The sequence below is a fragment of the Coprococcus sp. RTP21204st1_G4_RTP21204_210225 genome, from assembly GCF_040915385.1.
GTDB classification, from domain to species: domain Bacteria; phylum Bacillota; class Clostridia; order Lachnospirales; family Lachnospiraceae; genus Allocoprococcus; species Allocoprococcus comes.
Genome location: NZ_JBCPDP010000016.1, coordinates 1 through 57,671 on the forward strand (window position 1 = coordinate 1; position 57,671 = coordinate 57,671).

60 protein-coding genes, 2 tRNA genes and 1 riboswitch (1 of these 63 running past the window's edge) are annotated in these 57,671 nt (G+C 41.5%); of the genes, 7 read left to right on the plus strand and 55 right to left on the minus strand.

Features of this window, described 5'->3' with window-relative positions; genetic code table 11:
* Nucleotides 1-110: 110 nt before the first annotated feature.
* The gene (gene nrdG / locus AB5213_RS13085) at nt 111-617 is read right to left on the minus strand and encodes an anaerobic ribonucleoside-triphosphate reductase activating protein (RefSeq protein WP_022220109.1); all 507 of its coding nucleotides are present in this window, start codon (nt 615-617) and stop codon (nt 111-113) included.
* Nucleotides 618-969: 352 nt separating this feature from the next.
* On the opposite strand from nrdG, the gene AB5213_RS13090 reads away from it, so the two are divergent.
* The gene (locus AB5213_RS13090; RefSeq protein WP_211133670.1) at nt 970-1,479 is read left to right on the plus strand and encodes a hypothetical protein; all 510 of its coding nucleotides are present in this window, start codon (nt 970-972) and stop codon (nt 1,477-1,479) included.
* Nucleotides 1,480-1,565: 86 nt separating this feature from the next.
* Here the strand turns inward: AB5213_RS13090 and nrdD are convergent, their stop codons facing one another.
* The 16 genes from nrdD to ribD all read right to left on the minus strand — a co-directional run bounded on the left by nrdD (nt 1,566) and on the right by ribD (nt 16,392).
* On the minus strand, nt 1,566-3,755 hold the full coding sequence (gene nrdD / locus AB5213_RS13095) for an anaerobic ribonucleoside-triphosphate reductase (protein WP_008374382.1): 2,190 nt from the start codon (nt 3,753-3,755) through the stop codon (nt 1,566-1,568).
* A gap of 140 nt (nt 3,756-3,895) precedes the next feature.
* Complete coding sequence (locus tag AB5213_RS13100; protein ID WP_008374380.1) at nt 3,896-4,489, minus strand: HD domain-containing protein; 594 nt, start codon at nt 4,487-4,489, stop codon at nt 3,896-3,898.
* Nucleotides 4,490-4,716: 227 nt separating this feature from the next.
* The gene (atpC, locus tag AB5213_RS13105; RefSeq protein WP_055156446.1) at nt 4,717-5,130 is read right to left on the minus strand and encodes an ATP synthase F1 subunit epsilon; all 414 of its coding nucleotides are present in this window, start codon (nt 5,128-5,130) and stop codon (nt 4,717-4,719) included.
* A gap of 11 nt (nt 5,131-5,141) precedes the next feature.
* The gene (atpD, locus tag AB5213_RS13110; protein WP_022220893.1) at nt 5,142-6,539 is read right to left on the minus strand and encodes a F0F1 ATP synthase subunit beta; all 1,398 of its coding nucleotides are present in this window, start codon (nt 6,537-6,539) and stop codon (nt 5,142-5,144) included.
* A gap of 8 nt (nt 6,540-6,547) precedes the next feature.
* Nucleotides 6,548-7,441 carry an ATP synthase F1 subunit gamma gene (gene atpG, locus AB5213_RS13115; RefSeq protein WP_008374377.1) on the minus strand — a complete coding sequence of 298 codons (894 nt, stop codon included), beginning with the start codon at nt 7,439-7,441 and terminating at the stop codon, nt 6,548-6,550.
* A 1-nt stretch (nt 7,442) separates the two neighbouring features.
* Nucleotides 7,443-8,951, minus strand: coding sequence for a F0F1 ATP synthase subunit alpha (atpA, locus tag AB5213_RS13120; RefSeq protein ID WP_022220892.1), 1,509 nt, complete (start codon nt 8,949-8,951; stop codon nt 7,443-7,445).
* A 5-nt stretch (nt 8,952-8,956) separates the two neighbouring features.
* A complete protein-coding gene (atpH, locus tag AB5213_RS13125; protein WP_330586662.1) occupies nt 8,957-9,487 on the minus strand; it encodes an ATP synthase F1 subunit delta in 531 nt (176 codons plus the stop codon).
* Nucleotides 9,471-9,965, minus strand: coding sequence for a F0F1 ATP synthase subunit B (atpF, locus tag AB5213_RS13130; protein WP_117557023.1), 495 nt, complete (start codon nt 9,963-9,965; stop codon nt 9,471-9,473). Before atpF ends, atpH begins: the two co-directional genes overlap by 17 nt.
* Nucleotides 9,966-9,998: 33 nt before the next feature.
* Nucleotides 9,999-10,217, minus strand: a complete 219-nt coding sequence (gene atpE / locus AB5213_RS13135) for an ATP synthase F0 subunit C (protein WP_008374373.1) — start codon at nt 10,215-10,217, stop codon at nt 9,999-10,001.
* Nucleotides 10,218-10,270: 53 nt separating this feature from the next.
* Nucleotides 10,271-10,981: a F0F1 ATP synthase subunit A gene (locus AB5213_RS13140; RefSeq protein ID WP_172676473.1), complete on the minus strand. Its 711-nt coding sequence runs from the start codon at nt 10,979-10,981 to the stop codon at nt 10,271-10,273.
* A 449-nt stretch (nt 10,982-11,430) separates the two neighbouring features.
* Nucleotides 11,431-11,501 (minus strand) — tRNA-Trp (locus tag AB5213_RS13145).
* A 124-nt stretch (nt 11,502-11,625) separates the two neighbouring features.
* On the minus strand, nt 11,626-12,624 hold the full coding sequence (gene mgrA / locus AB5213_RS13150; RefSeq protein WP_368276810.1) for an L-glyceraldehyde 3-phosphate reductase: 999 nt from the start codon (nt 12,622-12,624) through the stop codon (nt 11,626-11,628).
* Between the two features lie 167 nt (nt 12,625-12,791).
* Complete coding sequence (gene ribE, locus AB5213_RS13155) at nt 12,792-13,265, minus strand: 6,7-dimethyl-8-ribityllumazine synthase (protein WP_008374369.1); 474 nt, start codon at nt 13,263-13,265, stop codon at nt 12,792-12,794.
* Between the two features lie 59 nt (nt 13,266-13,324).
* Nucleotides 13,325-14,545: a bifunctional 3,4-dihydroxy-2-butanone-4-phosphate synthase/GTP cyclohydrolase II gene (locus AB5213_RS13160; protein ID WP_270476163.1), complete on the minus strand. Its 1,221-nt coding sequence runs from the start codon at nt 14,543-14,545 to the stop codon at nt 13,325-13,327.
* Between the two features lie 86 nt (nt 14,546-14,631).
* Nucleotides 14,632-15,279 carry a riboflavin synthase gene (gene ribE, locus AB5213_RS13165; RefSeq protein WP_368276811.1) on the minus strand — a complete coding sequence of 216 codons (648 nt, stop codon included), beginning with the start codon at nt 15,277-15,279 and terminating at the stop codon, nt 14,632-14,634.
* Nucleotides 15,280-16,392 (minus strand): bifunctional diaminohydroxyphosphoribosylaminopyrimidine deaminase/5-amino-6-(5-phosphoribosylamino)uracil reductase RibD, encoded by a 1,113-nt coding sequence (ribD, locus tag AB5213_RS13170; protein WP_368276812.1) that lies wholly within the window; start codon nt 16,390-16,392, stop codon nt 15,280-15,282.
* A 327-nt stretch (nt 16,393-16,719) separates the two neighbouring features.
* A riboswitch (FMN riboswitch) is annotated at nt 16,720-16,834 on the minus strand.
* A gap of 178 nt (nt 16,835-17,012) precedes the next feature.
* On the opposite strand from ribD, the gene AB5213_RS13175 reads away from it, so the two are divergent.
* The gene (locus AB5213_RS13175; RefSeq protein ID WP_368276813.1) at nt 17,013-18,287 is read left to right on the plus strand and encodes an MATE family efflux transporter; all 1,275 of its coding nucleotides are present in this window, start codon (nt 17,013-17,015) and stop codon (nt 18,285-18,287) included.
* 92 nt (nt 18,288-18,379) lie between these two features.
* Nucleotides 18,380-19,003 (plus strand): flavin reductase, encoded by a 624-nt coding sequence (locus AB5213_RS13180; protein WP_368276814.1) that lies wholly within the window; start codon nt 18,380-18,382, stop codon nt 19,001-19,003.
* Nucleotides 19,004-19,102: 99 nt separating this feature from the next.
* Here AB5213_RS13180 and AB5213_RS13185 read toward each other — a convergent pair whose 3' ends face one another.
* Both AB5213_RS13185 and AB5213_RS13190 read right to left on the minus strand, forming a co-directional pair.
* Complete coding sequence (locus tag AB5213_RS13185) at nt 19,103-20,281, minus strand: iron-containing alcohol dehydrogenase (protein WP_368276815.1); 1,179 nt, start codon at nt 20,279-20,281, stop codon at nt 19,103-19,105.
* A gap of 174 nt (nt 20,282-20,455) precedes the next feature.
* Entirely contained in the window at nt 20,456-21,337 is an 882-nt protein-coding gene (locus AB5213_RS13190) for a LysR family transcriptional regulator (protein ID WP_173690303.1), read from the minus strand.
* A gap of 143 nt (nt 21,338-21,480) precedes the next feature.
* On the opposite strand from AB5213_RS13190, the gene sdaAB reads away from it, so the two are divergent.
* Together sdaAB and sdaAA are read left to right on the plus strand one after the other, a co-directional pair.
* Nucleotides 21,481-22,149 (plus strand): L-serine ammonia-lyase, iron-sulfur-dependent subunit beta, encoded by a 669-nt coding sequence (sdaAB, locus tag AB5213_RS13195; protein WP_368276816.1) that lies wholly within the window; start codon nt 21,481-21,483, stop codon nt 22,147-22,149.
* Between the two features lie 20 nt (nt 22,150-22,169).
* Nucleotides 22,170-23,039: an L-serine ammonia-lyase, iron-sulfur-dependent, subunit alpha gene (sdaAA, locus tag AB5213_RS13200; protein WP_008374349.1), complete on the plus strand. Its 870-nt coding sequence runs from the start codon at nt 22,170-22,172 to the stop codon at nt 23,037-23,039.
* A gap of 142 nt (nt 23,040-23,181) precedes the next feature.
* Here the strand turns inward: sdaAA and AB5213_RS13205 are convergent, their stop codons facing one another.
* Entirely contained in the window at nt 23,182-24,906 is a 1,725-nt protein-coding gene (locus tag AB5213_RS13205) for an ABC transporter ATP-binding protein (RefSeq protein WP_008374347.1), read from the minus strand.
* A 226-nt stretch (nt 24,907-25,132) separates the two neighbouring features.
* Here AB5213_RS13205 and AB5213_RS13210 point away from each other — a divergent pair, with 226 nt between their 5' ends.
* A complete protein-coding gene (locus AB5213_RS13210; RefSeq protein ID WP_215634511.1) occupies nt 25,133-26,161 on the plus strand; it encodes a YeiH family protein in 1,029 nt (342 codons plus the stop codon).
* 428 nt (nt 26,162-26,589) lie between these two features.
* Here AB5213_RS13210 and AB5213_RS13215 read toward each other — a convergent pair whose 3' ends face one another.
* The 35 genes from AB5213_RS13215 to AB5213_RS13385 form a co-directional block, all read right to left on the minus strand.
* Complete coding sequence (locus tag AB5213_RS13215) at nt 26,590-27,051, minus strand: Hsp20/alpha crystallin family protein (protein WP_008374342.1); 462 nt, start codon at nt 27,049-27,051, stop codon at nt 26,590-26,592.
* Nucleotides 27,052-27,156: 105 nt separating this feature from the next.
* Entirely contained in the window at nt 27,157-27,582 is a 426-nt protein-coding gene (locus AB5213_RS13220; protein WP_008374340.1) for an Hsp20/alpha crystallin family protein, read from the minus strand.
* Nucleotides 27,583-27,886: 304 nt separating this feature from the next.
* Nucleotides 27,887-29,107 carry a tyrosine-type recombinase/integrase gene (locus tag AB5213_RS13225; RefSeq protein ID WP_055223655.1) on the minus strand — a complete coding sequence of 407 codons (1,221 nt, stop codon included), beginning with the start codon at nt 29,105-29,107 and terminating at the stop codon, nt 27,887-27,889.
* A gap of 104 nt (nt 29,108-29,211) precedes the next feature.
* Nucleotides 29,212-29,406, minus strand: coding sequence for a hypothetical protein (locus AB5213_RS13230; protein WP_004614488.1), 195 nt, complete (start codon nt 29,404-29,406; stop codon nt 29,212-29,214).
* 434 nt (nt 29,407-29,840) lie between these two features.
* Nucleotides 29,841-30,089, minus strand: coding sequence for a helix-turn-helix domain-containing protein (locus AB5213_RS13235; RefSeq protein ID WP_004613734.1), 249 nt, complete (start codon nt 30,087-30,089; stop codon nt 29,841-29,843).
* A gap of 1 nt (nt 30,090) precedes the next feature.
* The gene (locus tag AB5213_RS13240; protein WP_009261829.1) at nt 30,091-30,510 is read right to left on the minus strand and encodes an RNA polymerase sigma factor; all 420 of its coding nucleotides are present in this window, start codon (nt 30,508-30,510) and stop codon (nt 30,091-30,093) included.
* 293 nt (nt 30,511-30,803) lie between these two features.
* Complete coding sequence (locus AB5213_RS13245; RefSeq protein WP_055223653.1) at nt 30,804-31,808, minus strand: sensor histidine kinase; 1,005 nt, start codon at nt 31,806-31,808, stop codon at nt 30,804-30,806.
* A complete protein-coding gene (locus tag AB5213_RS13250) occupies nt 31,805-32,464 on the minus strand; it encodes a DNA-binding response regulator (RefSeq protein WP_015530206.1) in 660 nt (219 codons plus the stop codon). The genes AB5213_RS13245 and AB5213_RS13250 overlap by 4 nt, the downstream gene beginning before the upstream one ends.
* Nucleotides 32,465-32,522: 58 nt before the next feature.
* Nucleotides 32,523-34,490 carry an ABC transporter permease gene (locus AB5213_RS13255; RefSeq protein WP_055223607.1) on the minus strand — a complete coding sequence of 656 codons (1,968 nt, stop codon included), beginning with the start codon at nt 34,488-34,490 and terminating at the stop codon, nt 32,523-32,525.
* Nucleotides 34,480-35,250: an ABC transporter ATP-binding protein gene (locus AB5213_RS13260; RefSeq protein WP_055223605.1), complete on the minus strand. Its 771-nt coding sequence runs from the start codon at nt 35,248-35,250 to the stop codon at nt 34,480-34,482. The genes AB5213_RS13255 and AB5213_RS13260 overlap by 11 nt, the downstream gene beginning before the upstream one ends.
* A gap of 166 nt (nt 35,251-35,416) precedes the next feature.
* The gene (locus tag AB5213_RS13265; RefSeq protein ID WP_003060191.1) at nt 35,417-35,647 is read right to left on the minus strand and encodes a hypothetical protein; all 231 of its coding nucleotides are present in this window, start codon (nt 35,645-35,647) and stop codon (nt 35,417-35,419) included.
* Nucleotides 35,648-35,662: 15 nt separating this feature from the next.
* Nucleotides 35,663-35,992, minus strand: a complete 330-nt coding sequence (locus tag AB5213_RS13270) for a DUF3784 domain-containing protein (RefSeq protein ID WP_005342570.1) — start codon at nt 35,990-35,992, stop codon at nt 35,663-35,665.
* 14 nt (nt 35,993-36,006) lie between these two features.
* Entirely contained in the window at nt 36,007-36,216 is a 210-nt protein-coding gene (locus AB5213_RS13275; protein ID WP_005342572.1) for a helix-turn-helix transcriptional regulator, read from the minus strand.
* Nucleotide 36,217: 1 nt separating this feature from the next.
* Entirely contained in the window at nt 36,218-36,532 is a 315-nt protein-coding gene (locus tag AB5213_RS13280; RefSeq protein ID WP_009243022.1) for a DUF6442 family protein, read from the minus strand.
* Nucleotides 36,533-36,676: 144 nt separating this feature from the next.
* A complete protein-coding gene (locus AB5213_RS13285) occupies nt 36,677-37,588 on the minus strand; it encodes a conjugal transfer protein (protein ID WP_003062215.1) in 912 nt (303 codons plus the stop codon).
* A gap of 16 nt (nt 37,589-37,604) precedes the next feature.
* Nucleotides 37,605-38,612: a lysozyme family protein gene (locus tag AB5213_RS13290; RefSeq protein ID WP_003059774.1), complete on the minus strand. Its 1,008-nt coding sequence runs from the start codon at nt 38,610-38,612 to the stop codon at nt 37,605-37,607.
* Nucleotides 38,609-40,819: a CD3337/EF1877 family mobilome membrane protein gene (locus AB5213_RS13295; protein WP_368276818.1), complete on the minus strand. Its 2,211-nt coding sequence runs from the start codon at nt 40,817-40,819 to the stop codon at nt 38,609-38,611. The genes AB5213_RS13290 and AB5213_RS13295 overlap by 4 nt, the downstream gene beginning before the upstream one ends.
* Nucleotides 40,819-43,269, minus strand: coding sequence for an ATP-binding protein (locus AB5213_RS13300; RefSeq protein ID WP_055180185.1), 2,451 nt, complete (start codon nt 43,267-43,269; stop codon nt 40,819-40,821). The genes AB5213_RS13295 and AB5213_RS13300 overlap by 1 nt, the downstream gene beginning before the upstream one ends.
* Nucleotides 43,247-43,645 (minus strand): conjugal transfer protein, encoded by a 399-nt coding sequence (locus tag AB5213_RS13305; RefSeq protein ID WP_009243016.1) that lies wholly within the window; start codon nt 43,643-43,645, stop codon nt 43,247-43,249. Before AB5213_RS13305 ends, AB5213_RS13300 begins: the two co-directional genes overlap by 23 nt.
* Before the next feature lie 108 nt (nt 43,646-43,753).
* Complete coding sequence (locus AB5213_RS13310) at nt 43,754-44,257, minus strand: antirestriction protein ArdA (RefSeq protein ID WP_368276820.1); 504 nt, start codon at nt 44,255-44,257, stop codon at nt 43,754-43,756.
* Nucleotides 44,258-44,273: 16 nt separating this feature from the next.
* Entirely contained in the window at nt 44,274-44,777 is a 504-nt protein-coding gene (locus AB5213_RS13315; RefSeq protein ID WP_009321285.1) for an antirestriction protein ArdA, read from the minus strand.
* Entirely contained in the window at nt 44,696-44,992 is a 297-nt protein-coding gene (locus AB5213_RS13320; protein WP_009243013.1) for a conjugal transfer protein, read from the minus strand. Before AB5213_RS13320 ends, AB5213_RS13315 begins: the two co-directional genes overlap by 82 nt.
* A 90-nt stretch (nt 44,993-45,082) precedes the next feature.
* On the minus strand, nt 45,083-45,502 hold the full coding sequence (locus AB5213_RS13325) for a nuclear transport factor 2 family protein (protein WP_009243012.1): 420 nt from the start codon (nt 45,500-45,502) through the stop codon (nt 45,083-45,085).
* 67 nt (nt 45,503-45,569) lie between these two features.
* Nucleotides 45,570-45,791 (minus strand): hypothetical protein, encoded by a 222-nt coding sequence (locus AB5213_RS13330; protein ID WP_002323342.1) that lies wholly within the window; start codon nt 45,789-45,791, stop codon nt 45,570-45,572.
* Nucleotides 45,792-45,926: a DUF3789 domain-containing protein gene (locus tag AB5213_RS13335; protein WP_009243011.1), complete on the minus strand. Its 135-nt coding sequence runs from the start codon at nt 45,924-45,926 to the stop codon at nt 45,792-45,794. It abuts the gene before it with no gap.
* Between the two features lie 11 nt (nt 45,927-45,937).
* Nucleotides 45,938-47,134 (minus strand): MobT family relaxase, encoded by a 1,197-nt coding sequence (gene mobT, locus AB5213_RS13340; RefSeq protein ID WP_055180183.1) that lies wholly within the window; start codon nt 47,132-47,134, stop codon nt 45,938-45,940.
* 183 nt (nt 47,135-47,317) lie between these two features.
* Nucleotides 47,318-48,712, minus strand: coding sequence for an FtsK/SpoIIIE domain-containing protein (locus tag AB5213_RS13345; protein WP_368276821.1), 1,395 nt, complete (start codon nt 48,710-48,712; stop codon nt 47,318-47,320).
* Between the two features lie 67 nt (nt 48,713-48,779).
* On the minus strand, nt 48,780-48,983 hold the full coding sequence (locus AB5213_RS13350) for a helix-turn-helix transcriptional regulator (protein WP_008787613.1): 204 nt from the start codon (nt 48,981-48,983) through the stop codon (nt 48,780-48,782).
* A 3-nt stretch (nt 48,984-48,986) separates the two neighbouring features.
* The gene (locus AB5213_RS13355) at nt 48,987-49,628 is read right to left on the minus strand and encodes a DUF3796 domain-containing protein (protein ID WP_055285974.1); all 642 of its coding nucleotides are present in this window, start codon (nt 49,626-49,628) and stop codon (nt 48,987-48,989) included.
* A 102-nt stretch (nt 49,629-49,730) separates the two neighbouring features.
* Nucleotides 49,731-50,114 carry a YdcP family protein gene (locus AB5213_RS13360; protein WP_368276822.1) on the minus strand — a complete coding sequence of 128 codons (384 nt, stop codon included), beginning with the start codon at nt 50,112-50,114 and terminating at the stop codon, nt 49,731-49,733.
* A gap of 15 nt (nt 50,115-50,129) precedes the next feature.
* The gene (locus tag AB5213_RS13365; protein WP_005339720.1) at nt 50,130-50,456 is read right to left on the minus strand and encodes a YdcP family protein; all 327 of its coding nucleotides are present in this window, start codon (nt 50,454-50,456) and stop codon (nt 50,130-50,132) included.
* Between the two features lie 238 nt (nt 50,457-50,694).
* A complete protein-coding gene (locus AB5213_RS13370) occupies nt 50,695-53,739 on the minus strand; it encodes an SrtB-anchored collagen-binding adhesin (RefSeq protein ID WP_173686987.1) in 3,045 nt (1,014 codons plus the stop codon).
* 873 nt (nt 53,740-54,612) lie between these two features.
* Complete coding sequence (locus AB5213_RS13375) at nt 54,613-55,200, minus strand: AAA family ATPase (protein WP_022219921.1); 588 nt, start codon at nt 55,198-55,200, stop codon at nt 54,613-54,615.
* A gap of 13 nt (nt 55,201-55,213) precedes the next feature.
* Nucleotides 55,214-56,581, minus strand: a complete 1,368-nt coding sequence (locus AB5213_RS13380; protein ID WP_055246320.1) for an MATE family efflux transporter — start codon at nt 56,579-56,581, stop codon at nt 55,214-55,216.
* Between the two features lie 240 nt (nt 56,582-56,821).
* A tRNA-Gly gene (locus tag AB5213_RS13385) sits at nt 56,822-56,892 on the minus strand.
* Between the two features lie 191 nt (nt 56,893-57,083).
* Here AB5213_RS13385 and AB5213_RS13390 point away from each other — a divergent pair.
* Nucleotides 57,084-57,671, plus strand: partial view of a polysaccharide deacetylase family protein gene (locus tag AB5213_RS13390; RefSeq protein WP_173685753.1) — the 5' portion only. Its footprint extends 237 nt past the window's final position; the window shows 588 of its 825 coding nt (coding positions 1-588); the start codon lies at nt 57,084-57,086; the stop codon falls past the right edge of the window.

Sequence of the window (57,671 nt, forward strand, 5' to 3'; positions counted from 1 at the left end):
TATCGCCAGCCATAGCATGGCTGACGATACAAAAATTTATTATTTTTTATTGTCCTCTTGACGGGGAGCATACCAATATCACAGTGGTCTTTTTTTGTCAATGAATTATTTTAGTTTTTCGCATTTTGGCGGATTTCATCAAGGTGAAGGATTCTCTGGTTGCGGCTTCCGCGGAATTCCAGGGTGAGATCTTTTTCGGCTTCGATGAACTCGCCGTCTACGAGGGTATCGATACAGGCGAGCATCTTGTCAGTGTATTCGGTGTAGACTTTTCCGCCGGGGATGAGGTCTACATCATAGAGATATCCGGTGTAGCACCAGACATTTTTCTCCGGGTAGCTTTCTTTGATCTTTTGCAGGAGTCCTGCGAGTTCTTTCTGATTCTCCGGCTCGAAGGGTTCGCCGCCTAGGAGAGAAAATCCCTGGATATATGCCGGTTTGAGTGCTTCGAGGATCTCTGCTTCTACTTCTTTGGTATATGGATTGCCGTAATTGAAATCCCAGGTCTCGGAATTGAAGCATCCTTTGCAATGATGCCGGCAGCCGGATACGAAAAGGCTGACCCTGACGCCGGTTCCATTTGCGATATCGTAATTTTTGATTGTTCCGTAATTCATATCTTTATACTTCCCTTTTTCTCATTATAGCAGTACTACTCTGCTGTCCATTCTTACTCTTCTTATCAATTATAGCAAATCACACCTGAAAATCAACTACTATTGTCCTCCGATAAAGTACGATTCCAACCGCTCCGGCGGTCTTTTGACTCCTCCAAATGCTGTGATAAGTGCTGCTATGATTTGTCCGCATACATTCGCCCAAGCAACTGCCTTTTTGTAAAAATAATATTAGCGTTTTACAGCCAGCTCCATTATACTATACTTATAAACACCCAAAATGTGAAAGGTAGATCAATCCAATGGCAGGAAAACTATTTTAACTGCCCCCACAAGCAAAGGAGGGATTCTCATGACGAAAAAAGCAACGCCAAAAATTTATTTTATTCTGTTACTTTTGTTTATTCTGCTTACTGGCTGCTCAACCAAAAAAGCATCTGAATCAGCCGTAAGTCCGGAAGCTGAAGCAGTACTCAATGCGATGTTCACTGCACCAAATGATGACTTGTATTCTTTGGATTCTTCTACTGTAATCGGTGAGAATAGCACGGCAGATTCTGAAAATGCTTCCGTTAATTCTGAGAAAATTCTCGAAAACTGGAACAAACTTGTAGGAAAATACTTTGAAACGGGACGATTAGAATATTTTGTTTCAACCTATGGTCAGACCTATCTGTCAGAGGCAGCTGTTAATAATACCAAAATATCTGTAAAAGATATTTCGCTTGACTCCAAAACAGATGATTCTGAAACAGTTCTTGTGACTTTTAAGATTAATAAAGAAAAAATGGTCGAAAAAATCTATTTTTCTTATGACCAGGATGGTTTGATAAAAGACGTTTATCCAATTAATTTTAAATAATTTATAATAAAGGACACGGCTTCGCCAAGCGAAAGCCGTGTCCTTTATTATATCTTCTCACTATTTTTTCAAAAACATTTCCATCCTTACAGATGCAGTACCCTGTCCTTAATCTCCTGGGTCCTTCCCTGATTCCAGAACTGGGTTCCGATATATCCACAGGTTCTTCTCGCTACAAAGAGCTTATCCTGATCCCGGTTGCCACAGTTCGGGCATTCCCATACCAGCTTTCCGGTCTCGTCCTCGATGATCTTAATCTCTCCGTCATAGCCGCAGACTTCACAGAAATCACTCTTGGTATTCAGCTCTGCATACATGATATTCTCATAAATGTACTGTAATACGGAAAGTACCGCCGGAATATTGGTCTGCATATTCGGTACTTCGATATAGCTGATCGCCCCACCCGGTGAAAGCTTCTGAAATTCCGATTCAAATTTCAATTTGCTGAACGCATCAATTTTTTCGGTAACATGTACATGATAACTGTTGGTAATATAGTTCTTATCTGTAACGCCCGGAATGATTCCGAAACGCTTCTGCAGACATTTTGCAAACTTGTATGTGGTAGATTCCATCGGTGTGCCGTATACGGAATAGCTGATATTTTCTGCTTCTTTCCATTCTTTACATTTATCATTCAGGCGCTGCATAACTGCCAGTGCAAATGGCTTCGCCTCCGGATCTGTATGGGATTTGCCAAGCATCCGCATACACATCTCATAAAGTCCTGCATAGCCAAGAGAAATGGTAGAATATCCGTCAAATAACAGCTTGTCAATCGTCTCACCCTTTTTCAGACGGGCAAGTGCCCCGTTCTGCCACAGGATCGGTGCAACATCTGAAACGGTTCCGAGAAGGCGTTCATGTCTGCACCGGAGTGCTCTGTGACAAAGCTCCAGTCTCTCATCCAGGATTTCCCAGAAACGTTCCATATTGCCCTCTGCTGAACATGCCACGTCAACCAGGTTGATCGTTACAACCCCCTGATTGAAACGTCCATAGAACTTATGACTTCCGTCTGCATTTCTCTGGGAATCTTCTACGGTAAGGAATGAGCGGCACCCCATGCACGGATAAACATCTCCGTTTTTCAGTTCTTTCATGATCTTTGCAGAAATATAATCCGGCACCATACGCTTTGCCGTACATTTTGCAGCCAGCTCAGTCAGATACCAGTATTTGGAATCCTCGGTAATATTATCTTCATCCAGTACATAGATCAGCTTCGGGAACGCCGGTGTGATCCATACACCCTTTTCATTCTTAACACCCTGCATACGCTGCTTCATCACTTCTTCGATGATCATCGCAAGGTCATCCCTGGTTCTTCCTTCCGGGACCTCATCCAGATACATAAACACCGTTACGAAAGGTGCCTGTCCGTTACAGGTCATCAGTGTGATCAGCTGATACTGGATCGTCTGGATTCCGCTCTGTACTTCGGTACGAAGCCTTCTCTCTGTGATCTTGTCGATGATCGCATCATCCAGAACCTCTCCGGATTCTATTCTTTCTTCAATGACACTCTTGCGGAGCTTCTGACGGCTTACATCTACGAATGGTGCAAGATGTGACAGCGTAAATGACTGTCCGCCATACTGGTTACTTGCAACCTGTGCAACGATCTGTGTGGTCACATTACACGCGGTAAAGAAACTATGTGGTTTCTCGATCATCGTCTCGCTGATGACAGTTCCGTTCTGGAGCATATCCTCCAGGTTGATCAGATCACAGTTGTGCTCTTTCTGCGCAAAATAGTCCATATCATGAAAATGAATGATTCCTTCTTCATGTGCACGGACGATTTCCTCCGGAAGAAGGACTCTCTTGGTAAGGTCCTTGCTGACCTCTCCTGCCATGTAATCTCTCTGTGTAGAATTGATCACAGGATTCTTATTGGAGTTCTCCTGCTTTACTTCCTCGTTCATATGATCGATCAATGCAAGAATTCCGTTATCCGTTGTATTCGACTTTCTGGTTAATTCTCTCTTATAGCGATAGCGGACATACTTCTGGGCAACCTCATAACCACGCATCTCCATAATGCCGGTCTCAACCATATCCTGGATGTCCTCCACATTCACTGCATGCGTAAATTCCTCTGCCTGCTGTGCAATCTTCTCCGCAATTGCAATGATCTGAAAGTCATTCATCCTGTGGATGTTCTCAACCTCTTCATTCGCTTTTTTGATCGCATTCACAATCTTCTCCAGCCGGAAGTCTACTTCCTCACCGTTTCTTTTGATTACTCTCGTCTTTACTTCCAAATCCATCCCAACTTTCTCCTAACTTTGTTCCATCGCTCCACAAAATATAGTGTCACTTTTAAGTTTCTCCACTATATTTTGCGCTCTGTAGTATATGATACCCCATATTCACGAAAATGAAAAGGGGGATTTTTGTTTTTTTTATGTTATTTTTTTATCTTGCCATTTTCCAGATTCGGTCTTAAGAATTCTTCTTTCGCATACTCCCAGATCGCTTCTGAGCCTTTTGCCGTATTCCGGTTACGGTTCAGGATCTGTTCAATATGAACATCGTGTTCCTCCCACGCTTTGCCGTCTGTAGCCGCATTTAACATGATCGGCTGGATATTGTCCATCGTCCGGGCAAACTTCGACTCAGCAGTCTCCTGTGCCTCAAATTCCTCCCAGAGCGCCCGAAATTCCTTTCCCTGCTTTTCCGGAAGAAGTCCGAAAATCCGGTCCGCAGCCTTCACTTCCCGTTCTCTCTGCGTCTTCTTCGCATCTTCATCATAGGCATAGGTATCCCCCGCATCAATTTCTACAATATCATGGATCAAAAGCATCGTCACTGTCTTAAGAACATCGATCTTCTCATCGGCATATCCCGCAAGCAGAACCGTCATGATTGCCATATGCCACGCATGCTCCGCGTCATTCTCCTTACGCACCCCATCCGTCAGATATGTCTGCCTTCCAATAAATTTTTCCTTATCAATCTCCCGAAAGAAATTAAATAATTGCGTAAGCTCCTCTTTTTCCACGTTTTTGCTCCTTCTATGATGAAATACACTCTATTTGAACACCTCAAAATCCTTTTTCTCAGTACACGCACACTGTTATATATTCTACCACAAACTACCCTGTATCGGAACTTTTATTTTGTAAAAGATTGTACCATTTTTCCCAATAAATTTTGTCAAAAATTCCGTATTGAAAAAGCGCGCAATCTGTAGTAGATTACGCGCTTCCACATAAATTTGTTTCCTATTTACCATTTTTTTCGCTTCGACACCTTCAACCGGTTCATCGCCCTTGAAAGCGAAGCCTGTGTCCGGTAATATTCCTGTATACTCTGTTTCTGGCGAAGCTTTTCTTCTGCATACTCCATCTGCTCCTGGGCATGTCTGGCATCGATATCCTCCGGTTTCTCTGCCGTCTGCACCAGCATCGTCACACGGTTGTTGACGATCTCAAGGAATCCGGCTCCGACCGCAAGGTTCACCCATTCGCCTTCTTCAAACTGAAGCATTGCCTCACCGATCACCACAGCGATCACCATATCTTCATGGTGCGGAAGAATTTCCATTCCACCGCCGTCCGGTACCGGCACGATCATCTTTCTGCAACGTCCTTCATAGAATACCCGGTCACTGGAAATGATTTTAAGTCCAAATGTATCCATACCTGGCACCTCTATTCTGCTTTTTCAGCCTTTGCCTTCTCGATGACTTCATCAATCGTTCCTACATTGAAGAATGCATTCTCCGGATACTCATCCATTTCTCCGTCGAGGATCATCTTAAATCCTCGGATCGTCTCTTTCAGAGGTACATATTTTCCCGGAACTCCGGTAAATGTCTCTGCAACGAAGAATGGCTGGGAGAGGAATTTCTGAATCTTTCTTGCTCTCATAACCGTTGCCTTGTCTTCATCGGAAAGCTCTTCCATACCAAGAATTGCGATGATATCCTGCAGCTCTTTGTATTTCTGCAGAACCTCTGTTACACGGTTTGCAACTTCATAATGTTCTTCTCCGACAATATCCGCCTCCAGAATACGGGAGTTAGATTCCAGTGGATCAACTGCCGGGTAAATACCCTGTTCTACAACCTTACGGGAGAGTACGGTTGTTGCATCCAGATGAGCAAATGTAGTTGCCGGTGCCGGGTCTGTAAGGTCATCGGCAGGGACATAAACAGCCTGTACGGATGTGACAGAACCATTCTTTGTAGATGCGATCCTCTCCTGCAGTTCACCCATTTCAGTTGCCAGTGTCGGCTGATAACCTACGGCTGATGGCATACGTCCAAGAAGTGCGGATACTTCGGAACCTGCCTGTGTAAAACGGAAAATATTATCAATGAAAAGAAGCACATTCTGATGTTCTTTATCACGGAAATATTCAGCCATTGTAAGTCCTGTCTCAGCGACACGCATACGTGCTCCAGGTGGTTCGTTCATCTGACCAAACACTAAGGCTGTCTTATCCAGAACTCCGGATGCTTTCATTTCTGTCCAGAGGTCGTTACCTTCACGGGAACGTTCTCCAACACCGGTAAAGATGGAATATCCGCCGTGCTCTGTGGCTACGTTACGGATCAGTTCCTGGATCAGTACAGTCTTACCTACACCGGCACCGCCGAACAGACCGATCTTACCACCTTTTGCATAAGGTGCAAGCAGGTCGATAACCTTGATTCCGGTTTCCAGGATTTCTACAACCGGGCTCTGGTCTTCAAATGAAGGCGGATCTCTGTGGATCACCCAGTGTTCGGTATCTTCTTTGATTTCTTCGCCATTGTCGATGGTTTCTCCAAGTACGTTGAACAGACGTCCAAGGGTCTGCTCTCCAACCGGTACTTTAATTCCAGAACCGGTAGCGGTTACTTCCATGTCCTTGCAAAGTCCTTCACTTGCTGCCAGCATCAGACAACGAACCTCATCATTTCCCAGATGCTGCGCAACTTCCATAATACAGGTTTTTCCGTTGTTCTCCACCTGCAGGGCATCTTTGATGCACGGCAGATTTCCGTCTTCAAATACAACGTCAACAACTGGTCCCATGACCTGTACAATACGTCCTTTATTCATACCTGTTTTCACTTCCTTTTCCGTTTCTGGGCTTTGGCACCTGCACAAACCTCAGTAATTTCCTGTGTGATCGCAGCCTGCCTTGCCCTGTTATATATAATAGAAAGATCTTTGATGATTTCCTGCGCGCTGTCTGTTGCTGATTGCATTGCTGTCATTCGCGCATTGTGTTCGCTTGCATATGCCTCTACCAGACATCCATAGATCATACCAACCACGTAGTTTGGTACGATGCTGTCCAGAACAGCCTCTGCTGATGGATAAAGCGCGATCGCCTCTCTATGGATGTTAAGCGGCATTTTCATTTCATTAAATGAAGATCTCTCAAGCGGCAGGATCTTCATTTTTTCAACCGTTGTCAGCATCGAATTTTCCATTCTGGTGTAAACGATGTAGACCTCGTCCAGTTCACCTCTCTCATACTGGGAAAGAATCACTTCCGCGATATCTCTTGCCCTGTGCATGGTCGGTTTCTGCACAGTATAGAGGAAATTGGTGTCAATTTCCACACCCTTATTCGCATAATAGTGTCTGCCAAGCTCACCGACTACGAACAGCTTATGCTCTCCCGGTTCCTCCAGGATCTCATCCTCCACCTTGACAATGTTGTGGTTGTAAGCTCCTGCAAGTCCTTTATCCGCAGTAATGACAATGGAACCTATCTTTCGTTTCTCTTTTGGAATCTCTTCCCGCACATCAAAATACCGGTGCTCGATCTCAGGAATATGCCTCAGGATTCTGGAAATCTCTCCCTGAAGTCCGTAAAAGTACGGCTCTGAATCTGTCAGCTTTTTCTTCGCCTGTCTCATCTTGGTAGACGAGATCATATACATGGCGTTCGTGATCTTCATCGTATCTTTGACGCTGTTGATTCGAGTCTGTATTTCTCTGATATTTGCCATATTAACACCTGCTGTCTTTGAATTCCTTCGCTGTTTCCACAATCTTTGCAGCCAGTTCATCGGACAGAGCCTTTGTCTGCTCAATCTCTTCACTGATTTCCGGATGAACTGTTGCAAAATAATTCAGCATATCCATCTGGAATTTCTTAACCTCTTTTACCGGAATTCCCAGAAGCACTTTATTTCGTGCTGCGCAGAGGGTGATGACCATCTCATGCATGGACATTGGATGTCCGAGTGGCTGTTTCAGAAGTTCCATCAGACCAGATCCATATTCCAGCTGTTCCTTTGTTGCTGCATCCAGATCGGAACTGAACTGTGTGAATACTTCCATCTCACGATACTGTGCAAGATCGATACGGATACTTCCGGCTGCCTTCTTCATTGCCTTTGTCTGTGCTGCACCACCAACACGGGATACGGAAAGACCTACGTTAACCGCCGGTCTCATTCCTGAGAAGAACAGATCACTTTCCAGGAAGATCTGTCCATCTGTAATGGAAATGACGTTGGTCGGAATGTATGCAGATACATCTCCTGCCTGTGTCTCGATGATTGGAAGTGCTGTGATCGAACCGCCTCCCATTTCATCGCTTAAACGGCTTGATCTCTCAAGCAGTCTTGAATGCAGATAGAAAACATCTCCAGGATAAGCTTCACGTCCCGGTGAACGTCCAAGAAGCAGGGACAGCGCACGGTATGCAACTGCGTGCTTTGAAAGATCATCGTAAACGATCAGGACATCTTTTCCTTTATGCATGAAATGTTCTGCAATCGCGGTTCCTGCATATGGTGCAATATACTGAAGCGGTGCACAGTCACTTGCTGTTGATGCTACTACGATGGTGTAATCCATTGCGCCGCCGTTTTTAAAAGTATTGACAACCTTTGCGATCGTTGATGCTTTCTGACCGATTGCTACATAGATACAGATGACATCCTTACCCTTCTGATTCAAAATCGTGTCTGTAGCAATGGAAGTCTTTCCTGTCTGACGGTCTCCAATGATCAACTCTCTCTGTCCACGTCCGATCGGGAACATAGAATCGATAGAAAGGATTCCTGTTTCCATTGGAACGCTGACGGATTTACGGTCTACAATTCCTGGTGCTTCATTTTCAATCGGTCTGTAATCTTCTGCTTCGATTTCTCCCGCTCCGTCAATCGGAGCTCCAAGTGCATTTACGACACGTCCGATAAATTTATCGCCAACCGGTACTCCGGCTTTCTTTTTGGTACGCATCACTTTCGTACCTTCTTTGATCTCTACATCTGATCCGAACAGGATGCAGCCGATCGTATCTTTCTGAATGTCCTGAACCATACCTTTCAGTCCATTTTCAAATGTCACGATTTCTCCGTACATTGCATGCTCTATTCCATAGATATTTGCAATTCCGTCACCGACAGAGACAACCGTACCGACCTCGCTGTCTTTACTGATCTGATCAAAGTTCTCTATTTCATTTTTCAGAATAGAAATAATTTCATCTGAGCTAATTGAACTCACTTTGTTCACCTCCAGGTCAATTTTTGCTCTAATCTCGATAATCTTCCTTTCAGACTCCAGTCATATTCATCATCACCGGTCTTTAAGATAAATCCACCAAGTAATGCCGGATCTTTGACTATCTCGATCTTCACATCTGTCTTATGGTACTTCTCACAAAGAAATTCTCTGATTTTCTCAAGCCGCTTTTCATCTGGTGCTTCCACACAGGTAAGCGTTGCCATCTGGATTCCTTCCTGCATTTTACAGTATCTGTCATAAGCAAAAAGAATCTGACTGATCTCGCTCATTCTCTGATTACGGCATACAACCTTGAGAAAGTTTTTTATTTCTTCCGGGAAAATCTTGTCGATCGAACTTAATTTTTCCCGCATCGGTACCACCGGACTTGCAAATGTTTCTTCAAGCACCGGTACTTCTTCAAAAAGCTTTTCAGTCTCTCCTACCGCTTCTTTTGAAATTCCAAGCTCATACAAAACATGTGCATACTGTTTTGCCGAAGGGCTACAGCAATACTCTTTATTTAACCTCTTCATTGACATGAGCATCACCTGCACCTTTCAGAAACTGATCATATATATCCTGATTTCCTTTTGTGTCATCCACAATCTTACGTGCTGCCTGCATTGCCAGTCCTGCGATCTCACTTTGCAGATCATTCATGGTCTGTTTGCGTTCATTTTCAATCGTCTTTCTGGCATCTTTCAGGATTCCTACGGCTTCCGTATTGGCTTCCTGAAGGATACGCTCTGATTCTCCGGCTGCAGTTTTCTTAGCTTTTTCCACGATCTGAATGGATTCTGCCTTTGCTCCTTCCAGAGCCTTTTCATATTCCGCTTTCAGTCTCGCCGCTTCTTCCTGACTATCACTGGCATTTTTCAGTCCGTCAGCAATCATTTTTTCACGTTTTTCCATAATTCCCATTACTGGTTTGAATAAGAATTTTTTCAGCAAAAGATAAAAGACAATCAGGTTGATGATCGTAAAGAGAAGGCTTACATTAAACTGTATCACCTGTCCCACCTGCCTTTCTTCATTTTACTTTTCTTATTTCAGCATTAAGATGATAAGAAGTCCGATAATGAAACCGTAAATAGCGGTTGCCTCTGCAAGTGCACAACCCAGGATCAGGTTCTTGCTGATCTTGCTTTCTGCTTCCGGCTGTCTTGCGATCGCATCTACTGCTTTACCTGTTGCAAGGCTGATTCCAAGTCCTGCTCCTAAACCTGTTAAAACTGCTACTGCTGCTCCAATTGCTACTAACATAATCTTAATCTCCTTTTTTCTTATAGATTTGTGTTTCTTCTGTCATTTCGGGATTATTCCTGCTCCTCATTCATGAAAAGTGCTGTCAGGAATACGAATACATATGCCTGCAGGAATCCATCGAAAATATCGAAGTAAAAACTAAATGGTATCGGGATAAGAACCGGAGCCACTGCTTTTAAAAGCTCCATGATAACAAACGCTCCCAATACATTACCGAACAGACGCATGCAAAGTGATAATGGTCTGATCACAATCTCCAGAACCATAATTGGTGCTACGAATGGTACCGGCTTTGCAAAATGCGCCGCCCAATGCTTAAATCCATTCTTCCGGATTCCGGAAAATTCAATCAGGCACATACTCATGATCGCAAGTGCTGCTGTTACATTGAGGTCTTTTGTCGGTGACTTAAATCCGAACAGACCAATGATATTGGCTATCCCAATATAGATAAGCACTGTAATCAGATACGGAATATATTTCCTGTTTTCTTTTCCCATGATGTCTTCAAAGAAGTCCAGTCCTTTTCCTATTGCGGATTCCAATAAAAGCTGAACCTTTCCCGGATTTTCGACGCTCAAGCTTCGGACAAATATGATACAAAGTCCTACGATTACCGCCATGATGATCCAGGTAACTACGACCGACTCTTTTACCGGTATTCCGCCGAATATCGGGATCGTAAACACTGTCTCGCAGTTCAGCTCTTCTAACAGAGTCTCTGTTAAATGTTCCGTATCGCTCCCTCCCTTTCGTTTTATTTATTCTTATTTTATAGTACTTTTCAGAGCGTCCTCTAAAAGTCATGCTTATATTACGCTCACACTTTTTCTTTGTCAATATTTTCAGCTTTTGTAGATTGTACAGTAAAAAAACCAATTTTTTTATCTATTTTCACTATCTTCATCTGTTTTTCTTTTATTTTCTTTAGCTGTTTTTACTTCTATTTTTTGACACTTTTTTTAGTTTGTAGCATTCGAGATTCTTTTTTGACGGATTTTGTGCTTTTGTGCAGTTGAATTTTTGGCATTTTTTACAATTATTTTCTTTTATTTTTATGCACTATGTATAGTGACTATGTCGAATATATATATCTAGCGGGATGATTATTTTGTTTTGGAAATGAAGAGTTGATTTGGACTTGCGCTATCACCATTCCGCACTTGGTCCATTAGATAAAAAAAGGACTCAAACTGAGTCCTTCAAGTTACAGGGGATGACAGAATCGAACTGCCGCTAAGAGTTTTGGAGACTCCTGTCATACCATTTGACCAATCCCCTATATGAAATTGTTGATTGCTGAAGCAACCATGGACTATAATAACACAATGGCTGCTTCCTGTCAATCATTTATTCAATATTTCCTTTGCGTCCTTTGCAAATAATTTCTTCGCACAGGTTTCACTTACAGATTGCCCCTGCTGATCTGATCGATCTTTTTCAGTTCTTCCCGGGTGAACTTCGTATTCTGCACAATCTCCACATTCTGAATGATCTGCTCCGGTCTGGACGCTCCGATCAGCACACTGGTCACATCCTCATCTTTCAGGATCCAGCTCAGTGCCATCTGTGCAAGAGACTGTCCTCTCTCACCTGCCATCTTGTTCAGAGCCTCGATCTGCGCAAGCTTTTCTTTCGTCAATGCATCGGCATGTAGAAACCTTCCATCCACAGCAATCCAGCTGTCTGACGGTATTCCGTGCAGATATTTATCTGTCAGAAGCCCCTGTGCCAGCGGACTAAATGCAATGATTCCTTTTCCCATCTGGTTCGCCGTCTTTTTCAAGCCGTTCTGTTCAATCGTCCGGTCAAAAATGGAATACCGGTTCTGGTTAATGACAAACGGACATTTCAGATCTTCCAGAATCTCCGCTGCACGTACCATTGTCGGACCATCATAGTTAGAAATTCCGACATAAAGTGCCTTCCCACTCTTTACGATGGAATCGAGTGCTCCCATGGTTTCTTCCAGTGGGGTATTCGGATCCATTCTGTGATGATAGAAGATATCTACATAATCCATCCCCATTCTCTTCAGGCTCTGGTCAAGGCTTGCGATCAGATACTTCCTGCTTCCCCAGTTCCCGTAAGGTCCCGGCCACATATCATAGCCAGCCTTGGTACTGATGATCATCTCGTCCCTGTATGGTGCAAAGTCTTCTTTTAAAATCTTCCCAAAATTCGTCTCAGCACTTCCGTATTCCGGTCCATAGTTATTCGCAAGATCGAAATGGGTGATTCCCAGATCAAATGCTGTCCTCAACATTGCCTTCATATTCTCCGGATCCGCATTGGTTCCAAAATTGTGCCAAAGTCCTAAAGAAACTGCCGGCAGCAAAAGCCCGCTTTTCCCACAACGGTTATATACCATGGTATCATATCTCTCAGATGATGCTGTATACATAATTCATTTTCTCCTTCATTATCTCTGAATTGAAACTTTACTATTTCTTTTACAGATTTCTCTTATCAGATATGATACCTTTTTCCTGCATAAATGTCCAGTAAATCCCGGCATCTGCCCTTTTTCTGCCGGAAAACAGGATTCTTTTTGTAACCGTCAGCCGGAAATTACATCTGTCTCAGAAGATTTACCATTTCGATTGCAGAAAGTGCACAGTCATATCCCTTATTTCCGCCTTTACTTCCTGCTCTTGAAATTGCCTGCTCGATATTTTCAGTCGTGATCACACCAAATAATACCGGCACTCCGGTTGCAAGTCCGACCTGTGCGATCCCTTTGGATACCTCATTGCAGACATAATCATAATGCGTCGTGTCTCCACGGATCACTGCTCCCACACAGATCACCGCATCATACTTTCCGGATGCCGCCATTTTAGAAGCTGCTGTCGGAATCTCAAATGCTCCCGGTACCCATGCTGCCGTTATGTTTTCATCCTCCACGCCATGGCGTACCAGCCCGTCTACCGCACCACCAAGTAGTTTATTAACAATAATCTCATTAAATCTTGAAGCAACAATTCCTACTTTCATTCCTTCTGGTGCTACTACTTTTCCTTCTAATACATTGATCTGTCTCATGTTTTTTTCCTCCTGTAATTAAAGTGTTTCTTCTATGATAAATACTGTTTATTCTCTTTTTACTGAAATTTGATTTCTTTAAAGATATGTCCCATCTTTTCCTGCTTCGTCTTCATATAAAATGCATCAAATTTCTGCGGTGCTATTTCAATCGGTACTCTCTCATGGATTGCAAGCCCGAAACCGGAAAGTCCATATACCTTCTCCGGATTATTTGTAAGAAGCCGGAGTGATTTTACTCCCAGATCCGATAGAATCTGAGCCCCTACCCAGTATTCCCTAAGATCCGGTGCAAATCCCAGACGGATGTTGGCTTCCACGGTATCGTATCCCTGTTCCTGAAGTTCATACGCTTTCAGCTTGTTGATCAGACCGATTCCCCTTCCCTCCTGTCGCATATACAGAAGAACTCCTCTTCCTTCTCTCTCGATCTGCTGCATCGCCGACTGCAGCTGCTTTCCACAATCGCAGCGGAGAGATCCAAAAGTATCGCCGGTCAGGCACTCGGAATGTACACGGCACAGAACATCTTCCCCATCGCCAATCTCACCTTTCACCAATGCCACATGATGTTCACCGGTGATGTCATTCACATACCCATAAATCTGAAATTCTCCATACTGGGTTGGCATCTTTGCACATGCTTCCCTTACGACATGTTTTTCATGGATCCTGCAGTAATCCTGCAGATCTTTGATCGTAATAAATTTCAGGTCGTACTTCTTCGCCAGCTTCCAGAGATTCTCTGTCCGCATCATCGTTCCGTCCTCTTCCATGATTTCACAGCAGATTCCACATTCTTTCAGTCCGGCAAGACGCATCAGATCAACCGTTGCCTCGGTATGACCATTTCTTACCAACACACCTCCATGCCTTGCCACCAGCGGAAATACATGCCCCGGTCTTCGAAGGTCCTGCGGTTTCGTTCCTTCTTCTGTCAGGCTGCGTATAGTATATCCTCGCTCTGCTGCTGAAATTCCCGTTGTCGTATCCACATGGTCAACGGATACCGTAAATGCAGTCGAATGGTTATCTGTATTTTCGGAGACCATCTGTGAAAGCCCAAGCCGTCCGGCCAGCGCTGCACTCATCGGTGTGCAGATCAGCCCTTTCGCATGGCATGCCATAAAATTGATATTCTCCTGAGTTGCAAATTCCGCCGCGCAGATCATATCTCCTTCATTTTCCCGGTCCGGATCATCCGTTACCAGAACGATCCTTCCCTGGCGCAATTCTTCAAGTGCCTCTTCTACGCTATTGTATTGATACTGTTTCTCCATTTGTTACTTCCTCCTGTCCGATCTATAACTCATTTTTATCCTGTTCTTCTGTATGCTCTCCATTCCGGTCCCGGAATTTCTTCGCATCAAATTCCATACTCCTCTAATAATTCCATGGTAAGTCCACCACATTTTCCAGCCGGTTCCGATGGTGTAAGAAACTTTTTAATATACTTCCCTACAATATCATTTTCCAGATTCACCCTGTCCCCAGCTTTTTTCCTCAGCAGTGTGGTTTCCTCTCCGGTATGAGGAATGACTGATACCTGAAAGCTTTTTTCACTTACTTCTGCCACTGTCAGACTGATCCCGTCAATACAGATTGAACCTTTTTCTACGATCAGTTCCAGAATCTCCGGCGTTGTCCGGATTTTTACCCATACCGCATTTTCTTCCTTTCTGAGTTCTTCAATCATTCCGGTCCCGTCAATATGCCCTGCAACGATATGTCCACCGAATCTGCCATCTGCCGCCATCGCGCGTTCCAGATTCACTTTCTCACCAATCTTCGTATCACCAAGGTTGGTTCTTCTCACTGTTTCCGCCATCACATCTGCGGTAAATCCATCCTTTTCCAGAGAAACCACCGTCAGGCAGACACCATTTACCGCAATACTGTCTCCGATCCTGGTTCCGCCGAGTACTTTTTTTGCCCGGATCGCAATCTTCCCGGATGATCCAGAAAGTCGGAGTGACCGGATAGATCCGGTTTCTTCTACAATTCCTGTAAACATTTACATTTCCTCCAAAACCTTATACTCTGCCAGAATATCTTCTCCAACCTGCGAGATTCTCATAAGCTGTAGCTTGATGGCATCGTCTACTTTCTCAACTCCAAAGCCTTCCACCGGAGTCTTGCCGCCTCTTCCGCCAAAAATTTTCGGTGCGATAAAAGCTTTCACCTCATTTACGATACCGGATCGCAGGGCATCCTCATTTAAAGTTCCACCGCCTTCAATAAGTACACTGTCAATTCCCAGCTCTCCAAGCTTTCTCATCAGAAGCTGCAGATTGATCTCCCCTTTTTCCGAAGGAACTCCGAGAAGCACGACTCCAAGCTTTTCCAGACTGCGTTTTTTCTCTTCTAAATAAATCGCATTCCCCTTTTCACCGGCATATGCAACGATCGTCCGGTATCTCCCTGCTGTCTGGCAGATCTGACTGTCCAGTGGGATCCTGAGCATACTGTCACAGATAATTCTGACCGGACTTTTCTTTCCCTCCAGACGCACATTCAGCATCGGATCATCTGCCAGAACCGTTCCGATTCCTGCCATGATTGCCATATAGTCATGGCGCATCTCATGTACCAGACTTCTTGCTTCCTCACCGGATATCCATTTTGATGCTCCTGTTTTTGTCGCAATCTTTCCGTCTGCCGTCATTGCGTATTTCATCACCACATAGGGCAGCCCTGTTGTGATATAGTGGAAAAAGACCGGATTTAACGCATCACATTCTTCGCGCAGGAAATCCTCTTCCACCTGGACGCCTGCCTCGCGTAAAATCTTTGCTCCTTTGCCGGACACTTTCGGATTCGGATCTCTCGATCCGATCACAACCCGTGCGATCTTCTGTTCCAGAATCGCTTCCGTACATGGTGGTGTCTTCCCATAATGGCAACACGGCTCCAGCGTCACATAAAGTGTTGCTCCCTCGGCGCTTTCTGTCAGGGATGCGATTGCGTTCCGTTCTGCATGAAGCTCACCACATTTTTCGTGATACCCTTCCCCGATAATGCTTCCATTCTTTACGATCACGGCACCAACCATCGGGTTTGGATTTGTCCATCCACGTCCTTTTTTTGCCAGTTCAATTGCACGGCGCATATAAAATTCATCTGTCATTTTTTCTCCTTTCTCATCTCTCCCGGAAAAGCCCCCTGGAAATGTACTCTGCTAAACATTTTAGATATGTTGCCGGATAAGTCTCTTTTCAAAAATGTGCTTTGGCATATAGGAAAAGCCCTGACAGATTCTCTTACCTGTCAGGGCTTTCTTTCTCAGTTATATCGCTGTACGCTCTGTCATACTTCTCGGAAATACCATTTTCTCATCGAATCTGGCCTCGGCATTTTATTTTCCGGAAAATAAAAACTCTGGAATGATTCCCATTCCAGAGCGTTTTACTTTTTATTCCTGCATATATGATAGAAACCGCTTTTATCAGCAACGATTCAACTTCTTCCATCCAGACTTTACTGTCGGCACTGGAATCTCACCAGTTCATGCCTTACGGCTCGCGGGCTTTACCGCCGGTGGGGAATTTCGCCCCGCCCTGAAGCATTATTTGGTTTTACAAAACTTACTATAGCACGTTACAGCAGTAATTGCAAGATTATTTTTTCGACAAACCCGTATGTTTATGCTATTCTTATATGGAGATATCAGAGTCCGCTTATTACCAGGCTGGTACAGATGGTTATTTCATTTAATCTGGCTTTAAGAAAGACGAGGAATTCAAAAACATGTTTCATAAATTTTTAAAATACATTTCCCAGAGTATTTCCGGAATGATCGGTGTCTCCGTCTACATTCTGGCAGATACCTTTTTTATCTCTTACAAATGCGGTGCAGATGGACTTGCTGCCCTGAATCTGATCCTGCCGGTGTTCGGTCTGGTCTTCGCAATCGGTTCGATGATCGGAATCGGCTCCGCCACACGATACAATATCAGCACAGCCAAAGGTTCACCTTCGGACTACTATTTTACCCAGTCCATCTTCTGGTGTCTCATATGCAGCATTCCTTTTATGCTCACCGGAATCTTCATTCCGCATAAAGCACTTGCACTTTTAGGGGCAGATGCCGGGCTCATCCGGCTTGGACGTAATTATATGCGTATCGTCCTGCTCTTTACCCCGTTTTTTATGTCAAACTATACCTTCACGGCATTTGCGAGGAATGACCATGCGACCTCTATCGCCATGATCGGTTCCATTTCCGGAAGCTTCTTTAATATTTTATTTGACTATATTTTCATGTTCCCTTTGAATCTTGGATTTCTGGGGGCTGCACTTGCAACCGCTCTTTCACCGGTTGTGACGATGCTGGTATGTTCGACACATTATCTTGGAAAGAATAACCATGTAGAGTTTCACTGGCGCAAGCCCTCTCTTCGCCGGATCATCGGATGCTGCCAGCTTGGTGTTTCTGCATTTTTTGCTGAAATTTCTTCCGCTGTCATTACGATTATATTTAACATGCTGATCCTGCGCATTGCGGGAAATATCGGGATCGCAGCCTACGGCGTAGTTGCAAATATTTCACTGGTCGCAATGGCGATCCTAAACGGACTTGCCCAGGGTGCACAACCGCTGATCAGCCAGAGTTACGGAAAGGGTGAACATGATCTAGTCCGTAAATTTCTCAACTGGTCTCTTGCTGCAGCACTTCTGATCGAGCTTGTGATCGTTGTACTGATCTACGGATTTACGGATACCTTTATCAGTATCTTTAACAGCGAACATAATCTCCAGCTGCTTGCTTACGCCCATACTGGTCTTAGGCTTTATTTCCTGGGCTTTTTAGTCGCCGGTATCAATATTGTGCTGGTTGCCTATTTTTCCGCAATCGACAGAGCATGTCCTGCCGTCCTTGGTTCTGTTATGCGCGGCATTATCGCAATTGCTTTCTGTGCGATTCTGTTCTCACAGATTCTGGGGCTGAATGGAATCTGGCTTTCCTTCTTAGGATCAGAAATCATCACATTTTTTGTGATTCTGATTTTCCGGAAATTTTGATTTTGTAATTGACAATTTTTCTTTTATCATGTATATTTTAATTATAGTAATGATTCTTATTATTGAGTTTTAAAAGTCAGGAGGAATGTCATATGGATAAAAAAGCACTTTACAATTTATCTTATGGAGTATTTATGCTTGCAACACGCTCTGGGAATGTAGTAAACGGATGTATTACCAACACCTGCATTCAGGTTGCGAATAATCCGGTACGGATCGCAATCTCTGTGCTGAATAGCAACTATACCTGTGATCTGATCAAAGAGAGCGGCATTTTTACGTTAAGCCTGCTTGACCAGACCTGCTCTTTTGAAACGATCCGGCATTTCGGTTTCCAGTCCGGCAGAGATGTTGATAAATTCGCAAATATCACTGCACCTGCAGATGAAAATGCAGTTCCTTACCTCGGATGGCAGACATGTTCTGTTCTCAGCGCAAAAGTCGTTTCCAGACAGGATCTTGAAACACATACCCTTTTTATTGCTGAAGTAACCGATGCGAAACTTTTAAGTGACAATCCGCCTCTGACTTACGCAGATTATCAGGCACATGTAAAGCCAAAACCAGAACAGAAAAAAGAGGATAAGAAGATTATCGGATGGCGCTGTAAGATCTGCAATTATGTATACGAAGGAAGCAATCTTCCGGAAGAATTCACCTGCCCGCTCTGTGGACACGGCGCAGATGATTTCGAACCGATTTATGGAAATGTATAGCCTGTTGGAAATAGACGTTTCAAAAAGAGGGAGTGTATGACTTGAGTATAAGTCACGCACTCCCTTTTCCAAATCTCCTGTTTTCCGATATTTCTTTTTCTAAAATACCATCAGTTTATAAATATTTTCCACATCTTTCTGATCAAGAGTTGCAAATCCTTCCACTGTACCAGTATTTACATCTCCATAACAGCAGGTATGTGCCAGCTTTTCAATATCTTCTTCTTTGGCTCCAAGTTCTGCAAAATTCTTTGGCATCCCAATCGAAATTAAAAAGTTTCGAAGTGCCTCAATTCCTTCCAGTGCCGTTCTCTTTGGATCTGCAAAATCCATCTGACAGCCCCAGACACGGACTGCAGCCTGTGCAAAACGCATCACATTGTGTTCCAGTGTATAAGTAAATACAGCCGGCATAACAACCGCAAGCCCTGCACCGTGCGCGCAGTCATACAATGCAGATAATTCGTGCTCAATGTTGTGGCTTGTCCAGTCCTGTGTACGTCCTACTCCGCAGGAATTGTTGTGTGCCATCATACCTGCCCACATAATGTTTGCTCTTGCCTGATAATTATCCGGATCTGCAATGACTCTCGGTCCTTCATGGATCATCGTCAGAAGAAGTCCTTCGATCATACGGTCTGTCACTTCTACTTCTTCAGTATTGGTCAGATAACGCTCATACAGATGTGCCATAATATCCGTAATTCCGCAAGCTGTCTGATATGCCGGAAGTGTCTGTGTAAGTGCCGGGTTCATGATCGTGAATTTCGGACGGAATGCTTCTCCGGTTGCCCCTCTTTTGAACATTCCTTCTTCTTTTGTAATAACAGAGTCCGGTGATCCCTCACTTCCTGCAGCTGAAATCGTAATAACTGTTCCGATCGGAAGTGCTTCCTCGACAAGCTTTCCTTCATAATAATCCCAGAAATCTCCATCGTATACTGCACCTGCCGCAATTGCCTTTGCGGAATCAATTGTACTTCCGCCTCCGACTGCCAATACAAAATCTACTTTTTCTTTCCGGCACAGGTCAATTCCCTCATATACAAGACCACTTCTCGGATTTGGCTTTACGCCTCCTAATTCTACATAAGAAATTCCTTCCCCGTTCAGAGATTTTTTAACACGGTCCAAAAGTCCGGAACGAATGACAGAACCTCCGCCATAATGGAGCAGTACACGGCTGCCGCCAAAACGTTTTACATACTTTCCGGTATCATTTTCTGTATCCTTACCAAAAGCAAAATAAGTCGGTGCATAAAATGTGAAATTTTCCATCTTTTATTTCCTTCTTTCCTCTTATGATTTTCTGCTAATTTTTAGTATAAATCCTTTTTTGAGACTTCGCAAGATGACGTAGAAAATATTATGCTCTCCCTGCTCTTCAGATAAATTTTCGTAATACATCCAAGCCAAAATCAGTATTTTTCTTATCCATAGCCGTATTTTCTCTTAGTTGTCCTCCAGTGCAAACTCTGCAAATTTCTCCATCTCTTTTGTCTTGAACTTATTTTTATGATAGAAAATCTGACGATACATCGTAATTTCTATATCTTTCACATCCAAAAGTGTGAGTTTCTTTTTCTCAATATCATCTTCTACTGCAAAACGTGGCAGGAATGAAACGCCTCCCCCACGCATCAGCATTTTTTTGATAAATGCAGTATCACTGATCTCCAGCATCGGAGAAAGCTCTTTTCTTCTTAACGCCAGCTGACCATCAAGTGCCTGCCTGTAATTGGCATTGCGCTCTGTAAGATAAAAAGACTCTTTCAGCAGATCATCAAGCAATAAATTTCTTTCTTTTGCCAGCCGGTGACTGACTGATGTCACAAACATAACCGGTTCTGCCTTCTCCATCACCTTGATCCAGTTGCTGTCCCATCTTGGTGTATCCAGAATATAGATCAGATCCAGTTCATTATGTTCCATCATCTGGATCAGCTTTTCCGGAGAATCTACCGTGATCCGGATAGAAACCCTGGGATACTGTTCCCTGAATTTCCTTATGATCTTTGGAAATTTCACCGTACACAGAGACTCGATCGTCCCAATGTGAAGTGGGTTTTTCAATTCATCCGTATCATTCATGGATGCTTTCGCCTGATGAACATCATAAAGGATCCGGTTGGCATGCTCCAGAAATTCTTCCCCCTGCGGGGTAAGCACCACTTTCTTTCCTGTCCTGTCGAACAGCCTTTTCCCAAGTTCGTTTTCCAGCTGGCGGATCTGAACCGTCACTGCCGACTGCGAATACCCCAGCATCTCTGCCGTTCTGGAAAAGCTCTGCATCTGCGCGATCTGTATAAAAGTCTGTAATTGACGTAATTCCATCTTCTGACTCCATTATGAAAAATTTTCAACGTCTTCATAAAATCTATGAATTTGTTTCACTCATAAGTTGATGGTACAATATAACTAATAAGACGTCAATCCTTTTTACTTACGTAAAACAATTATTTTACAGGAGGTTTACTATGTCCTTTATCAGTGTTTTTGATGTCATGGGACCGAATATGATCGGACCATCAAGCTCCCATACTGCGGGAGCTGCCAGAATCGCTCTGCTTGCAAGAAAGCTTCTCACCGGTTCTCTTAAAAAAGTAGAATTTACCCTTTATGGATCTTTTGCCAAAACCTATCACGGTCATGGTACGGACCGTGCTCTTCTCGGCGGTATTATGGGATTTGCCACCGATGACGTGCGCATCCGCGATTCCTTCCAGATCGCGACAGACAACGGAATCGAATATTCTTTCATTCCGAACAACGTAGAAACCGACGTACATCCGAATACCGTCGATATCCTGATGGTAAATGAAGAAGGGCAGGAGATGACGATCCGCGGAGAATCTCTCGGTGGCGGAAAAGCCCGCCTGTGCCGGATCAATGGTGTGGAGGTTGATTTTACCGGAGAATACAGCTCGATCGTCGTCGTCCAGAAAGATGCACCGGGCGTTGTTGCTTACATTACCAAATGCCTCAGTGAGCTTGGAATCAATATCGCATTCATGCGTCTGTTCCGCGAATCAAAAGGAAATACCGCTTATACCATCGTAGAATCCGATGACCTGGTACCGGAAGATATCGCAGATACAATCAGAAGAAACAAAAATATATACAACGTTATGGTTGTTCAGATGTAATTGGAAGGAGAATACAGATTATGGATTTTAGAAATGCAAAAGAATTATTAAAAGTCTGTCAGGAACAAGGCCTTTCAATTTCTGCTGTGATGCTTCAGAGAGAGCTCACAGAGGGAGAACAGGATCCGGAAGAGACAGACCGCAAAATGGATCGTGTTCTTGAGATCATGAAATCAGCCGCTTCTACTCCGATCCATACCCCGGTCAAATCCATGGGTGGACTGATCGGTGGCGAAGCAAAAAAGATTTCAGATCACAAAGATACCGGAAAAGGTCTTTGCGGAGATCTTCTGGAAAGAGCTGTCATTTACGCGATGGCAACTCTGGAAACCAATGCTTCCATGGGTGTGATCGTAGCTTCCCCGACTGCCGGATCTGCCGGTATCGTTCCGGGACTTCTGCTTGCCCTCCAGGAAACCTATGATCTTTCCGATGAACAGATCAAGCAGGGACTTTATAATGCCAGCGCGATCGGTTATCTTGCTATGCGCAATGCAACTGTCGCCGGAGCAGTCGGTGGATGTCAGGCAGAAGTCGGAATCGCATCTGCAATGGCGGCATCTGCAACCGTTGAACTGATGGGCGGATCCCCGGAACAATCCCTTGCCGCAGCATCCACTGTTCTTATGAATATGCTCGGTCTGGTCTGCGATCCGGTCGGCGGGCTGGTCGAATATCCTTGCCAGAACCGTAATGCTGCCGGTGTGGCAAATGCAACGATCGCTGCAGAGATCGCCCTTTCCGGAGTACGCCAGCTGATTCCATTCGATGAAATGCTGGAAGCGGTGTACACTGTAGGAAAGCGTCTTCCGGCAGAGCTTCGGGAGACAGCTCTCGGCGGATGCGCAACGACACCGTCTGCATGCGCAGCCTGCCATATGTGTGACTAAGCTGTGTAATGTTTTGCAAATATAGACCAGCATACACTGCTTACAATTTTACGATATAAAAAGCTTCTTTTTCAGAAACGGCCCTCCTGTTTTTCTGAAAAGAAGCTTTTTTGTTTACTTATTTTGATTTTCTCACTTACTATTATGACATCTCATAATAATGCGCATAAATTCCACCCTGCTCAAGCAATTCATCATGATTTCCCCGTTCAGCGATTCCATTATTTGCAACCACAAGAATCTCATCCGCATTGCGGATCGTAGAAAGCCGGTGTGCGATCGTGATCGTGGTCCGGTTCTTCGCAAGCTCTTCCAGGCTCTGCTGGATCCAGCGCTCACTCTCATTGTCAAGCGCACTGGTCGCCTCGTCCAAAATCAATATCGGCGGGTTCTTAAGAAATACTCTTGCAATCGAAATCCTCTGCTTCTGTCCACCCGACAGACGGGTTCCTCGTTCTCCTACAAAGCTGTCATATCCATCCGGCAGGGACATGATAAATTCATGGATATTTGCCTTCTTCGCCGCATCGATAATTTCTTCCATCGATGCCCCCGGTTTTCCATAAGCAATATTTTCCCTGATCGATCCACAGAACAGATAGACATCCTGCTGTACCAGTCCGATCTGGCTTCTCAGACTTTCCAGTGTCAGCTTTCTTACATCCTGCCCGTCGATCGTGATCACACCTCCGGTCACATCATAAAATCTTGGAAGCAGGGAACAGATCGTCGTCTTTCCACTTCCCGACGGTCCCACAAGGGCAATGGATCTGCCAGCCGGGATCTTAAAAGATACCCGATCCAGTACCGGCGTATCATCATCGCTGTAATGGAAAGAAACATTTTTATATTCCACTTCACCCTTTACATTTTCAAGTGGCTCCGCATCCGGTGCATTTACAATCTCCGGCTCCGTCTCCACAACATCCAGAAAACGCCGGAAACCGGAAAGACCTTTCTGCATCATCTCGGTAAGCTCCACAAGAATCTGGATCGGGCTGATAAAAATTCCGATGTAAAGCGCATACATGGCAAGATCGGCAGCTTCCATTTTCCCATGTGCAATCAGCCATCCGCCGAACACTAATGTGATCAGATACATCATTCCCTGGAAGAAAAGATTGCCACTCATAAAGCTTCCCATACAATGATAGTTTGCATCCTTGGATACCAGAAATCCTTCATTGCTTTTCTCGAATTTCTCCCGTTCAATCTTTTCATTTGCAAAAGACTGCACCACACGGATTCCCGCAAGTGTATCCTGCAGACTGGAATTGACATCCCCGATCTTTCTCCGGTTGTCCATAAAAGTCTCCTGCATCTGACGGTTCTGCTTATAAGAAAAGATCAGCATAAATACAACCATCACAAGCAGCGGAATCGCCAGTCTCCAGTTAATAAGAAACAAAAATGTAAACGAACCAACGATTTTAATTACGGATATAAATAAATTCTCCGGTCCATGGTGCGCAAACTCGGAAATATCAAACAGATCCGACACCAGCTTGCTCATCATCTGTCCGGAATTATTCTGGTCATAATAAGAAAAAGAAAGTCTCTCATAATGATCAAATAACTTCTGGCGCATATCCCGTTCCATATGTGCCCCCATCATATGACCCTGATAACTGACATAATATTTACAAAATGTCTGTATGATATACATCACAAGCAAAGCCAGTCCGATCGGCAGAAGTGCTCCAAGGATCTGTGACGGATCCTCTGTAAATAAAGTCTTTGTCAGTGATCTTAAAATCTGTGGAAATGCAAGATCCACCAGACTGATGATCGCCGCACAGATCAGATCCAGAAAGAATACTGTCCTGTACGGCGCATAATATTTTACAAATTTTTTCAGTGTATGCATCACTTTCTTTTGTGCAATGTCCGGATTTCCCGTTTTATCACACTTTACCTCCTTGTCCCCAAAATCACATATTATTATATCGGGAATCTTTCGTTATTTCCACCTTATTCTCAAATTACTTTGGGAATTTTCCTTCCTTCATCTTTTTATTCTGCTGTTTTTATGCTATGATAGGACAGATTGTTATGAGAGTAACTTATTTATTTCACTTGAAAGGGGTATTTCTATGAATTTTATAACAAAAAGCTGGAAAGGCATCTTACTTTGTCTGGTCATCGCCGTTCCATGTTGGTTCCTCGGACAGACATTTCCAATCATCGGCGGACCGGTATTCGGTATCCTTGCCGGAATGATCATTACTTTATTATTAAAAAACAAATCCATGTTTCAGAACGGTATTACTTTTGTGTCAAAGAAGGTTCTTCAGTACGCTGTAATCCTTCTCGGTTTCGGACTGAATCTCTCCGTGATTCTGGAAACCGGAAAACAGTCACTGCCAATTATCGTAACGACAATTTCAACGTCCCTGATCATTGCATATCTGTTACATAAAGTTATGCATGTACCGGGAAATATTTCCACACTGGTCGGTGTCGGATCTTCCATCTGCGGAGGCTCTGCAATTGCCGCAACAGCACCGGTCATTGATGCGGATGATGAAGAAGTTGCACAGGCAATCTCTGTTATCTTCTTTTTCAACATGCTCGCCGCACTGTTCTTCCCGTCACTTGGTGCACTGCTTGGATTCTCAACCAAAAGCGGGGAAGCCTTCGGTATCTTTGCCGGAACTGCGATCAACGATACCTCTTCCGTAACTGCAGCAGCTTCCACCTGGGATTCGCTCTACGCCCTCGGTTCTGCCACACTGGATAAGGCAGTTACGGTCAAACTTACCAGAACGCTCGCGATCATCCCGATCACACTGGTTCTCGCATTTATCCGGACACGCAGCTCCAAAGCCGAAGGAAAGAAAGTGGAATTTAAAAAGATTTTCCCGATGTTCATCCTCTACTTTGTTCTCGCTTCCGTGATCACAACGATCGCAACTTCAGCCGGCGTATCCGCAGATGTATTTACTCCGCTGAAGACACTCAGCAAGTTCTTCATCGTCCTCGCCATGAGTGCAGTCGGTCTGAATACGAATATCATCAAGCTGATCAAAACCGGCGGCAAACCACTCGCTCTTGGTTTCTGCTGTTGGATCGGTATCACGATCGCCAGTCTTTCCATGCAGCATGTGCTTGGAATCTGGTAAATGAAAATCTTTCTCATACTTCAAAAGCCTTGCATAAAGCAGGGCTTTTTCTATAATACATCTTGCCGATGCCAGCAAACTGTTCCTCTTATTATCCTTATGTCCAGAAAAGGGAATGTCCATGCCATAACACTAAACATTCCCTTTCCCATGGTTGATTTTTCATTATCTGTAATTCTCCGATTCCCACATTCGAAAACTCTCTCAGATTTTATTTTTCGATTCACCACTACTATACAGCTTTTCTGATAGATATTTCTCCCTTTTTCCACATCTCGAAATACAGATCAAATCCTAATTTCATTATACTATCCAGACTTTCTCAAATTTCCATTTATATAGATGGCAAAAAGGGCAGCATACAAGATTTTGCTCCTGTATGCAGCCCTCATCATATGGTGTATTTGAAAGTTTTTAACGTGTTGTCATTATCCTTCGATACTGATATATTTCTTCTCTTCTACTGCCGGTTTTACTTCTTTCTTCGGGACAAAGAGTTTCAGGATACCATGCTTAAACTCAGCCTTGATATCTTCTTCCGTGATATCTTCACCTACATAATAACTTCTCTGGCAGGCTCCTGCATAACGTTCACGACGGATGTACTTACCAGTTTCTTTCTCCTGCTCATCCTGATCCAGTCCTTTGGCAGCGCTGACTGTCAGATATCCGTCATTCAGTTCTGCTGTAACTTCATCTTTCTTGAATCCCGGAAGATCGATCTCCAGTTCATAACCATCTTTTTTCTCTTTGATATCTGTCTTCATCAGATTGCCTGCATGATGTCCATACAGTTTTCTCTGGATCTTACGATCTGCTTTATCATCATAAAATGGAAAATCAAAGAAATCATCAAATAAGTTATCATTAAAAATACTAGGCATTAACATAAGTCGTTCCTCCTTATAAATCTATCTGAATTTAGCTAACTTTCTTTTTAAGCGGCTGCCTCATCTGGCAGCCTTGTAATCGGACGCTTACAATCCGTATTCTGATTATCCCTCAATGGAAATGTATTTCTTCTGTTCTACAGCAGGTTTTGCTGCTTCTTTCGGTACGAACAGTTTCAATGTACCGTCTTCAAATTTGGCTTTGATGTCTTCCTGTTTGACACCGTCACCTACATAAAAGCTTCTGCTGCAGGATCCACTGTAACGTTCACGGCGGATGTACTTGCCATCTTCAGCTTTTTCATCTTTCTTCGTGTTCGTCTCAGCACTGACTGTCAGATAACCATCTTTCAGTTCTGCTTTTACATCTTCTTTTTTAACTCCAGGCATGTTCATCGTTACTTCATAGCCTTTATCGGTATCTTTTACATCCGTTGTCATAAGTCCGGATTCACTGTAATCATATCCTCCAAATGGTTCTCCAAAGAAATCATCCAATAAGTTCTCTCCAAAAATACTAGGCATTAACATAAGTCATATCTCCTTTCAAAAGACATTTATTAATTTATTTAGCACATTCGGATTTACTCTGAAGTGTTGTTGTCATCTCAAACACCGGTCGGTGGAATCTTTATCATCTCTTTTTGTTCCCCTTCCTTTGTTCTAGCTGTAATATAACACTTATTATTAGCACTGTCAATAGGTGAGTGCTAATTTTTTGAGATTTTTTTTGCAAACCCTTTAAAATCAATGGTTTGCAGTATCTTATTTCTTTTGAAATTGTGATTTTTTCTGTTTTGACACCAATTTGACACCAATTTCTCTTTTTGTGGTGTCAAGCATTTAACACCATACTATCTAGTCTTGCAATCTCATTTTCAATCCTTGTCAGCTCTCCAATATGGTTATACACTTCCATTGTTACATCTATATGAGCGTGTCCCATAATATATTGAAGAACTTTTACGTCCATACGGCACTCTGCCATTCTGGTACAAGCTGTGTGACGCATGACATGGGCTGAAAACTTTGGTAACAGCTCTGCTTTCCTATGCTCTTTTTTTGCTCTCTCTACTTCGGTTTTGTTATATGCGTCTACAATGTTGTATAAAACACTATTTACGCCATTCGGCATAAGCGGTCTGCCCGATTTTGCTGTAAAGACAAACCCCGAACACCCGTCCACCTCAATGCTCTTATCCTTTGCAAGCATAAAATTGATTTTTCTTTGTTCCTCAAAGGCTTTTGCAACTTCTTGTGTCATAGGTATAATACGAATACCCGACGACGTTTTTGGTGTTGAGATATGGAACTTGCAACCGTCGCCTAAATTCTTATAAATGAGCTGGTGGTCTACATTAACCGTTTTTGCCTTGATGTTTATATCTTTCCATGTAAGACCAATAAGCTCCCCACACCTTAACCCCGTACCAATCATTATGGTAAACATAGGATAATATGTGTTATAGACATTGCTCTGTTTTACAAACTCCATAAACTTTTCTTGTTGAGAAACTGTTAAGGCTTCTTTTTCCTCTGCTGGTTTTCCATAATCACTAATGGAACTTTTTGCAGGGTTCTTTCGGATAATATCGTCATCAACAGCCATTTCTAATGCAGGATAAAGCAGGTTGTGAATATACTTGATTGTAGAATAAGCATATCCAGCTTTGGAAAGTTTCGCATAATACGCTTTAATATGTGAGGGTAAAAGCTGAACAACTTTAATATTTCCAATCTCGTCTTTTACTCTGTTTTCCCAAGCACGAACATAACTAACTCTTGTAGTATCAGCCAGCTCACGAGTTGCCATATAACGCTCAAACAACGTGTTAAGCGTCATTTTTTTGATTGCTCCGTCTGTCAATATATTATCTTCCATATCTTTTGCAATCTGCTTCTCTTTTTCTCGAAGCTCTGGTAAATCTTGTGCATAGACTGTCAATCTCTTGCCTGTTCTTGCATCTGTATAACGATAACTGTATCTTCCATCATTACGCCAGTTTTCGCCCTCTCTTAATTTTCTTCCTTTTGGGTCTTTTCTACTAATTGCCATGAGAACCATTCCTTTCTGAAAAAGCCTCTTTTCTTGTTCTCACAGCGTGCTTTGTCCTTTCTTATTATACTACACACGCCAGAGAACATAAATAGAAAATCGCTCTATTCTTCCAAATATAACAAGTATTTCTTGACTTTTTCTATGGAATAAAGAACCCTGCGACCTATCACAATTTTTGCTCCTGCCTGCTCGCCAATCTTTCTTGCAGTAGCACGACCACAAGATAACATAGCAGACAGTCCCTCTATATCAACAGCAATCGGCTGTTCCGTTGCTCTTATCTTCGTTTTATTCATATTCCAACACCTTACCTCGCTGGAACATCACATCATTTAACACATCAGTATTTAACATAATGTAACACCCCCTTTGCTGTGTGTCTATTTATAAGTTACATAAGCAGACAGACGGCTTTGGAAAGCTCCATTAGTATCTCAACTATTCCCATTCTTGTGGGCAGAACCGCACCATGCGGACGTATCATTATTCTGTGAGGATAGGTCATGGCAAAACGACTTTTCCAACAGTCGCTCTCGGATCACTGCGTGGGGCGCTCGCTTTCTTTTGGAAAAGTCGTGGCGTACAGTCCCCGTGGCTCGCTATCTCACAAACGTATCTGTCTGCTTTATTCAGTTGTCAAAGAGCTGTGGCGAAAGCGTGTTGCTTTCATGTAAAAGCAGGGCAGAGCAGGAAAGAGGGGGACATTAAACCATGCTCTGCTAAAAACTGCTTATTCTTCTTCGATTTCTAAGGCAATATCAAACCCTAAAATCATTTTGATAAGTGCTTCTCGGATAAGTCCCTTTAACTCCATATCTACAACAATATAGACATTGCCGTATTCATCATAGAGTGGACGCAAACAGCACTTTGATATGTACGGGTCATAAAATGCCAGTATTTTTTCAATCGCTTTTTCGTCCCCGTCCATTGCTTGCGAAAGCAAATAGTAGGACGGCTTCTTAAATGTTTGCTTCATTTTACTGCTTCTCCTTTAGTATTTTTTTCATAGTTTCCAAAGCATGATGTCGGTTTCTAAATACACCGCTTTGCGTAATCTTTTGTAAGTTGGCAATTTCACTTTCTGTCATTTCCAAGAAGTAATACATTAACAGAGTATTTCTCTTTCTTTCTGGAAGTTTTTTCAAGGCTTCTGCCAGCTCATCATCAAGGACACGAATATCAATGCCACATACTGAAAAGATTGTATAATCTGTTTCGTAGTCGTCCCACACAGCAAAATTTTCAACGAAAATTTCTGGAAGTTCACAGAATGGAATTTCTTTATCTTTTCGTCGTTTTAATCCTTGTTGGTAGTCCTTTACAACATGACGGACAACTTTCTTCAAACAACTTTCAAAGCGACATTGAACTGTTTTCTGGAAGTCAGACGGTTTCATCAATCTCACCCCCTTTCCACTATGATTTGAAAAGTGTTTATCCCTCTTTCCGCACCATATAGGGAATGAAAGGTGTGATTTAATGACCTCTTTTGAAAAATTTTTAAATTTTTTTCGGGTATGAAAAAAGCCCGCACAAAACATATAGTCTGTACGAGCCTTTAAAGCTAAAACATATTCAATTTTTAATAGTGTGCTATTAGGTGGAATTTGATTGCAAATAATTGTACTTAAAGCTTTCCATAATGCAAGCCCCCTTAAAGCACCGTATCAATGTTGGCATGGTTTTCAAATTACTCTGAAAAATTATGAACTGTTCCTTTTGGAAATGTAATGGTCAGTCTTGTATATTCTTTTTCCGTAGAAGCAATATCCAATTTCAAGCCCAACCTATCGCATAATTTTTTCGATAGATACAGTCCCATACCCGTTGCATTTGCTTTGTTTCTATTTGAACCCGTAAAACCTTTTTCAAATACACGGGATAAATCAGACGCTTTTATTCCACAACCATTATCTTCAATCACAAGCAATATATTTGTACCATTGTCTTGACTGTATATCGTCAGTTTATTTTCTTGCTTATCAAAATACTTAATCGCATTTTGCACGATTTGAGATAGAATGAATGTCAGCCATTTTTCATCAGTATAAATGACATTTTCTATGTCATGGATATTGATAATTGCTTTTCTTTCCATAAGCGAATGACGGAATTTCAGAATGACATTATGTATCACTTCGTCTAACTGCAACTGTTTTACAAAATAGTCCTTTTCCGTATTTTCGCTTCTTGCATAGTAGAGCATTTGTTCCACTAACTGAAATATTTTGTCTGTTTCTTTTTTTAATGTGTAATTTTTTGTATTGTCAAACGTCAAAGACAATGCTCCTATCGGTATTTTAATTTCATGGACGAAACTTTCCACATATTCTTGATAGTCCTGCTTTTCCTCTGTGATTTTGCCGATTTCATCATTCATAGATTTGCAGGCTTTTTTTAGTGCGTAGCAATAGGCTTTATTTTGAAATTCTTTTGGCTTTGGTAAAACGTCTGCAATATAATAGGTTTCTTCCAGTCCGTCTACTAAATCAATAATATGTTGTGAAACGTTACGTTTCTTCCGATACAAACACCATTGAAAAAGCCCTTGTATGCTGATGAACAGAATTACCAACGATACAACAAACAGCGTATCTACACCGTAGAAAATCAAGAGAAATGCTACTACGGCAAGAAAGAAAAGCTGAAACAATATCTCTGTTATTTTTTCTTCTAAGAATGTAAAAAAACTCACAGTTTCCAACCCTTTCCTCGTATATTTTCCAATAAATGAACAATACCGATTTCTTTCATTTTCTTTTTTAGACGGGTCATATTAACCAATAATACATTTTCGTCTATATAATATTTGTCATTCCACAGCTTTTCCAATAGTTCTTCTTTGCTAATAACTTTATCTTCGTTCATAAAGAAGTAGTACAAAATACGAAATTCATTTCTTGTCAGTTCAATGCTTTGCTCTTGATACTTCAAAATGGATAAATGTAAATCAAGGGTACAATCTTTTTTGACAAGCTCACGGAAATTATTCGGGTTTGACAACTGCAATGCACGCTTGATCTTCTCAAGAAGAATAAGCGTGTCATACGGCTTTGTTATGAAGTCAATCCCACCCACTTGAATACTTTTCAATTCGTCAGCATTTGTATCTCTGCTTGTTACAAAGATAATCGGTACTGGCATGACTTGTTTTATTTTCCTGCATACTTCATAGCCATTCTCATACGGCAGGTTAATATCAAGCAGAACCAGTTCTATGGAATATTGCTTTAATTCATCTGTCAGGTTTCCAAAGTCAGTCAATAAAACTGTTTCATATCCTTGTGTGTTCAATAATTTAGAAAGCTCCAAACGAGTGATTTCATCATCTTCGATAATTGCTATTCTCATTTCAACACCCCCTTGATTTATCATTATAATAATTTCACAGTAGGAGAGCCAGAAAAGTCTAACTCTCCTCGTTGATATTTCGTTTAAAACCAATATACGTTGCAATCCAGTAAATACTATAAATTAGGAAGAAGATAATTAAATTCAAGCCAAAGTAGATTAGATAAAGGTGTTTATCTCCCAAAATTTGTTGATACACATTATTCAATGACGACATCATCACAAAAGAACATAATATTGCTGATATTGCAGGGACACAAAATAATATCAATAATTGTTTTCTGATTGTCTTAAATAGCGACTTATCATTTATTCCTAATCTTCGCAAGGTCAAGTAGCGATATTTGTATTTAGTAGAGTCGCTCAATGATTGAACTGCCAAAATTGTCCCTACTGCGGAAATCAAAATAAATGCAATGTACATAAACAGACTGGCTACTATTGCAACCATTGCTTTTTGTTGTTCTATTTCTGCACCTCTTACATTTACTCTATACGATTCGTCATTTATTTCTCCATTTTTATCAACCTTTACTAATTGATGTTGCATATCTTCTTTTATCTTGTTTTCTAATTCTGCATCTGTTTCTTCTTTTGTATCTATAATCAAATGATTTTCTGATACTTCAAGTCCTTGAACATATTTATCTGGAAGTACAACAACAAATCTGCCAGTATTAGTTATAGAGTTCCAATAAGACTTAGTGTCATATCCTTTTAATTTCAAATTTTTATTTGCTACTGTTATAGTTTCAATGTCTTTGTTATCTTCAACCTCATATGCAAACTTGCTATTTGTAACTATATAGTATTCGTTATCATTTAAAGAAAGCAACGGCATCTTTCTTAATTCTAGTAACCTATTATAATCACTTAACTTCAAGACTGGGTCAAAATCATAATATTCTGATTGGAAGAAATTTTGTACCTGATGATTCGGCTCTTTATAAATGTCGTACTCAATGGTATTATCAATCGTATATTCTTCTTCAATTACTCGAATATATTCATCAAATACCTGCTTATCATCAAAGAGTTGTACATCATATGGTGCATTTAAATTTACGCTGATATCATACGAAGCTTTGTTGATACTAGAATAATTCAGAGCCAGCAGTGAAGTTAAAATCAACATAGACAATGTACCAAATGTGAAGCTCATTGTTCTTGCTTTAGAAGCAAATGTTCTTGCTACAAACAGATTGTCATTTTGATATTTCATTTTTTTATTCTTTAACAAAACAGTCAAGAACATATCTGCACAAGTTGTAGATATACCATAAATGCTGATAATCAACATGATTACGCTTACCATTAAATAGGTAAGTGTTTCTTGCTTATTAAAGTTATCCATAGTGCAACGTGAATTCCAGAGAAAAAGAGAAATCACACCAAGAATAATACTTAAGACAAAAATGACATTTCTTTTTTTACTGTCACGGAACATTTTCTTTTCATTTTGTTTATCAAAATAAAGAAAATCACGTATCGTCATTTTACTTATTCTTCTTAATAGATTAAGTAAAACCAAAACATAAATAGTTAAAAAATAAATTATCAATAGTCCAATAGAAACGAAATTCAAAGAAATAAAGAGAGTTTTTGGAATACCCAGTAAGTTTACAATTACTAACGACACAAACTGGCTGAATAAAAAGCCAATAGGAATAGCTAATACAATTGCTAAAATTCCCAACAGTATATTTTCAATTACAACTAAGTGGGCAATTTCTTTTTTCTCAATGCCAAGAAGCATATATGTTCCTAACTCTTTACTTCTCTTTTCAAACATAAATTTCGTTGTATAGTTAATCAAAAAGCATATCACAAAAACAATAAGGATATTTACAGCGAACAATGAATTCTTAAATGCATCCATACTGGAACATAACTTTACAATTTCATCAGAACTTGCCACCAAATTAAAAGCAAATATAAGAGAAAAGGAAACAGTAACGGTTATCAGATAAATCATATAATCTTTAATATTTCTTTTTGTATTTCTATACGCTAACTTACCTAACATTTCCCACTTCACCTCCAAGCAAGGTTAATATATCCAGTATTTCATTGAAGAAGTCTTTTCTGTTTTTTTCTCCTTTGAAGATTTCATTGAATATTTTACCGTCTTTCAAGAACAAAATACGTTCACAGAAAGACGCACTAAACGGGTCATGTGTTACCATCAAAATAGTTGCCTGCATTTTCTTATTGATGTCAGCCATTGTTTCCAGCAACAATCTGGAAGCTTTTGAGTCCAAAGCTCCCGTCGGTTCATCAGCTAAAATCAGTTTCGGTTCATTGATTAAGGCTCTAGCACAAGCACAACGCTGTTTTTGTCCGCCAGAAACTTCATAAGGAAATTTCGATAAAATATCACGAATACCCAATTTATCGGCGATAGCATGAACTCTTTTTTCAATATCAGCAGGGTTCCGTTTGTTGATTACCAATGACAAAGAAATGTTTTCTTCAATCGTTAAAGTATTTAAAAGGTTGAAATCTTGAAAAATGAACCCTAGATTTTCACGTCTGAAATCAGCAAAATCTTTATCCTTGATTTTTGTAATATCTTGATTATTGACTGTAATGTGTCCACTGGTTACAGTATCAATCGTAGAGATACAGTTTAATAGGGTAGTCTTTCCAGAACCACTAGCTCCCATGATTGCGACAAATTCGCCCTTGTCTACATACATAGAAATACCGTCTACTGCCTTTGTGATATTTCCAGAGTTACCCCCGTAGTATTTTTTTACTTGCTCTAAATTTAAAATGTGTTCCATTAAAAATCGCTCCTTTCTTCCTGCCACATTTATTTGTTTTGGAATACAATTAAATTATAGCAAGGGCAGTATTCAATTACACTTACAGTTTTGAAAGTAAACAGAGAGTAAAAGAGCCGTGATAATGCAGATCACAATTTTGTGAAGCATTTCCACGACCCTTTTATTATAATTTTGCCTTTGTCTTTTTCGTAATGATATAAATATATTCTTCTGGTGTAGGGCGTTTATTCCCAAAATACTTTTTGAAATTTGCCTGCACCTCTGGGTCGGTGCTATTCATAGCTTCATCAATCGTAGCTTCAATATCCGCCCGAACATCAGCCAATGATACACCGCCAGCTTTTGCACCAGCTTTCAATGCCTTTTTTATATCTCTTTTGTTCAGTCCTATCATATTCATACCTCAATTCTACTTTTTAAAGCTAATAAGTTTTCCGTTGTATTTTACAATGATGAATATGATATAAAACACTCCTGCAAAAATCAAAATAAGACCTATGTAATAGCCTAATTCAGAATGAGAGATTAAATTGATAATCGGCATAACAAGAATACCAATACTAACCAGTAAAGTGCCTATTCCTATTTTTTTTGTAAACACCTTTTTATCTTTAGGGTCAAGTTGTGTATAATGATAACCATGTAATAAAGTAATATTCTCTTTTATTCCTATTTGATAAGATATAAAAAGTAAAAACAATCCTATAACTATTTCAACAATCAATTCCTCTAATTCCATAATCGTTCTCTCCTTTAATCAAAATAAAATAATTCTTCAAATTTTTTATCTAAAGCTATACAAAGCACTAATGCCAATTTTGCTGTTGGATTGAATTGTCCAGTTTCAATAGAACTAATTGTATTCCGAGAAACCCCGACTAGTTCAGCTAATTCTGTTTGTGATAATTTTTTTTCTTTTCGTACAGTTTTTAATCTGTTTCGCAAAATTAAATGTTCGTCCATTCTATAAACCTATCATTAAAAATTTATAAAAGTAATACCCCATAAATAGAAGAAAGAATAAAGCAATAACAAATTTGGATTTATTTTTTGAAATATGTGCTTCATAACCCATAGAGCCAAATGCCACAGACCCAATAATTGTCATTATGTCATAGTAGGGTTCTTTACAAACTGCTTTAATGAGAAGAATTAAAATGCAGATAAATAAAACAAACATTAAGCCAAAAGATTTCCCTTGAAGTTTAATATGTTTTTCGTATTCATCAAGATATAGATTCTCTTTTTTGTTTTGTGATAGTATTTTTTCTTTATCCATTATATAACGCTCCCTTCAAATAATACCAAGTACACTTGTCATTTATATTATAGCATTCGGTCATTACAAGTCAATATTTTTGCACAATTTTCTTGTCGTTTTGTAAAAGCGTGCAAATCTGATAGGAAATGCACGCTATATCATTTATCCTACAATCTTCCAGTTACTATCCTTATGTAGCACAAGCTCATACTGCGATACCTGCGTCGCTTTTGTCTGATTATCAATGAATTTTACCGCAACCTTGACTTTCACATTGTCGCCGTCCTTTATAAAGATAGGGTTTACCAGTTCAGAATAAAGGTAGTCCCTGCCGATAGGTTCAATCACATTTCCCAATACATAGTAAGCAAGCTCTTTTTCCGTCGCTGTTGGGTACAGCTTAAAGAATGTTTCCAGAAAAGCGGTAGCGTCATTTACCGTATCAGCGTCCACGCTTGCGTCTGCTTCTGGTGTCTTAGGCTCATAGTCTGATTTTTCAACTGCTGGTGCAAGGGTAGGGTTTTGAACGATTACCATATCCCCGTCTGCGTCCACATAGACTTTTACAGTATAGGTTGCTTTCACATTGCTTGTCTGTTCTCCCTCTTTTATCTGCTGATCTACTTCGTAGGTAGCAGAAAAAGTGTCCGCTCCCGATTGCTCGATATGCCATACAATCACATCTGTAACCGTGGAGCTGGTCGGTATATCGGTTCTAATGGTGTCTACATTTAAGTCCTGCAATTCCTTTGTCAGATAACCGCTGATTGCCTGCGTCCTTGCTTCGATAGCTTCTTTGCTGTTATCCCATGTGTAATAGGACTTCGCAAAGTTTTTCACGAAATTTTCTATCCCGTTGGTGTCCTGCAAGCAAAGTTCAATGATTTCTTTTTCATGGGTGGTGTGCTGGTCGATAGCCGTAAAATTCTTATACACCCCAAAGCTCACGCTTGCGACAAGCACCACCCACAACGCAATCACGGTTTTCTTATGTGTGCCTACCTTGACAGTACGCACCTTTTTTTCTTTTGGTTCTTTGATAGTTTCTGTCTGTTTCTTATTCTTCTTAAACATATTTTTCAAGTCCTTTCTATTGTTTTACTCGTCCTGCACCGATTAAGTGCTGTTGCCAGTAACTACTACTTAGGTCTGCATATCCTATCGGGTCGCCTGCGTGGTACATCTGTGTCGGCGAAACAAGAATACCGACGTGTGTTACATACGAACCAGCGTTATAGGTGGAATGGAAAAACACCAAATCGCCTGCTTTTGCCTGCGAGAGTGGCAGATGTTGGGTTGCGTCATACTGTGCTTGTGCTGTTCTCGGTAAGGAGATACCAGCTTTTCCATAGCACCATTGCGTCAATCCCGAACAATCAAAGGAAGTATTCGGGTTACTGCCACCATACACATACTTCCAGCCTTGATATTTCAACGCTTCATTCATTACCTTTTGTGCCAGTTCTCCCGATACCTGCGGAACTGCTAAATACTGATTGACTACTTCCACATAGAACATATTTCCATAGCCATACCGCCAGCCCCCATTCTTAGCAACGGCTATCGGGTTGGTGTAGGTTACTTTCTTTCCACCCGATTTCTCACGGGCGAAGCTCTCTGCAAGATTAAAAGTGTGTTTTTTTCCTTTTCCTGCCACATATCCCACATAGCCACCGCCATAGTTATAAGACTGTATCGCTACATTCAAGTCGTCGATACCTTGATTTTTGCAGGAAGAAAGCAGGGACGCAAAATACTTACACCCCTGCTTGATTGAGCTTTCCGTATCTAAGGAATTAGGCGGTAAACCAAGACTTTCCGAACTCTGCATAACATCTTCTGCCGTACCGCCACTTTCTACTTGAATGATAGCAAGTAACACATTGACATACTCGGAGATACCGTTTTCTCTGGCGTATTTTTCTACCATAGGCTGATGTTTCAAGACTTCTGCGGATAGGTTCATACCCGTAATGCCAGAAGAAAAATTGCTGTTCTCGTCGTCGCTGTCCGCACTAATGAGGACGCCAAAGAAAAGCACCAGAGAAAAGAGGATAGGAAACAGACTGCCAATGATAGCGATATGTTTCAGTTTCATTTTTTCTTCTGTCCTTTCTTCGTTACAAGGTTACGGGTTTTCTCTATGGTCTGCTGGTTCTTCTGGACGCTCTGGGTCTGCTGAACCTTTATCCTGCGGTCTTTGGTGTCATTCTGGCGTGTTTCCTGCGATACCACTTTTTCTACATTCTGCCTATGTACTGTCTGTGTAGGCTGGGGTGCTTTCTTATCAGAAGCACCAGAAGATAACGGACGCTCTTTGATAACATTTGTCTTGACTGGCTCACTTGCTTTCGGAGTTGGAGCTGTGGCTGGGCGTTTGACTTCCTGCATTTTTTCAACACTCGGCTTTGGAATGGTTGAAGCTGTGACTGGTCGCTCATGGGGACGGGTAGCTCCCGTTGTCGCTGATCCGTCAGCCTTTCGCTGTACCTGCCTTGCTTCTTGTGCCTTTTGAAGCTCCATACGTTTGTCAGCGATATTTTTCTTACGCTGTTCCTGCTTTTCCAAGCGTCCCGTCTGTCTGGACTGCTGTTCCTGCACCATGCCACGCTTGAAGTCGGACACGCTGGACTTTGCCTTTTCCTTTGCGGAATACACCGCATAAGCGGTCTGTGTCGGCATATCCTTGATATTCTCTTTGACAGCGTTTGCCTTGTCTTTCACTTTATTTTTCGTATCTAAAACAGCACCGACTTTTGAACCTGCACGCTGTCCCATGCTGGAAGTGGTATTGCCCCGATTTTCTTTAGAAGCCGTATTTTTTCTTTCGGCTCTCTTGCCAGCAACGGCACTTCCAGCCACCGCACCAGCTACACCGCCCGAAATACCGCCAGCACTTACCGCCCTTGCAATACGGTGTTCCATACGCCTAGCCCGATGTCGCATAAACAGATACGGTCTGCGGAATATGCGTCGTCCCATGCTTTGACTGTCGCCAGCATTAAGTGAGAACATACTCATTAAGTCGCCCAGCTTCATGTAGATACCAGCGAAACATACTATCTGCAAGAACGCCACCATAAAGAATGGGTAGTCTGTGGAAATGTTGTAAAACATACTGGAAATACTAAATGCCACCGTTACAATGAGCGTTATTCCTGCCCGTGTCATTATGGTATTAAATACTCTCACGATTGCCTGCTTTGCCATGCTTTCATAGCTCGGTATCATGGAAAGTAAAAAACTGATAGGTAAAAACATTGCAAAGATAATAAAAAGTATCTGGCTGAACAACATCATGCCCGTAAGCAAGAATACAAATATCGTGATACCCAAGTTGAAGAACAAGAGGAAGAACACCATGCCTAAACGGTTCACGACCTGCGGTATCGTCAGATTGTTGTTGTCGTTATCTTCGATTTCTGTTTTCACGACTTCCTCTCTAGTTTTCCCATCCTCGTCCTCTGGGCTTGCCGATACAAGAGCTTCTACACGGTCTGCCCCGATTTCTTCTGCGTTGCTGTTCCCGAATTGCAAGAGTAACCACGGCTGTTCCACTTGAATAGAAAATAAGCTGTCCCGTATCAAGTCCACGCTATCCTTGCCCTCACTGTCAGAATTAGGGAGCATGATTTTCGTTCCCAAGTCTAAAGAAGCGGTACTGATGTCTGATGAAAATTCATTTATCTTCTTAATGTAGTCGGGAGCATAGGCAATAAATGAAGCGGACAGCACGAACACCACCACAAAGTTGATAACAGCGTGAAGTGCCTTGCTGGTTTCCCGTTTAATCAGTCCCGTATAAGCAACATAAAGTCCCACCACCAAGATAATGAGAAGCAGAAAGCCAACATAGAAGCCAGAGCTGGAAAAGCCGTTTGAAGTAACGCCTGCAAGGGTCTGTATGCTCTTTCCGATACTGTCTGCCATATCGTTAATAAAATCAAGTTTATAGGCTTCCTGCACCACATAGCCCGTTGCATTACTTAAATAAAGGCTTATCGTCCAGACAAAGTTGGTAATACAGTAAAGTCCATACTGCACCGATTTTCCGATACCGTCCAGCCAGTTCCACGGAAGCCACGACCAGCTATTATCTACATAAAAATCAAGCTGGTAATTCGACAACGGATATTTTGAATACAGATTTTCTGCGTTTATGGTATCGTCCACAAGCCCCGTTGCATGAGCTACCGTCCCCAGAAGTGAAAGCAGGATAAGGGAGAGTGCCACCACGAACAGAGCCATTTTGAGAAAGTGGAAAATCTTCTTTTTTGTGAACGCACCTTTTACCCTTTCTTTCATCACTCCACCTCATTTCTCTGTACGGGCGGTCTGGTATCAAAGGCGTGTAGCAGTTCTTCAAAGACGGGGTGTATCTGTACCACACCGACACGTCCGTATAAGTCCTGCAATAAGCATTGTCCGTTCTCCAAATCACGAAGCCGTTTCTGGTTGTTTTCGTCGTCCTTGTCGATACCGAAAAATTCTAAGGTCTGTTTTATCTCGTTGACGTCAGTAGAACGAAAGGCAAATTTCAAGCCGATATTGTTTTTCAGACTTTCCTTTGACACGTCGCCAGAAGATTGTGTAACGAAATAAACGCCTGCCTGCATAGCTCGCCCAGCACGAACCAGCTTATTTGATAAGGTTTCTCCTTGTGCCACATTTAAGAACGCCCACGCTTCGTCTAAATCGACAATCTTAAAAATGCTTCTGTCCGAATGGATAAAATCAAGGGCAAAGGTACTAATCACAATCAGCATAGACACAGACAACAATTCAATGGTCGTGTATTCTTCAAAAGTGGTATCTTTATCTGGCAGTACAAGGTCGGCTACTTGAATGATATTGAGCTGATTATCCAGACTGATAGCATTTTCTACCGTACCGTCTGAAAACAGCAGGTGTGCAAAGTCGTAGTCCGTGAAGCTGTCGATATGGTCTGCGATATTTCTTGATATGGGCGTATCTTCACGGCGTAGCTCGTCTATCACATGGAGCAAGCCCCGACTGTCGCTCTGGGTAACGGAGCGTACTGCCTTACGAAGTACGGGGAATTTTTCGCCGTCCCTTGAAGAAATACCCGTAAGGAATGTTAAGATGTCGATTGCCAGACTTTCAGCGTCTTTTACATTCTTCATAATCACAAACGGGTCAAGAAGCCCTGCATTGTCCTTATCGCTGGTAAGATTTACGATATTGATTTCATGTGCAATCTCTGGGAGCGTTTCTTTCCAGTTACCACGCTCACTTTTAGGGTCTAACAGAAGTGCTTGACCGCCAAACAGCACCGCATAATATACCAGAAGATTGTTACAGAACGATTTCCCACCGCCAAGCGAACCGACAAAAGCAGACGCTAAAGCGTTGGTAACTGTACCTTTTACACCTTGACTGGCAAGGGACGGTTGCAGGTACACATTTCTTCCCGTATCAACAGAATAGCCCATATAGATACCCGTAGTTTCTCCTAACTGCTGTGTCGCACCAAAGCCAAGCCCAGCTAAAAAATCTGATTTTACATACTGCACATAGTCATTGATATATCGCTTGCTGGCTGGTAAAAATTCAGAATGAAGCCCCAGCATATCCCCAGCAGGACGCACCAGCTTTACATTGAGGTCGTCGTAAAAGTCCTTGACTTCATCACAACGGCGTTTCAGCTCGTCAAGATCGGGTGCAGACACCCGTATGACGTAGCTTAACTTATACATACTTTCTTTTGTCTGGTCTAAATCAGTTTCCAGCTCGTCCACGCTGTCTAAAGCGTCCACCACATTTGAGCTGGTTTCACTTCCTGCTTGATAGGCGTGATTATCAAGGTCTTTCAGTTCCTTTTTCTTGTTGCGGACGGTCGTTAATGCTTTCCGATTTTCCACGATTTCTACATTCATAGAAGTATCAACGGGGAATGTGAATTGCTGTTGCTGGAAATAGAAGATTTCACTTGACGGAAAATCAAGCTCGCCTACAATCGCATTGACGGTAAAATAGGACACATAACTTTCCTTGTCCTCATGTTCCAATCTTAAATACCGCTGGCTTTCCTCAATCACACACCTTGTCGGACGGATAAGGTCGTAGTATTTTATCAGCGTTTCTTTGTTCAATTTCTTCTTTGGTAGCTGGTACTCATAATCTTCATAGGCAATACCGTCCCTGCCGTAAAGATGTTCCATGAGATACCCAAAATCATTGATTTCCAAGCGACGCACCTTAAAGCGACGGGAGATTTTATTTTCCAGTAACTTTTCCATTTTCATGTAACGGTTGATTTCATCATTCGGCATGGAAACAAAATCATTCATCAGCGTGTGGTTCACTTCATGGAGAAATTCCGTGAACGTCAGCCACGCCGATTTTTTGATGTTCTTCAGATTGAGCTGTTCTTCCGTAACCATGAGCTTAAAGCCAAGAAAAAAGCGGTAGTCCACTTGATTGTCCCCAATCATAGATACTAACGCTTCGGTCTGTTCGTCTATCTTCTGGCAGGCAACTTCCTTTAATTTTCCAGTTACCAGTTTCTTTGACTGTTCCTGCATACTGCGGATTGAGCTTTCTGTGGCAATCTGCAACGCATGAATTTTACCCTCACGGGACTGTGCGATAAGCTGTCGGAAACTGTCATGCACGATAAATTTCTGCTCTGCGGATAGAAAAGAATAGTTGTATGGTATCAGCTCATAGTAGGCGAACACCTCATTGTCCTTGTTCCAGACAAGGTTATTGTCAATATATTTTATCGGGAACATAGTTCACACTCCTTACTGCCGTGATTGTTTCATTCAATATCTGCTTATGCAGTTTTACGGCTTTTCCTGCATAAGTGATTTTTGGTCGCAGGGCATAGGTTATCTGTGATTTCAAAAAGCTGTACGGCTTCTTTCCGTCAAAGGTTTTCTGCGACATGAACCAAGTGAGAGCAACGGGAATACCAAAGTATTTGAGAAATGCTCCCTCAATCATGGAAAGTGGGGGAATATCCCCAAACAAAATGATGAGAAATTCCGTAATCACAAACCATGTAATCTGTGTAAAAGTAACGGGAAAGGGTAAGTTAAAGTCATTGATTGCATATAAGACTTTTTCCACGTTCCAGATACCCGTGTAGCTTTTAATCTTTTTCAAGTTCTTTCAGCTCCTTTCAAAATAGAAAAGGACAGCCATTTTCAGACTGTCCCTTAAAAGAGAAATACGCTGTCAGTAGCAACAATGCTTGTCGCTGATCTTCCAGCGTTAATATGGTATCTCGCATATCCCTCGGCTTGTTTCAATAAAGCAACCGCCCATATCCAAATCTCGCCCGTAGGCTTCATAGTCAATGTAATTCTGTAAGCTGGGTGGAATGTCCCCAAGTGCCTGCAATTCGTCTATGTAGTAGTAGGCAACATCTGTCATGGTTTCACAGTCGGGATAATAGTAAATATCGTCCTTATGTTCCACGACTTCTTCCAGCGTCCCATAGTGGCTGATAAATTCGTCCAGACACTCTACGATATAGTCGGGAAGTTCCGCTATCATTTCATACATCTCATTGAGTTCTTCAATGGAAACATATTCCCCTATGCCAATGGGGAAGTTGTCGGTATCATGGATAGCGTATTCCTCATACTGTTCATTCAAGCCGATTTTTTCTTTTACATCTTCCTCGTCAATGGGAAATGTGAACCAAGCACCGACTAAATAGCCCTCGTTGTATTTGCCAAGATTAGCAATATAAACCGCCATATCATCAATCATAAGCACACCTCATTTCCTACTCTGGCAGTTCAAAGATACCGTGTTCTGTTACTAAAAATTTCCCGTGTTCCTGCAAGTGAGAAGCGTAGGCTTCAAAGTCAAAGTAATATTCTTGACAGTCCTCGGATAAATGCTTAAATGTCGGGTCGTTCATCAGCTTTTGCTTTGCAACATCTATCATGCTTTTGCAGTCGGGATAAATCGTAATCACGTTCCTGCAAATATAAAGTGCTTCTAAATTCTCAAACACCGTAAGTAGTGATACATATTCTTCCTGCATATCACTTGAAAGCTGGCGGTACATAAAATCTAATTCGTTGAGCTGGTACACGCTTGTATGTTCGTGGACTTCATCAGCATAAGGCAACACCTTTTCGATAATACGGTAATCCCCACTTTCTGCACCGATACCTAACTTTTCTTCAAACTCGGCAACATCTATCGGCAGTTCAAACCAGTATGATATTGTTTCTTCGCCAGTTGTTCCTTTCGTTTCCACCAGCACCCTTGTTTCCTGCATTGTTCCTCACGTCCTTTCTGTTGTTTCATCACATCTTGTAAGGTCTGGTACGACATACCAAACACATACTTTGAAAAATCTTCTAACTGTTTTTCTTCATAGTCGGCAGGGTTCAGTCGTTTCATTTCCTGCCACACCTTACGCTTGTAAGAGGGCAGGTCGGAAATGTATTCACAGCCGACTTTTGCCTGCATATCCTTAAAAATATCGTTCATGTCATCACTCCAATCTGATTTTAGGTAAGAAAAAAGCAGTCAATCCTAAGACTAACTGCTTTATGTATATGGATATAATTTGATTAAGTTTTAAAACCAGTTTGTTTTTTCATCTCTAAATTGAGGGTTATCGCTGTGTTGATATGGATTATAGTTATTCAGATTGCAACCATATTCTTTTAATGATTTGATTTTGTTATCTTCTGTCCATTCAATTAAGGAAATACCGTCAAATTCTTCAACGCTTCCCGTATTCATTTCATTTTTAAAATACCATTCTACGACAGTTTGATTTTCTTTATGAAAGAACTGTTTAATATCCCAAATAATGACTTTACCACGAGTATTCCATTCATTAAACCAATGTTTTACTGTTTTAAGATTTTCATATTTAGGACACCAGCTTTCCGTATAAACAACATCTTCTGTAAAAATTTTATCCATTCCTAAGTCTTGCTGTTTCAACCACATATCAAACCATAAACGAATAATTTTTTCTCTCTCATTCAAAATAGAACACCTCGATTACTTCTTTTTTCACATTATAGCACCCATACATCAGCCCCACAATAAAATTTTATGCACCGATAATCTTATTGAACAGCTCTAACAGTACATCTTTCACACCGCCAGCATTGAATACCAAGCCGACAGCAATCAAGGCAACTACCAAAAAGCCGATAAGTTTGGAAAACTCACGCTTGAACCCTAAGTAGATACCGATAACCACAATCGCCATAAGCACTAAGCTCTGTGCGTTTGATAAAAACCATTGATACAAATTTTGTCCGAAATTCATTTAATTGTCCTCGCTTTCTTTTAATTGTTTCATTTCATAGTCAGCTTCTTTGCCGACATTCAAAATACACATCAAGACTACACCGATACCCATTCCCATAGATACCAGCAGGAAATCTTTTAATAATACCCACATTTTTATCACTCCTAACTTTCTACTAAATCTTTTGCAGGGGTCGTCTGCTGTTTGATTATCATTTCATGCTTTTCTGTGAGCTTTGCCTGCTGTTCGATTGTTTCCATGTAATCTGTACCATTTCCCTTATCAATCTTTTTCAGCATTTTCAAGGTCGGTGCTACCTGCCGTTGTACCCAACGCAACGTGCGGTCTAAGGTGTACGGCTCTGGCTTTGTCGTCAGCTTCAAGCTCTGTCTGTTATCGCCGATAAACCAAGCCCAGCGGTCATTGAGTTTCCAGTCGCTTTTTCGTTTGTCGGGTTCTTCATCAACAAACCGCACATACTGGTTGATGATAGAAAAGGCGGTCTGCTCTGCGTCATAATACGTCAGCAAATCTCGTACTGCATAATAGGCACGTTCATTACGAAGCCGTATCTCAAAACGGTTGATAATATCGGCTTCTTCCAGCGGTATCCCGAACTTGACGTACTGCTCATAGTCCTTTTCATAGATACAGAAATACACATCGGATTTCAGCGAACCAAGATAAAGGGTACGCCCCATATATTCTCTGTCGTCCTCTCTATGCTTGATAAGCTCGCCCGACAAGTAAAACTTGTAACTTCTGGACTTTCCGATATATTCCCGTTTCCTGCATTTTTCCGCAAGCTCTGGAATATCCAAAATGCCCATATGGTCGTTGATAGCAAGGTCGATACGCTTCATAACACCACCGTCTACGAGTGCGTCCATGAGAAAGTCATACCAGCTTCTTTCCTGTGCCAGCAAGTAACTTTCAAACTGTCGGCAACCTCGCCCCTTTAACTCTAAAAGGACACCCTTTTCTTCGTCAGCCGACGTATAGATAAAGATGTCCCCTAAAGAATAATGCTCCGTATAACTGTAATGTCCGTAATCTTCATGGAGCATATAGTTGATATTCAGTTTTAATATATCTTTGATGATGTGCTGTATATCCAGCGTGGGAAAACGGATTTTTACATAATCAAACAGCATGGTAAGCGGTGCTTCTGGATTGAACTTTGCCAGTTCCTTTTGCAGAGTATTAAGAAGTTCCTTTGACGGCTTCATTTTTCCGCTTTCTATCTTGTTGAGATATTCCCTTGTGATACCAGAAGCCAACGCCAGCCTGCCTTGTGAGATACCGTAAGCAATCCGTTTCTCCCGTAATTCTTTTATTCCTTGTTCTTCATTCAGAACCATACCCCCAATCTGTAAAGTGTGAAGTTTTTTAAGGCGACTTCACATCTGAATTTTGCAAGGAAACTATGCGATAAGCCTTATGTTTCCTATGTTTTTTGTCTATTGTCCATTTGCAAACGTACCCCTCTGTTAGATACCGAGGGGTTTTACCTGCTGGCGTGGCTAACGCCACACCAGCAACGGCTAGTCCGTGCCGTCGCCTTTCGCTTCGCACGTCGCCGTCCCGTCCTGCCTTGCTTGTGCAAGAGAGCCGATAGTCTGCAAAAAATCATGTCCTTTCGGGACTAAAGGCGTGTAAAACTCACTGATAACGCTTGTTCCCACATCACAATATCCACGCCCCTTGATACGCTTCTGAAAAAACTGCTTTTTCACATCTGAACCAAACAGCATACCGTAACCTAATTCGCTGATACGCCCAAGTCCCACACGGAAATTGAAGTTATCTCTGATACCGTCCGAGAAATACTTTGCGTCTGGACGCTGGCAGGCAACGATAAGGAAATAACCTGCTTGTCGCCCTAACATAACGATTTTCTTTAGCTGGCTAAGTAAGCTCACGCTTTCTTTCGTCCCCAGCATTTCAAAAAACGCCACATATTCATCAAAGATAAGAAAGCAGGGTGGCAGTCCCAGATAGGCGTAGTTTTCGCCTGTCTTATAGTTCGGGTGTCGCTTCATTTCCTCGCTTCGCTGTACCATGCCCTCATAAAAGGCATTGACGCAGTCTATCATTTCTTCTTTGGTATGATACACATTTCCCATAACTGTCCCTAAGTCCGCAAGGTCACCGTTCTTCGGGTCTAAGATATAAAGGACAGCGTTGGTATGCAGTAAGGCTTCAATGAGCGTTAGCAAAAAATAGGTTTTACCGCCACCAGTCCCACCAGCAATCAGAGCGTGAGGGAGTGCGTCATATTCCCAGACAAGATTTTTCATCAATCTAAGACAGCCGTTCTCTGCCCGTACTTCATCAATGGTAATGCGGTTTGCTATCATATCATAAAGCAGGATATATTCGATATATCCGTCATGCAGGGTCTTGTCGGTCAGCTCACAATACAAGCCACTTTCCAATTTATCCTCTAACCGTAAAAGCTGGTCTTGATATTTCCCCAGCGTAATTTCACAGCGGATATGAAGCAGTCCCTTTTCCATTTGATAATAAATCTTTGGAAACCAGACGATTTTTTCCCTTGATCTGCTTTGCAGGTCAGTAAAAAAACCGCTGTCTTGTACGGTATCGGCTTCATACCACTTGTTTTCCAGTACCATTCTTGCCAGCTTTTGACGGTGCAGGAGCTTCTTGAAACTGTCGTAACAGAAGCGGTAATACAGAAAAGCGACCAATGCACAAACACCAGTCGATATCAGTATGGTTATGAAGTTGTAAGGGGAAAGCGTCAAGCCATTCTCAAACAAGCTGAAATGCTCCCAATCGGCACGCATGAGCTGTTTGATATTCAGTAGCAGGAGAACCGCCACGAATACAAACAGAAGCGTTCCTATGGAAAAGTGGTAGACAAGGTGCTTGTCGCTGGCTCTGATACGGTGTCCTTTATTCCAAATCTTACGCATAAAACAATCTCTCCTTTCTGTGTACGAAAAAGCAGTCAATCCTAAGACTAACTGCTTTAAACTGTCTTTATTCAAAAATAAATATATCTTCTATCGGAGCTTTTACAGCTCTTGAAATATCTATTGCCAATTTAAGTGACGGATTATATTGTGCTTTTTCTAATCTCATAATAGTTTCACGACGAACACCTACAATGTCAGCGAGTTGTTCTTGTGTTAATTCTTGTGCTACACGATATTTTTTTAAATTACATACAAACTTTGCTTCCATAATTTATTTCCTTTTTTCATAACGATATAATAAATAGTTGCTAAGAAAAAGAACAAGAGCATAGATAAGTGAAACAGAAATCAGCATAAATATTGCACACCACTCAACATTACGGGAAAACATACCTATTGCCATAAGCCAGATAACTACAAATAATAGTTTAAAACCTATCTTGTAGGCTTCTAATTGTGCCTTACGTTTATTTTCTTGAAAAAGCTCATCTTCTAAGATATGAGAAAGTTTACCTTCAAAGAAAAAACTGAAAAAACCAAAAAATATGAAAAAAGCAAAAGGAAATATTTCTCCAAATTTATAGTATGTCCAAAATCCGCCAAACCCCAGAAAACCAAACATTCCACAAAATCCCCAGTAAGGAGAAATTGTTCTTGAATATCGTTTTTCCCTGCTGTTTTTTGAAAAGACATTTTTAAAGCAGATAATTACTATATAGATAGCATATAGTGCTATTAAAGCTCCAATTACTAACATAGGAATATCCTTGTAAGAAAATACATATTCCGACATATCCATATTTTTGACCCAGCGTCCATCATTGTATAATAGGGAGTAGATTGTACCAACAATAAGCAATAAAGCACACCCTACCCCCATAAAAATAATTTTTTTAATTTGTTTCTTTGACATATTTATCTCTCCTTTCAAATGAGATGTTTTTGTATCTTTATGAGATAAATATATCACTCCGCATTGTTCGTGTCAATCAAAATTAAGACAAATACATCACTTTTATTTCTTCGGCTGTCCCTGCGGTGTAGGGTTCTGTGGACTGCCTGCGTTCTGGTTGCCTTTATTCTTCAACACAATATCCTCTGCCTTTACATACCAGTCCACATCTGCACCCGTATAGGTTTTTCTTGATACCGTATCGGCTACGGGATTGACAAGCTCCACAACTGCATTGTAAGGAAATTCCCTTAACGATACTTCTGGCGGTACAGACACGGGGATAATTCCACCATGCAGACTGCACTTCAAATCATAGATACGCTTTTTAAGCTGGGTACTCGGTGTCCCGTCCTCATTCTGTAAGAACACATCACGCACCGCTGTAAACTTTAATTCTCCAAATGTTTTCTCTTTGTCAATAACAAACCCGTTTGATAATCTCATAAATTCTTCACTCCTTTACTTTTCTTCAACTGCTACAATATCATCAGCAACTAATACATAATCGGTATGTCCCATATCCCCGATTGCGTAACCTCTGCCGTATAACTTCGGATTGACAAGTTTTACTTTCTGCTCATACTTGAACTTCTTTTCGCCAGCCTGCACGGGAATTTCTACCACAACATTTTCGCCTTTCTGTACGTCGGAATAAAGGTTATAGCTTCGTCTGGCTAAGACCCTGCGATTATTTTTATCTCTTTCAAAGACTGGCTCGCTTTCGCCTGCAAATTCAAGAGTTCCAAAAGACTGTGCCATATCTGGCACGACATATTTCATTTCCATACTGTTTTACCTCGTTTCTTTCTATATTTGATAAGTTTTTTAATTGTGATTTCTTATTCTGGCGGTTTGGGAAGTACCAGCAATCCCCCAGATAGTAAAGGGTAAAATCAATGCTTACGCACCCTTGACTATCCGTGTTCTTGCAGGTTGTAGGCAGACAAGCCAGAATAAGCAAAAATCTGCCGTTTGACAGCTTCGGCGGAGAGCGTGATTTTTCTTTCCTCATACCGTTACCGCCTTATGATTTCTTCATTTTACGGCGTTTGTAAAGATATGTTCCAGCCAGTCCACCAGCAGACGCAAGCAACATCACGATAAATGCCATTACATTTGTACTGTCGCCCGTTTTGGGACTGTCGCTAGGTCTGTTAGGCTTTTCCGGTGTCGGTGGTGTTTCGGGTTTCTCTGGTTCTTCTGGCTTTTCCTTAAAAGTAATCGTCTGTCCCTTATCCTCAATATCCTTATGCTCGGTAACTTTCTTCGGCTCGTCTGGATTGCTTAAATCGTATAATTCCTCAAAAGTTACAAGCTGTTTGCCGTCAAGAGAAGTAGCGTCAAACGTAAAAGCAACTTCCACTTTCATAGTTTTGCTGTCAGCAATAAAAGTGTAATCACTTTCCACACGTTTTCCATTGATAAGAAGTTCTGCATTTTCTTCTTTCAACATCTGCCAGCCCACAAGTTTGTACTGTGTACCGACTTCTAAGCCCTCTAAGGTTACGGTATCAATGATTGTAACGTCTTTTCCTGCTTTAAGCTCTTTGTTGCCGTCCTTATCGGTAGCGGTAGTATGTATCTTGATGATACGCTCTGTGATAAGTACCGTTTGCCCGTCGTCCTCAATGTCTTTGTGTTCTGCAACTTTTACGGGTTCGTCTGGATTGCTGAAATCATATAATTCTTCAAAGGTAACAAGGTTTTTGCCACCTAAAGCAGACGCATTGAATGTATAGGAAATTTCCACTTTCATTTCTTCATCATCAGCGACAAAGGTATAATCGTTTTCTACACGTTTCCCGTCAATGATAAGCTCGGCGTTTTCTTCCTTTAACATCTGCCAGCCTTTCAACTGATACTTTGTGCCTTTTGTAAGTCCGTCTAATTTGACAGTATCAACGATTGTAACCTCTTTTCCTGCAAGGATAGTCTTTTCGCCGTCTTTGCTGGTCGCTGTGGTATGAATAGAGATTTCTTTTTCGTATTCATCAGTTAGCGTTCCTAAATCAATCACAAGGTTATTTCTTGATACCACGATTTCAAAAGGTGGGATAAGTTCAAAGCCTTTGTTACTATCGCAACGCATTTCTTCAATGATATAGGTATCATAAGGTAATGCCCCCTTGCTGTCGTCTGGTTCAGAAGTCCCAAACCACACACCGTCCTCACTGGTCTTGCCTGCGTTTGTATTGTGCTTATGAGAAGCCCAGTCAGCAGAAGTGGAAAACTGCCCGTTATCATCAGTTACCACAACATGATTTTCGCCCGTTGTCTTGCTTGTGATCCTAAAAGGAACATCAGCAAGACGCTTATGTGTGCCTGCACCGATTTTTACACCCTCAATATCTCCACGCTTAATCTGATTGTAGATAGAATGAGCTTCGTCGGTTAAGTCCACGATTTTTCCATTTTCTGTGATTGTAAAATCAATCGGTTTTGCACCGTCAGTTAAGTAACCGTCGGGAGCTTCACTCTCAACAATACGGAATTTTCCATAAGGTAAGAGGTCAGAAGAAGTAGAAGCGATACCCTCAATATCTGTACGAATAGTTTTTACGACTTCATTTTTCTTATATAGCTTGCCCTCAACCAAAACAGAATTATCATTTAAGGAAATGATGTCAAAGACAGTATCTTTCAGAGTGGCACTTCCTTGTGGCTTTGTATCGCCCGTTTCTAAATCTCGTTTCTGAATTTTGACACCGCCACGGATAACCTTGTCTGATACGGAAAACTGGTTACTTCCAGATAATACGGCAAGGTCGCCGTCCTCGGTAATCTGTGTTACATATAAGCCCTTAATCTGTTCGGACTTATCGCCAGCCTGCATATATGCACCCTCTAACAAGTAGCCGTTTGGAGCTTTCGTTTCCTCAACGGTTAGCGTTCCAAGTGGAAGAACCGCCTTGCCGTCCTGCATATAGAAGCTATCGCCAGATACCTTGTATGCGTCCGCTAATTTTGTAATGTAGTGAGTTGTCCCGTCGCTATCTGTTTCAGCGATTGTCTTTGTAACCCATGTACGAGTAGCTTTGGCAGGGAGATTGTCTTTATTATAGAAGCCTGCATAATACTTCCATGTAAATTCCGCACCTGCTAAAGAAGCGTTCCCTTGCGGATTGTCTTTCTGTGTTTCCATATCAATCTTGAAAAGCTCAATCAAAGTGTCCGTTACTTTTGGTGTATCTGATACATTCAAAGTTGCTGTTTCGCCAGCTTTGATTGTTAATGGATAGATTGTCTTATCCACTTTATATCCTGCTGGTGCGGATAATTCCTTGATATAGACTGTGCCTGCTTTTACCTCTGCAATATCTGTATTTCCGTTTTCATCAGTCGTAAGGGTGGCAAGCTGTTTCGTGCAGTCCTTATCAGAAAAGACACCATAGGTCGCACCAGCGATAGAGTAATTCCCGTTACCGTCTGTAATGCTGGTATTACTGGAAGTCTTTTGCAGTTTCGCATTTCCGACATTCAGCTTCGCCCAGAATTGTCCCAATTCCTGCCCCTCGCCAGAGTAGATATAACCGCCACATTCATAGCGTTCTTTATTCTCTTTGACAAAGGCTCTTGCACCAGAGAAAACTTCGTCCTGCGTTGCCTTTGGAATTTCATCATAAGAAGCTCGCACGTTATCACATTGCCAGCCAAGATGTACGCTCAATCTCTGCCAGACGACACATTGTTCCAACAGATAGACTTGTTTGTAGTTAAATTCCTTGTGAGCTTCGCCATACTGTTTGACATACTCTAAAGATAACGCCACATCTGAAATCTGATCGGCACTCATGCGTGAGCTTGCGTCAGCTCTGGTCTTGTAACCATTCTTAAAATCTGTATTAATGTCAATACAATAGGCAGTTTCGTCCTCGACTTTCATATAACCCTCATTGAATGTCGAACCGATAGAACCGTCATTCATTACTTTTTCAATGATACCGACACGCTCTGCACTTTCCGTCCAGTATTGCTTACTTTCTGCATGGACGGGTGTAGTCGGTAAAGCAGTAACGACAGTTGCAAGAGCTAAGAAGCCCGTACACAATCGTTTCCATGTCTTTTTCATAAATCTAATGCTCCTTTCATTTTGGGTGATAAAATAGCCGTCCAATAAGAACGGCTGAAAATAGAAAAGGAACGTCATTTTAGGCGTTCCATAATCTATAAAATATTCAATTTTTTATACTGATGTGTTGCTCATCAAAATCTCAAATTAAGGTTATTTGACACCAATTTTGACACCAATTTTTTGTATATTGACGATTTTTGATGAAATATGATAAATTCATAAAACCCGTGAAAAGCCTGTAAATAGGCACTTTACGGCACTCTATGAACTAAGACAAAAGCTACGCTGTAATAACAATAGGTGAGTGCTAATTATTTTGTGAAGATTTTGTGAACGAACTTGCAAAGGCGTCTATTTTTGCTATTTTATAGGGCGACAGCCCGGCAACGAGGAAATTCTTTCCCGAGCTGTGCATGGCGTATCTCTCAGCTTCCCAGGGATTTTTCACTTGCTTTCGCACTCGATTTTCTTGATTTGACCACATTTTTACGACAAATCTTCGGAAAAATATATTCGTCTGATTTTCTTACTACACTTCTCCAGCAATATCATATTTTCTGACAAAATTTTGTACTTTGTTCCACTCTTTTCTAACTGTGCTTTATACTTTTCACACTCCTGTACAATCGCTTTTTTTGCATACTCTGTCGTTTCTCCATCATGATTTGAAAAAACAATGTCTAAGTGATACAAGCTGCTTTAATTCTTTTCATTGTAACTACATCTCTTTCAATTTAAAGATACGTCACATAGAAAAAGGGATCCTTCACTCAGTAAATTTGAATGAAATGATCCCTAATTTTCATGTAAATCGTACTTGGTTTTACAATACTAATTATACTTTATTTTTTGAAAAATGTAAGCAAATTTTTATTTTGCACACTCAATAATTATCGCTTCACATCTGTCATATCCAAGCTGTGAGCTGTTCAGACACAGCGTATAATTGCTCGTTTTTCCCCATTTCTGATCCGTATAAAAATTATAATTCGTCATACGCCTTTTATCTGTATCTGCCATCATTTTGACAGCTTCCTTTTCTTCTACATTATATAACCCCATAATTCGCTTTGTTTTTTCCGGCATATCCCCATAGATAAATACATTCAGCACATCGTCCCTATCCTTCAGAATATAGTCTGCATTTCTTCCGATAATCACACAAGATTCCTTATCAGCCAGTTCTAAGATAACCTTTCTCTGTGCCTCATACACCATGTCTTCTACTGATTTTCCTGTAATATCACGTCCGGCAAATGCATATGCAAATAATCCTTTTTTCGGAGATAATTCTGCATTTTTCTGAACATACTCCGGTGACAAACCGGACTTCTCTGCAATGTCATTAATAATATTTTTATCATAATAAGCAATCCCAAGTTTCTTCGCTACTTTTTCTCCGATGAAACGTCCACCGCTTCCAAATTCTCTACTGATTGTAATAATTCTTTTCGCCATCTCTGATTCCTCCTTAATTCAAAACATCTACTTTATTTTTTCTGATTCTCTTTAAAAATACATAACCTGCAAAACATGAAACTATTTCAGTAATCGGAAATGACCACCAGATTAATGAAATGCCCATCTGTCCATTTCTGACAAACATAGAAAAAATTCCGGCCAGCGGCAGTATAATAATGAGCTGTCTCAAAAGCGAAATAACAAGGGACTCTATACCACCATTCAGTGCCTGATAAATACCCTGATAAGCAATATTGATGCCTGCAAACAAAAAGCTGACTGAGATTATTCTCATTGCTTCAATAAAATATTCTCTTGACTGTCCCGCATTAAACAGCGTTGCAAATGCTCCGGGGAAAATCTCTGTGATTGTAATTCCCAGAATCATTAACACAATTGTATAGATCAGACCATATTTGATTCCATCCTGAATTCTCTTTTTACTTCTCATTCCATAAGCAAATGCAATGATCGGGGTGATCGCATCTCGCAGACCAAAAGCGAGAAACAGTACAAACTGCTGAACTTTATAAAATAATCCATAGGCTGTCTGTGCTGCTGGATTGAACTTCAGGATCAGATTCATCACATAAACCATAATGGACATCAATGCCTGTGCAATGATTGCCGGAAGTCCGATTTTATAGATTTCTTTGATAATTCCGCCATCCGGCTTCATGTATTTTGCCCCATGCTCGAATTCCTTATTGAATTTGATATGAAAGATAAGCAATAATACTGCGGATGCTACCTGACCAATTACAGTTGCATAAGCTGCACCTTTCACTCCCATTTCCGGGCAAGGACCAATACCATAAATCATGATCGGATCAAGGATAATATTTACAACGGCTCCAACCACCTGACCAATTGTGGAATAAAGAGAACGACCTGTTGCCTGTAATAACTTTTCAAATAAAGAAAAGAAAATAATACCAAAAGAGATTACGCAGCATATCCTCAGATAGCTGACTCCCATCTCCAATACTTCTGTATCTACTGTCTGTGATGAAATATATGCTTTCACCCCAAAGATACCAAACAGTAAGCAGACCACATAAATGATCACTCCAAGAAACAGACTGTTTCCTGCTACCTTTGCTGCTTTTTTACTATTCCCTTGACCAAGTGTCCTTGCCAGAAGTGCATTGGTTCCGACACCCGTTCCGATTCCTACTGCGACCATAAGCATCTGAACCGGGAATACCAAAGTCAATGCATTTAATGCTGCCTCACTGCCTACTCTCATATTTCCTACAAATGCACTGTCTACAATGTTATAGACTGCCTGCAATGCCATAGATAGGATCATCGGGATTCCCATCTGGACCATCAGCTTATTTACCGGCATCTCCTTCATCTTGTTGCTTTCCGCCATTTTTTAAACTCCTTTCTTTTTGGCACAAAAAAAGTGCGCACCTTGTCATATAAGCTGGACTTACGCTGACACGCTACACACTTTTTCATGGCGATATTGATTTTTGCAAAATGAAAACGAGTAGCTGGTAAACTGGATTTACGCTTACTTGCTACTCGTTTCTTGTAATTATATTTCCTCTTTTTCAAAAAGTCAAACAAAATTTTCCTTACATTCTCTCTTCTTTTTACGCATAACAAAAGCGGGTGATGGGAATCGAACCCACGTATCCAGCTTGGAAGGCTGGTGTTCTACCATTGAACTACACCCGCGTCTTAAAGACAAGTAATATGATATCACATCTCAGAAAAAATGCAAGCCTTTTTTTTATTTTTTGATCACTTTTATTACTTTTTGTCCACTTTATTTTCTGACCTCTATTTTATCTATTTCGGTTCTTTTCCTTCCATTTCCACATATATTTTATCAATCACCTGTTTTCTATCCGATCGGAGTTCCTTTTATGTTTTCCAGATTAAAATCAAAAAATATTATACGGATCTGTTTTCTTTTCCTCGCGGCTTTCTTTGTGGGAACCGGCGCTGCATTTCTGCATGATCATTTCTTTCCAGCCGCTGTTCCCACCTCTTCTGAAGGCAACTGGGGGCTCAGCTTCCAAACGGATGGGGATCCCCCTGTCGGCAATGCCACATTTGACGAGTTGAAAAAATTTGATGCCTTTTACGCACAGGACACCGGCGAAAAGGTAATCTACCTTACTTTCGATGCCGGTTATGAAAATGGAAATACACCGGCTATTCTGGAAGCTCTTACGAAACATCAGGCTCCAGCAACGTTCTTCGTCGTCGGCACACTTCTGGAAAGCAATCCAGAACTTATCAAACAGATCCTCGCTGCCGGTAACACCATCGGCAACCATACCTGGCATCACAAAGACATGTCACAGATTTCTACAATGGAATCCTTTTCTGAAGAAATCCAGACAGTTGAAAAACTGTATCGGCAGATCACCGGACAGGAAATTTCCAGATTTTATCGTCCACCACAAGGCAAATACAGCGAAGCCAACCTGAAAATGGCACAGGATCTT

Bases quoted from the DNA above. Each gene is read 5' to 3' on its own strand.
- AB5213_RS13295 (WP_368276818.1), bottom strand. From the start codon at position 40,819: ATGAAAGAAAGGGTAAAAGGTGCGTTCACAAAAAAGAAGATTTTCCAC.
- AB5213_RS13235 (WP_004613734.1), bottom strand. From the start codon at position 30,089: ATGAAGCAAACATTTAAGAAGCCGTCCTACTATTTGCTTTCGCAAGCA.
- ribE (WP_008374369.1), bottom strand. From the start codon at position 13,265: ATGAGACAGATCAATGTATTAGAAGGAAAAGTAGTAGCACCAGAAGGA.
- mobT (WP_055180183.1), bottom strand. From the start codon at position 47,134: ATGGTTCTGAATGAAGAACAAGGAATAAAAGAATTACGGGAGAAACGG.
- AB5213_RS13345 (WP_368276821.1), bottom strand. From the start codon at position 48,712: ATGCGTAAGATTTGGAATAAAGGACACCGTATCAGAGCCAGCGACAAG.
- AB5213_RS13380 (WP_055246320.1), bottom strand. From the start codon at position 56,581: ATGGCGGAAAGCAACAAGATGAAGGAGATGCCGGTAAATAAGCTGATG.
- AB5213_RS13240 (WP_009261829.1), bottom strand. From the start codon at position 30,510: ATGAAACCGTCTGACTTCCAGAAAACAGTTCAATGTCGCTTTGAAAGT.
- atpH (WP_330586662.1), bottom strand. From the start codon at position 9,487: ATGAAGAGGTTAAATAAAGAGTATTGCTGTAGCCCTTCGGCAAAACAG.
- AB5213_RS13265 (WP_003060191.1), bottom strand. From the start codon at position 35,647: ATGATAGGACTGAACAAAAGAGATATAAAAAAGGCATTGAAAGCTGGT.
- AB5213_RS13290 (WP_003059774.1), bottom strand. From the start codon at position 38,612: ATGAAACTGAAACATATCGCTATCATTGGCAGTCTGTTTCCTATCCTC.
- atpD (WP_022220893.1), bottom strand. From the start codon at position 6,539: ATGAATAAAGGACGTATTGTACAGGTCATGGGACCAGTTGTTGACGTT.
- nrdG (WP_022220109.1), bottom strand. From the start codon at position 617: ATGAATTACGGAACAATCAAAAATTACGATATCGCAAATGGAACCGGC.
- sdaAB (WP_368276816.1), top strand. From the start codon at position 21,481: ATGTCCTTTATCAGTGTTTTTGATGTCATGGGACCGAATATGATCGGA.
- AB5213_RS13230 (WP_004614488.1), bottom strand. From the start codon at position 29,406: ATGAATAAAACGAAGATAAGAGCAACGGAACAGCCGATTGCTGTTGAT.
- AB5213_RS13370 (WP_173686987.1), bottom strand. From the start codon at position 53,739: ATGAAAAAGACATGGAAACGATTGTGTACGGGCTTCTTAGCTCTTGCA.
- AB5213_RS13270 (WP_005342570.1), bottom strand. From the start codon at position 35,992: ATGGAATTAGAGGAATTGATTGTTGAAATAGTTATAGGATTGTTTTTA.
- AB5213_RS13250 (WP_015530206.1), bottom strand. From the start codon at position 32,464: ATGAGAATAGCAATTATCGAAGATGATGAAATCACTCGTTTGGAGCTT.
- AB5213_RS13300 (WP_055180185.1), bottom strand. From the start codon at position 43,269: ATGTTCCCGATAAAATATATTGACAATAACCTTGTCTGGAACAAGGAC.
- AB5213_RS13320 (WP_009243013.1), bottom strand. From the start codon at position 44,992: ATGAACGATATTTTTAAGGATATGCAGGCAAAAGTCGGCTGTGAATAC.
- AB5213_RS13280 (WP_009243022.1), bottom strand. From the start codon at position 36,532: ATGGATAAAGAAAAAATACTATCACAAAACAAAAAAGAGAATCTATAT.
- AB5213_RS13310 (WP_368276820.1), bottom strand. From the start codon at position 44,257: ATGATTGATGATATGGCGGTTTATATTGCTAATCTTGGCAAATACAAC.
- AB5213_RS13220 (WP_008374340.1), bottom strand. From the start codon at position 27,582: ATGTTAATGCCTAGTATTTTTGGAGAGAACTTATTGGATGATTTCTTT.
- AB5213_RS13375 (WP_022219921.1), bottom strand. From the start codon at position 55,200: ATGGCGAAAAGAATTATTACAATCAGTAGAGAATTTGGAAGCGGTGGA.
- AB5213_RS13160 (WP_270476163.1), bottom strand. From the start codon at position 14,545: ATGGAGAAACAGTATCAATACAATAGCGTAGAAGAGGCACTTGAAGAA.
- AB5213_RS13225 (WP_055223655.1), bottom strand. From the start codon at position 29,107: ATGGCAATTAGTAGAAAAGACCCAAAAGGAAGAAAATTAAGAGAGGGC.
- AB5213_RS13360 (WP_368276822.1), bottom strand. From the start codon at position 50,114: ATGAGATTATCAAACGGGTTTGTTATTGACAAAGAGAAAACATTTGGA.
- AB5213_RS13205 (WP_008374347.1), bottom strand. From the start codon at position 24,906: ATGCATACACTGAAAAAATTTGTAAAATATTATGCGCCGTACAGGACA.
- AB5213_RS13285 (WP_003062215.1), bottom strand. From the start codon at position 37,588: ATGTTTAAGAAGAATAAGAAACAGACAGAAACTATCAAAGAACCAAAA.
- AB5213_RS13210 (WP_215634511.1), top strand. From the start codon at position 25,133: ATGAATTTTATAACAAAAAGCTGGAAAGGCATCTTACTTTGTCTGGTC.
- AB5213_RS13090 (WP_211133670.1), top strand. From the start codon at position 970: ATGACGAAAAAAGCAACGCCAAAAATTTATTTTATTCTGTTACTTTTG.
- mgrA (WP_368276810.1), bottom strand. From the start codon at position 12,624: ATGTATACAGCATCATCTGAGAGATATGATACCATGGTATATAACCGT.
- AB5213_RS13275 (WP_005342572.1), bottom strand. From the start codon at position 36,216: ATGGACGAACATTTAATTTTGCGAAACAGATTAAAAACTGTACGAAAA.
- AB5213_RS13330 (WP_002323342.1), bottom strand. From the start codon at position 45,791: ATGAATTTCGGACAAAATTTGTATCAATGGTTTTTATCAAACGCACAG.
- nrdD (WP_008374382.1), bottom strand. From the start codon at position 3,755: ATGGATTTGGAAGTAAAGACGAGAGTAATCAAAAGAAACGGTGAGGAA.
- AB5213_RS13365 (WP_005339720.1), bottom strand. From the start codon at position 50,456: ATGGAAATGAAATATGTCGTGCCAGATATGGCACAGTCTTTTGGAACT.
- AB5213_RS13315 (WP_009321285.1), bottom strand. From the start codon at position 44,777: ATGCAGGAAACAAGGGTGCTGGTGGAAACGAAAGGAACAACTGGCGAA.
- AB5213_RS13215 (WP_008374342.1), bottom strand. From the start codon at position 27,051: ATGTTAATGCCTAGTATTTTTAATGATAACTTATTTGATGATTTCTTT.
- AB5213_RS13350 (WP_008787613.1), bottom strand. From the start codon at position 48,983: ATGGAAGCAAAGTTTGTATGTAATTTAAAAAAATATCGTGTAGCACAA.
- ribD (WP_368276812.1), bottom strand. From the start codon at position 16,392: ATGACAGATGAATTTTATATGCGCCGTGCAATTGAACTGGCAAAAAAA.
- atpG (WP_008374377.1), bottom strand. From the start codon at position 7,441: ATGGCAAATATCAGAGAAATACAGACTCGAATCAACAGCGTCAAAGAT.
- ribE (WP_368276811.1), bottom strand. From the start codon at position 15,279: ATGTTTACAGGAATTGTAGAAGAAACCGGATCTATCCGGTCACTCCGA.
- AB5213_RS13190 (WP_173690303.1), bottom strand. From the start codon at position 21,337: ATGGAATTACGTCAATTACAGACTTTTATACAGATCGCGCAGATGCAG.
- AB5213_RS13175 (WP_368276813.1), top strand. From the start codon at position 17,013: ATGTTTCATAAATTTTTAAAATACATTTCCCAGAGTATTTCCGGAATG.
- AB5213_RS13335 (WP_009243011.1), bottom strand. From the start codon at position 45,926: ATGTGGGTATTATTAAAAGATTTCCTGCTGGTATCTATGGGAATGGGT.
- AB5213_RS13260 (WP_055223605.1), bottom strand. From the start codon at position 35,250: ATGGAACACATTTTAAATTTAGAGCAAGTAAAAAAATACTACGGGGGT.
- atpC (WP_055156446.1), bottom strand. From the start codon at position 5,130: ATGGATACATTTGGACTTAAAATCATTTCCAGTGACCGGGTATTCTAT.
- AB5213_RS13180 (WP_368276814.1), top strand. From the start codon at position 18,380: ATGGATAAAAAAGCACTTTACAATTTATCTTATGGAGTATTTATGCTT.
- AB5213_RS13255 (WP_055223607.1), bottom strand. From the start codon at position 34,490: ATGTTAGGTAAGTTAGCGTATAGAAATACAAAAAGAAATATTAAAGAT.
- sdaAA (WP_008374349.1), top strand. From the start codon at position 22,170: ATGGATTTTAGAAATGCAAAAGAATTATTAAAAGTCTGTCAGGAACAA.
- AB5213_RS13355 (WP_055285974.1), bottom strand. From the start codon at position 49,628: ATGTCAAAGAAACAAATTAAAAAAATTATTTTTATGGGGGTAGGGTGT.
- AB5213_RS13185 (WP_368276815.1), bottom strand. From the start codon at position 20,281: ATGGAAAATTTCACATTTTATGCACCGACTTATTTTGCTTTTGGTAAG.
- atpE (WP_008374373.1), bottom strand. From the start codon at position 10,217: ATGTTAGTAGCAATTGGAGCAGCAGTAGCAGTTTTAACAGGTTTAGGA.